Annotated in this window: 56 protein-coding genes, 1 tRNA gene, 3 pseudogenes and 1 CRISPR repeat array (1 of these 61 cut by a window edge); of the genes and pseudogenes, 15 read left to right on the top strand and 45 right to left on the bottom strand. The window is 66.1% G+C overall.

The window, feature by feature from the left end; all coding sequences use genetic code 11:
- The 3 genes in view from LCC91_RS13825 to LCC91_RS00290 are tightly spaced (each overlapping or abutting the next) and all read right to left on the bottom strand, a layout consistent with a single transcriptional unit that may run on beyond the window.
- Nucleotides 1–618, bottom strand: partial view of a sensor histidine kinase gene (locus LCC91_RS13825; protein ID WP_043700709.1) — the 5' portion only. The gene continues 759 nt to the left of window position 1, outside the view; only the first 618 of its 1,377 coding nucleotides appear in the window; the start codon lies at nt 616–618; the stop codon falls past the left edge of the window.
- Entirely contained in the window at nt 615–1,286 is a 672-nt protein-coding gene (locus LCC91_RS00295) for a response regulator (RefSeq protein ID WP_043700708.1), read from the bottom strand. The genes LCC91_RS13825 and LCC91_RS00295 overlap by 4 nt, the downstream gene beginning before the upstream one ends.
- A complete protein-coding gene (locus LCC91_RS00290; RefSeq protein WP_082007562.1) occupies nt 1,283–1,639 on the bottom strand; it encodes a PepSY domain-containing protein in 357 nt (118 codons plus the stop codon). Before LCC91_RS00290 ends, LCC91_RS00295 begins: the two co-directional genes overlap by 4 nt.
- A 170-nt stretch (nt 1,640–1,809) precedes the next feature.
- On the opposite strand from LCC91_RS00290, the gene LCC91_RS00285 reads away from it, so the two are divergent.
- Together LCC91_RS00285 and LCC91_RS00280 are read left to right on the top strand one after the other, a co-directional pair.
- Nucleotides 1,810–2,076, top strand: a complete 267-nt coding sequence (locus tag LCC91_RS00285) for a PepSY domain-containing protein (protein WP_082007569.1) — start codon at nt 1,810–1,812, stop codon at nt 2,074–2,076.
- Between the two features lie 18 nt (nt 2,077–2,094).
- The gene (locus LCC91_RS00280; protein WP_043700705.1) at nt 2,095–2,622 is read left to right on the top strand and encodes a cytochrome b/b6 domain-containing protein; all 528 of its coding nucleotides are present in this window, start codon (nt 2,095–2,097) and stop codon (nt 2,620–2,622) included.
- A 30-nt stretch (nt 2,623–2,652) separates the two neighbouring features.
- Here the strand turns inward: LCC91_RS00280 and arsB are convergent, their stop codons facing one another.
- From arsB to LCC91_RS00255, 5 genes are all read right to left on the bottom strand, one after another.
- Complete coding sequence (gene arsB, locus LCC91_RS00275; RefSeq protein WP_043700703.1) at nt 2,653–3,720, bottom strand: ACR3 family arsenite efflux transporter; 1,068 nt, start codon at nt 3,718–3,720, stop codon at nt 2,653–2,655.
- The gene (locus LCC91_RS00270; RefSeq protein WP_043700700.1) at nt 3,717–4,220 is read right to left on the bottom strand and encodes an arsenate reductase ArsC; all 504 of its coding nucleotides are present in this window, start codon (nt 4,218–4,220) and stop codon (nt 3,717–3,719) included. The genes arsB and LCC91_RS00270 overlap by 4 nt, the downstream gene beginning before the upstream one ends.
- 21 nt (nt 4,221–4,241) lie before the next feature.
- Nucleotides 4,242–4,847, bottom strand: a complete 606-nt coding sequence (locus tag LCC91_RS00265; RefSeq protein ID WP_082007561.1) for an ArsI/CadI family heavy metal resistance metalloenzyme — start codon at nt 4,845–4,847, stop codon at nt 4,242–4,244.
- Between the two features lie 31 nt (nt 4,848–4,878).
- Nucleotides 4,879–5,211 carry an ArsR/SmtB family transcription factor gene (locus LCC91_RS00260; RefSeq protein ID WP_043700699.1) on the bottom strand — a complete coding sequence of 111 codons (333 nt, stop codon included), beginning with the start codon at nt 5,209–5,211 and terminating at the stop codon, nt 4,879–4,881.
- Between the two features lie 94 nt (nt 5,212–5,305).
- A complete protein-coding gene (locus tag LCC91_RS00255) occupies nt 5,306–5,797 on the bottom strand; it encodes a hypothetical protein (protein ID WP_143897651.1) in 492 nt (163 codons plus the stop codon).
- Nucleotides 5,798–5,894: 97 nt separating this feature from the next.
- On the opposite strand from LCC91_RS00255, the gene LCC91_RS00250 reads away from it, so the two are divergent.
- Together LCC91_RS00250 and LCC91_RS00245 are read left to right on the top strand one after the other, a co-directional pair.
- Nucleotides 5,895–6,266, top strand: coding sequence for a hypothetical protein (locus tag LCC91_RS00250; protein ID WP_224440970.1), 372 nt, complete (start codon nt 5,895–5,897; stop codon nt 6,264–6,266).
- A 19-nt stretch (nt 6,267–6,285) separates the two neighbouring features.
- Entirely contained in the window at nt 6,286–6,459 is a 174-nt protein-coding gene (locus LCC91_RS00245; protein ID WP_224441090.1) for a hypothetical protein, read from the top strand.
- Here the strand turns inward: LCC91_RS00245 and LCC91_RS00240 are convergent.
- Nucleotides 6,396–6,701: pseudogene (locus LCC91_RS00240) on the bottom strand (ATP-binding protein); the annotation flags it as partial. The gene LCC91_RS00245 and the pseudogene LCC91_RS00240 sit on opposite strands and share 64 nt — an antisense overlap.
- Nucleotides 6,702–6,893: 192 nt before the next feature.
- Nucleotides 6,894–7,283 carry a hypothetical protein gene (locus LCC91_RS00235; protein WP_043700693.1) on the bottom strand — a complete coding sequence of 130 codons (390 nt, stop codon included), beginning with the start codon at nt 7,281–7,283 and terminating at the stop codon, nt 6,894–6,896.
- On the opposite strand from LCC91_RS00235, the gene LCC91_RS00230 reads away from it, so the two are divergent.
- A complete protein-coding gene (locus LCC91_RS00230) occupies nt 7,266–8,168 on the top strand; it encodes a helix-turn-helix domain-containing protein (RefSeq protein ID WP_224440969.1) in 903 nt (300 codons plus the stop codon). The two genes, LCC91_RS00235 and LCC91_RS00230, sit on opposite strands and share 18 nt — an antisense overlap.
- A gap of 10 nt (nt 8,169–8,178) precedes the next feature.
- Here LCC91_RS00230 and LCC91_RS00225 read toward each other — a convergent pair whose 3' ends face one another.
- From LCC91_RS00225 to LCC91_RS00210, 4 genes and pseudogenes are all read right to left on the bottom strand, one after another.
- Nucleotides 8,179–8,637, bottom strand: coding sequence for a GNAT family N-acetyltransferase (locus LCC91_RS00225; protein ID WP_058616750.1), 459 nt, complete (start codon nt 8,635–8,637; stop codon nt 8,179–8,181).
- Complete coding sequence (locus tag LCC91_RS00220) at nt 8,634–9,071, bottom strand: GyrI-like domain-containing protein (protein ID WP_043700691.1); 438 nt, start codon at nt 9,069–9,071, stop codon at nt 8,634–8,636. Before LCC91_RS00220 ends, LCC91_RS00225 begins: the two co-directional genes overlap by 4 nt.
- A 29-nt stretch (nt 9,072–9,100) precedes the next feature.
- Nucleotides 9,101–9,877 (bottom strand): CPBP family glutamic-type intramembrane protease, encoded by a 777-nt coding sequence (locus tag LCC91_RS00215; protein ID WP_043700795.1) that lies wholly within the window; start codon nt 9,875–9,877, stop codon nt 9,101–9,103.
- A gap of 71 nt (nt 9,878–9,948) precedes the next feature.
- Nucleotides 9,949–10,907: pseudogene (locus LCC91_RS00210) on the bottom strand (IS3 family transposase).
- A 126-nt stretch (nt 10,908–11,033) separates the two neighbouring features.
- Here LCC91_RS00210 and LCC91_RS13890 point away from each other — a divergent pair.
- Nucleotides 11,034–11,090, top strand: a pseudogene (locus LCC91_RS13890) (type II toxin-antitoxin system ParD family antitoxin); the annotation flags it as partial.
- A 46-nt stretch (nt 11,091–11,136) separates the two neighbouring features.
- Nucleotides 11,137–11,601: a hypothetical protein gene (locus tag LCC91_RS00200; RefSeq protein ID WP_052231547.1), complete on the top strand. Its 465-nt coding sequence runs from the start codon at nt 11,137–11,139 to the stop codon at nt 11,599–11,601.
- A gap of 1,672 nt (nt 11,602–13,273) precedes the next feature.
- Here the strand turns inward: LCC91_RS00200 and LCC91_RS00195 are convergent.
- The gene (locus tag LCC91_RS00195; protein ID WP_224440968.1) at nt 13,274–13,717 is read right to left on the bottom strand and encodes a FlhC family transcriptional regulator; all 444 of its coding nucleotides are present in this window, start codon (nt 13,715–13,717) and stop codon (nt 13,274–13,276) included.
- A 93-nt stretch (nt 13,718–13,810) separates the two neighbouring features.
- Between LCC91_RS00195 and LCC91_RS00190 the strand changes: the two genes are divergently transcribed.
- A complete protein-coding gene (locus LCC91_RS00190; RefSeq protein ID WP_318010116.1) occupies nt 13,811–15,307 on the top strand; it encodes an IS5 family transposase in 1,497 nt (498 codons plus the stop codon).
- A gap of 162 nt (nt 15,308–15,469) precedes the next feature.
- On the opposite strand, the gene LCC91_RS00185 is transcribed toward LCC91_RS00190, so the two are convergent.
- From LCC91_RS00185 to LCC91_RS00115, 15 genes are all read right to left on the bottom strand, one after another.
- Nucleotides 15,470–17,542, bottom strand: coding sequence for a CRISPR-associated ring nuclease (locus LCC91_RS00185; RefSeq protein ID WP_052231696.1), 2,073 nt, complete (start codon nt 17,540–17,542; stop codon nt 15,470–15,472).
- A 121-nt stretch (nt 17,543–17,663) separates the two neighbouring features.
- Entirely contained in the window at nt 17,664–18,797 is a 1,134-nt protein-coding gene (csm6, locus tag LCC91_RS00180; protein WP_043702698.1) for a CRISPR-associated ring nuclease Csm6, read from the bottom strand.
- Between the two features lie 5 nt (nt 18,798–18,802).
- Nucleotides 18,803–19,975: a Card1-like endonuclease domain-containing protein gene (locus tag LCC91_RS00175; RefSeq protein WP_082007669.1), complete on the bottom strand. Its 1,173-nt coding sequence runs from the start codon at nt 19,973–19,975 to the stop codon at nt 18,803–18,805.
- A gap of 2 nt (nt 19,976–19,977) precedes the next feature.
- The gene (csx16, locus tag LCC91_RS00170) at nt 19,978–20,286 is read right to left on the bottom strand and encodes a CRISPR-associated protein Csx16 (protein ID WP_043702701.1); all 309 of its coding nucleotides are present in this window, start codon (nt 20,284–20,286) and stop codon (nt 19,978–19,980) included.
- 22 nt (nt 20,287–20,308) lie between these two features.
- Nucleotides 20,309–20,662: a CRISPR-associated endonuclease Cas2 gene (locus LCC91_RS00165; RefSeq protein ID WP_082007670.1), complete on the bottom strand. Its 354-nt coding sequence runs from the start codon at nt 20,660–20,662 to the stop codon at nt 20,309–20,311.
- Complete coding sequence (cas1, locus tag LCC91_RS00160) at nt 20,662–21,627, bottom strand: CRISPR-associated endonuclease Cas1 (protein ID WP_143898319.1); 966 nt, start codon at nt 21,625–21,627, stop codon at nt 20,662–20,664. The genes LCC91_RS00165 and cas1 overlap by 1 nt, the downstream gene beginning before the upstream one ends.
- A 12-nt stretch (nt 21,628–21,639) precedes the next feature.
- Nucleotides 21,640–21,921, bottom strand: a complete 282-nt coding sequence (gene cas2, locus LCC91_RS00155; protein ID WP_143898317.1) for a CRISPR-associated endonuclease Cas2 — start codon at nt 21,919–21,921, stop codon at nt 21,640–21,642.
- Between the two features lie 240 nt (nt 21,922–22,161).
- A CRISPR array of direct repeats spans nt 22,162–23,536; the repeat unit is 36 nt; unit sequence GTCTCAATCCCTTTGATTTCAGGGCTTCGGTCTAAC.
- 90 nt (nt 23,537–23,626) lie between these two features.
- Nucleotides 23,627–24,601: a CRISPR system precrRNA processing endoribonuclease RAMP protein Cas6 gene (gene cas6, locus LCC91_RS00150; protein WP_143898315.1), complete on the bottom strand. Its 975-nt coding sequence runs from the start codon at nt 24,599–24,601 to the stop codon at nt 23,627–23,629.
- Nucleotides 24,598–26,193: an RAMP superfamily CRISPR-associated protein gene (locus LCC91_RS00145; RefSeq protein WP_143898313.1), complete on the bottom strand. Its 1,596-nt coding sequence runs from the start codon at nt 26,191–26,193 to the stop codon at nt 24,598–24,600. The genes cas6 and LCC91_RS00145 overlap by 4 nt, the downstream gene beginning before the upstream one ends.
- Entirely contained in the window at nt 26,190–27,125 is a 936-nt protein-coding gene (gene csm4, locus LCC91_RS00140; protein ID WP_143898311.1) for a type III-A CRISPR-associated RAMP protein Csm4, read from the bottom strand. The genes LCC91_RS00145 and csm4 overlap by 4 nt, the downstream gene beginning before the upstream one ends.
- Nucleotides 27,122–27,850: a type III-A CRISPR-associated RAMP protein Csm3 gene (csm3, locus tag LCC91_RS00135; protein ID WP_043702716.1), complete on the bottom strand. Its 729-nt coding sequence runs from the start codon at nt 27,848–27,850 to the stop codon at nt 27,122–27,124. The genes csm4 and csm3 overlap by 4 nt, the downstream gene beginning before the upstream one ends.
- A gap of 11 nt (nt 27,851–27,861) precedes the next feature.
- Nucleotides 27,862–28,341: a type III-A CRISPR-associated protein Csm2 gene (gene csm2 / locus LCC91_RS00130; protein ID WP_143898309.1), complete on the bottom strand. Its 480-nt coding sequence runs from the start codon at nt 28,339–28,341 to the stop codon at nt 27,862–27,864.
- 11 nt (nt 28,342–28,352) lie between these two features.
- Nucleotides 28,353–31,109 carry a type III-A CRISPR-associated protein Cas10/Csm1 gene (cas10, locus tag LCC91_RS00125; RefSeq protein WP_224440967.1) on the bottom strand — a complete coding sequence of 919 codons (2,757 nt, stop codon included), beginning with the start codon at nt 31,107–31,109 and terminating at the stop codon, nt 28,353–28,355.
- Nucleotides 31,106–33,823 carry an AAA family ATPase gene (locus tag LCC91_RS00120; RefSeq protein WP_052231688.1) on the bottom strand — a complete coding sequence of 906 codons (2,718 nt, stop codon included), beginning with the start codon at nt 33,821–33,823 and terminating at the stop codon, nt 31,106–31,108. Before LCC91_RS00120 ends, cas10 begins: the two co-directional genes overlap by 4 nt.
- Nucleotides 33,820–34,953, bottom strand: coding sequence for a metallophosphoesterase family protein (locus LCC91_RS00115; protein WP_043702600.1), 1,134 nt, complete (start codon nt 34,951–34,953; stop codon nt 33,820–33,822). Before LCC91_RS00115 ends, LCC91_RS00120 begins: the two co-directional genes overlap by 4 nt.
- A gap of 44 nt (nt 34,954–34,997) precedes the next feature.
- Here LCC91_RS00115 and LCC91_RS00110 point away from each other — a divergent pair, with 44 nt between their 5' ends.
- Entirely contained in the window at nt 34,998–35,141 is a 144-nt protein-coding gene (locus tag LCC91_RS00110; RefSeq protein WP_143898306.1) for a DUF1810 domain-containing protein, read from the top strand.
- 371 nt (nt 35,142–35,512) lie between these two features.
- Here LCC91_RS00110 and LCC91_RS00105 read toward each other — a convergent pair.
- Nucleotides 35,513–35,588, bottom strand: a tRNA-Arg gene (locus LCC91_RS00105).
- Between the two features lie 250 nt (nt 35,589–35,838).
- Here LCC91_RS00105 and LCC91_RS00100 point away from each other — a divergent pair.
- Entirely contained in the window at nt 35,839–36,345 is a 507-nt protein-coding gene (locus LCC91_RS00100) for a c-type cytochrome (protein WP_043702594.1), read from the top strand.
- 12 nt (nt 36,346–36,357) lie between these two features.
- The gene (gene aroQ, locus LCC91_RS00095) at nt 36,358–36,834 is read left to right on the top strand and encodes a type II 3-dehydroquinate dehydratase (RefSeq protein WP_043702591.1); all 477 of its coding nucleotides are present in this window, start codon (nt 36,358–36,360) and stop codon (nt 36,832–36,834) included.
- Here the strand turns inward: aroQ and LCC91_RS00090 are convergent.
- The 11 genes from LCC91_RS00090 to LCC91_RS00040 form a co-directional block, all read right to left on the bottom strand.
- Nucleotides 36,768–37,340, bottom strand: a complete 573-nt coding sequence (locus LCC91_RS00090; RefSeq protein ID WP_043702588.1) for a DUF2946 family protein — start codon at nt 37,338–37,340, stop codon at nt 36,768–36,770. The two genes, aroQ and LCC91_RS00090, sit on opposite strands and share 67 nt — an antisense overlap.
- 34 nt (nt 37,341–37,374) lie before the next feature.
- Nucleotides 37,375–38,385: a YheT family hydrolase gene (locus tag LCC91_RS00085; RefSeq protein ID WP_399206501.1), complete on the bottom strand. Its 1,011-nt coding sequence runs from the start codon at nt 38,383–38,385 to the stop codon at nt 37,375–37,377.
- A 140-nt stretch (nt 38,386–38,525) separates the two neighbouring features.
- Entirely contained in the window at nt 38,526–38,942 is a 417-nt protein-coding gene (locus tag LCC91_RS00080; RefSeq protein ID WP_043702585.1) for a F0F1 ATP synthase subunit epsilon, read from the bottom strand.
- Between the two features lie 126 nt (nt 38,943–39,068).
- The gene (gene atpD / locus LCC91_RS00075; RefSeq protein WP_043702581.1) at nt 39,069–40,478 is read right to left on the bottom strand and encodes a F0F1 ATP synthase subunit beta; all 1,410 of its coding nucleotides are present in this window, start codon (nt 40,476–40,478) and stop codon (nt 39,069–39,071) included.
- 48 nt (nt 40,479–40,526) lie between these two features.
- Nucleotides 40,527–41,396 carry a F0F1 ATP synthase subunit gamma gene (gene atpG, locus LCC91_RS00070; RefSeq protein ID WP_043702579.1) on the bottom strand — a complete coding sequence of 290 codons (870 nt, stop codon included), beginning with the start codon at nt 41,394–41,396 and terminating at the stop codon, nt 40,527–40,529.
- 29 nt (nt 41,397–41,425) lie between these two features.
- Nucleotides 41,426–42,982: a F0F1 ATP synthase subunit alpha gene (gene atpA, locus LCC91_RS00065; protein ID WP_043702576.1), complete on the bottom strand. Its 1,557-nt coding sequence runs from the start codon at nt 42,980–42,982 to the stop codon at nt 41,426–41,428.
- A 47-nt stretch (nt 42,983–43,029) separates the two neighbouring features.
- A complete protein-coding gene (locus tag LCC91_RS00060) occupies nt 43,030–43,560 on the bottom strand; it encodes a F0F1 ATP synthase subunit delta (protein ID WP_043702573.1) in 531 nt (176 codons plus the stop codon).
- Nucleotides 43,561–43,593: 33 nt separating this feature from the next.
- Nucleotides 43,594–44,064: a F0F1 ATP synthase subunit B gene (locus tag LCC91_RS00055; RefSeq protein ID WP_043702571.1), complete on the bottom strand. Its 471-nt coding sequence runs from the start codon at nt 44,062–44,064 to the stop codon at nt 43,594–43,596.
- A 116-nt stretch (nt 44,065–44,180) separates the two neighbouring features.
- Nucleotides 44,181–44,426, bottom strand: coding sequence for a F0F1 ATP synthase subunit C (gene atpE / locus LCC91_RS00050; protein ID WP_043702567.1), 246 nt, complete (start codon nt 44,424–44,426; stop codon nt 44,181–44,183).
- A gap of 46 nt (nt 44,427–44,472) precedes the next feature.
- Nucleotides 44,473–45,351 carry a F0F1 ATP synthase subunit A gene (atpB, locus tag LCC91_RS00045; RefSeq protein WP_043702564.1) on the bottom strand — a complete coding sequence of 293 codons (879 nt, stop codon included), beginning with the start codon at nt 45,349–45,351 and terminating at the stop codon, nt 44,473–44,475.
- A 34-nt stretch (nt 45,352–45,385) separates the two neighbouring features.
- Complete coding sequence (locus LCC91_RS00040) at nt 45,386–45,952, bottom strand: ATP synthase subunit I (RefSeq protein ID WP_224440966.1); 567 nt, start codon at nt 45,950–45,952, stop codon at nt 45,386–45,388.
- Nucleotides 45,953–46,105: 153 nt separating this feature from the next.
- Between LCC91_RS00040 and LCC91_RS00035 the strand changes: the two genes are divergently transcribed.
- The 4 genes from LCC91_RS00035 to LCC91_RS00020 all read left to right on the top strand — a co-directional run bounded on the left by LCC91_RS00035 (nt 46,106) and on the right by LCC91_RS00020 (nt 49,830).
- The gene (locus LCC91_RS00035; RefSeq protein WP_043702560.1) at nt 46,106–46,375 is read left to right on the top strand and encodes a YbeD family protein; all 270 of its coding nucleotides are present in this window, start codon (nt 46,106–46,108) and stop codon (nt 46,373–46,375) included.
- Entirely contained in the window at nt 46,372–47,043 is a 672-nt protein-coding gene (gene lipB, locus LCC91_RS00030; RefSeq protein WP_043702557.1) for a lipoyl(octanoyl) transferase LipB, read from the top strand. Before LCC91_RS00035 ends, lipB begins: the two co-directional genes overlap by 4 nt.
- Nucleotides 47,044–47,069: 26 nt before the next feature.
- Entirely contained in the window at nt 47,070–48,059 is a 990-nt protein-coding gene (gene lipA / locus LCC91_RS00025; protein WP_043702606.1) for a lipoyl synthase, read from the top strand.
- A gap of 211 nt (nt 48,060–48,270) precedes the next feature.
- Nucleotides 48,271–49,830, top strand: coding sequence for an ATP-binding protein (locus tag LCC91_RS00020; RefSeq protein WP_224440965.1), 1,560 nt, complete (start codon nt 48,271–48,273; stop codon nt 49,828–49,830).
- Between the two features lie 82 nt (nt 49,831–49,912).
- On the opposite strand, the gene gyrB is transcribed toward LCC91_RS00020, so the two are convergent.
- From gyrB to dnaA, 3 genes are read right to left on the bottom strand one after another with little or no spacing between them, the layout of a single operon-like run.
- The gene (gyrB, locus tag LCC91_RS00015) at nt 49,913–52,495 is read right to left on the bottom strand and encodes a DNA topoisomerase (ATP-hydrolyzing) subunit B (RefSeq protein ID WP_043701103.1); all 2,583 of its coding nucleotides are present in this window, start codon (nt 52,493–52,495) and stop codon (nt 49,913–49,915) included.
- An 8-nt stretch (nt 52,496–52,503) separates the two neighbouring features.
- Nucleotides 52,504–53,610, bottom strand: a complete 1,107-nt coding sequence (dnaN, locus tag LCC91_RS00010; protein ID WP_043701042.1) for a DNA polymerase III subunit beta — start codon at nt 53,608–53,610, stop codon at nt 52,504–52,506.
- A 6-nt stretch (nt 53,611–53,616) separates the two neighbouring features.
- Entirely contained in the window at nt 53,617–55,071 is a 1,455-nt protein-coding gene (gene dnaA / locus LCC91_RS00005) for a chromosomal replication initiator protein DnaA (protein ID WP_082007585.1), read from the bottom strand.
- Nucleotides 55,072–55,195: the final 124 nt, after the last annotated feature.

The raw sequence follows: 55,195 nt of genomic DNA, 5'->3' as shown, positions 1-55,195 counted from the left end.
TTCCACCGCCGCGCGCAACGCCCGCAGCGGCCGCAACCCCAACTCGACCTGCACCGCCACCGCCAGCAGCAGCACGCCCCCCAGCCCCGCCAGCCCCCAGCCCAGCGCGCCGCGAAAAGCCGCCACCGCCGCGTCCAGCTCGCCCCGGTCGGCCGCTACCGCCACCCGCCAGCGCTGCGCGTGGCCCTCGAAGTGCACCGTGCGCTCCAACACGTGCAGTGTCTGGCCCGCCGGCCCCGGCAACACATGGCGGTGCACCGTGCGTTCGTCCAGCGCGTCCGCCGGCAGGATCAGCCGCTCGTCCCACAGCGAGCGCGACCGCAGCACCGGCTCCGCGCTCCCCTCCAGCGCCTGCACCTGCCAGTACAGGCCGCTGTAGGGGCGCTCCCAGCGCGGATCGGGCAAACGCCGCTCGAGCACCGGCCGACCGGCCGGGTCCAGCGTCAACAACGCCAGCACCTGCGTGAGTTGGTCGCCGAGCCGCTGGTCGAACTGCTGCATGACGTGCTGCTCGAACTGGCGCGCGATCCACCACCCCGCGATCGCCAGCGCGGCCGTGACGGCCAGCAGCGCCGCGCCCAACAGGCGCCAGCGCAGCGACGTGTGCCAGCGGCTCATCCCCGCGCGCTCCCGTCGGTCAGGCGATAGCCCAGGCCCCTCACCGTCTCGATGGCCCCCGGCGGCAGCTTGCGCCGCAGCCGCGCGATGAACACCTCGATCGTGTTGGAGTCGGGCTCCGCGTCGCCCGCGTAGAGGTGCTCGGCCAGCTCGGTGCGGGCCACCACCTGCCCCGCATGGTGCAGCAGGTAGCTCAGCAGGCGCAGCTCCTGCGCGGTCAGGGTGAGCGGCCGCCCCGCGACACTGGCGCGTTGTGTGCGCGTGTCCAGCGTCACGTCGCCGCACGACAACACCGGCGCCGCCAGCCCGTGGGCGCGCCGGATCAGCGCGCGCAGCCGCGCGAGCAGCTCCTCGCCGTGGAACGGTTTGGTCAGGTAATCGTCGGCGCCGGCGTCGATGCCGGCCACCTTGTCGTGCCACGCATCGCGCGCGGTCAGGATCAGCACCGGCGTGCGCACCCCTTCGGCGCGCCAACGCTGCAGCACGCTCAGGCCGTCGAGCTGCGGCAGGCCGAGATCGAGCACGATCACGTCGTAGGGCTCGACACCGCCCTGGAACCACGCCCGCCGCCCGTCGGCGACCACGTCCACGACGTAGCCAGCGCGCTGCAGCGTCTGCTGCAGCGCGTGCGCCAGCGCCGGTTCGTCCTCCACCAGCAGCACCCTCATCGCACCCCCCGACGCTCCCGCGACGGCTTGACCTTGCGCTGTAGCACCGTCGCGTCGCGCGCGTCCACGTACCACTCGACGATCCGCCCGTCGGGCTGCAACAGCTTGAACTCATAGGTCCAGCGGCCGTGCTCGCGCTCCAGTTCCACGGCGATCATCTCACCCTCGAGTTGCGGCTGCACCCGCTGCAGGATCTCCGCCAGCGGCCGGATCTCGCCGGCCAGCAGCGCGGCGCGCGCGCGCTCGTGATCCTGCGGTCCGTCGGCCACCGCGGACACCGCCGCCACGAGCGCCAGCCCGGCAGCGATGGCGACCGATCGGCACGACCCGTGAAAGCCGTTGCGCATGGCCATCGTCCGTTTGAATGCCGTTGCAGAGGGCGCCATCATGCCCCAACCCGGCTGAACGCAGGCTGAACGCGCGCTGCGCGCGGCGTTCATGCCGCGTTCACGCACCCGGCGCCACACTGCGCCCCGTGAGCCCTCCGGCTCGCGTTTCCCCACCCATTTGTCTGGAGATGATCATGCGACTGACCCCCTTCATGTTGATGACCGCGTTGATGACGACCGCCGGCGTCGCGCTCGCCGGCCCCAAGTGCGACGCCCCCAAGGAGAAGTGGATGAAGGAAGCCGACTTTCGCGCAATGGTCGAAAAGCAGGGCTACCGCATCAAGACCTTCAAGGTGAGCTCCGGCCAGTGCTACGAGATCTACGGCCACGACGCCAAGGGCAAGAAGGTCGAGATCTATTTCGACCCCGCCACCGGCAGCGAAGTCCAGCGCAAGGATTGACCCCCGCAGGAGCCGGCCATGCAGCGCCCCACCGCCGTGTATGTCTGGGATCCGTTCGTGCGGATCTTCCACTGGTCGCTCGTGACCTGTGTGCTGCTCAACCAGTTCGTGCTGGAGGAAGGCGAAACCGCCCACGAGTGGACCGGCTACGTCGCGGCCGCTTTGGTGGTGGCTCGGCTGCTGTGGGGGCTGGTGGGCACGCGCCACGCGCGTTTTGCCGACTGGTGGCCCACCCCGACGCGCGTGCGCCGGCACGTGCACGCGCTGCTGCGCGGGCAGCCCGACGACCACCCTGGCCACAACCCGCTGGGCGCCATCGCGATGCTGGTGCTGATGGGTCTCGTCCTCGCGCTGGCCTTTACCGGCTGGCTGCAGGGAACGGACGCCTTCTTCGGCGAGGAGTGGGTGGAGGAACTCCACGAGGGCCTGGCAAACACGCTGCTGGTCGTGGCGGGGCTGCACGCCGCCGCGGCGCTGGTCATGGGCCGGCTGCAGCGCGTCGGCCTGATCCGCGCGATGATCACCGGTGTCAAGGTCTACCGATGACGCGAGACGCGCTGAGACAGCCCGAGCGACTCAGCGCGCCTCGTACCACCCCTTGGTACGGTTGACGATCGCCACCACCGCCAGCATCACCGGCACCTCGATCAACACCCCGACGACCGTCGCCAGCGCCGCGCCGGAATCGAAGCCAAAGAGGCTGATCGCCGCGGCCACCGCCAGCTCGAAGAAGTTGGACGCCCCGATCAGGGCCGACGGACACGCCACCGCGTGCGACTCGCCCACCCAGCGGTTGAGTCCGTACGCCAGCCCCGCGTTGAACGCCACCTGGATCAGGATCGGCACCGCGAGCAACGCGATCACGAGCGGCTGGCGCAGGATCTGCTCGCCCTGAAACGCGAACAGCAGCACGAGCGTGGCCAGCAGCGCCGCGATCGACCACGGGCCGATGCGCTGCATCGCCGCGTCGAACGCCTCAGGCCCGCGCGCCAGCAGGCGCCGCCGCCACACCTGCGCCAGGATCACCGGCACGACGATGTACAAGCCCACCGACACCAGCAGCGTGTCCCACGGCACGGTGATCGCGGACAAGCCCAGCAAAAAACCGACGATGGGTGCGAACGCAAACACCATGATCGTGTCGTTGAGCGCCACTTGGGACAGAGTGAAGAGCGGATCGCCACCGCTCAAGCGGCTCCAGACGAACACCATCGCCGTGCACGGCGCGGCAGCCAGCAGTATCAGCCCCGCGACGTAACTGTCGAGCTGCTCCGCCGGCAGCCACGGGGCAAAGAGCTGCCGCACGAAGAGCCACGCCAGCAGCGCCATCGAAAACGGCTTGACCAGCCAGTTGACGAACAGCGTCACGCCCATGCCGCGCAGGTGCTGGCGCACCTGGCCCAGCGCGCCGAAGTCCACCTTGACCAGCATCGGGATGATCATCACCCAGATCAACAGCCCGACCGGCAGGTTGACCTGCGCGACCTCGAGCCGCGCCACGGCTTGAAATACGCCGGGCAGCCACTGCCCCAGCGCAATCCCCACCACGATGCAGATCGCCACCCACAGCGTCAGGTAACGCTCGAAGACGCTCATCGGCGCCCCCGCGGCCTGTTTGGCCGTCACCTCGCACTGCGCGCTCATACGCCTTCCTCCGCCAAAGTCCGCGCCAGCCGTTGCAGGCTCGCCATGTCCGCCGGGTCCGGGCAGCGCTGCACCAGCGCCTGCAGGCGGCGCGTGAGCGCGTCGCGCACGGCGCGGAACGCCTCGCGCTTGACCGCGTCAGGGGCATCCCCCGCGGACGGATCCGGATAGCCCCAGTGCGCCGTCGCGGGGTGCCCGGGCCAGACCGGACACACCTCGCCGGCGGCGTTGTCGCACACGGTGATGATCAGGTCCATCACCGGCGCGCCGGGCGCGGCAAAGACGTCCCACGATTTGCTGCGCAACCCCTCGGTGGGAATGCCCACCTCCCGCAACACCTCGAGCCCGAGCGGGTTGGGCTGCTGGTTCGGGCGCGGCTGGCTGCCGGCCGAGTGGGCGACGAAGCGCCCGCGCCCCAAGTGGTTCAACAGCGCCTCGGCCAGAATGCTGCGCGCCGAGTTGTGGGTGCACAAGAAGAGCACGTGGATCGGTGTGGCCATCCTCGAATCCCCCGCGCGCATTCAGCCGCAGCAGCGCGTGGCCGTCGCCGCCACCGCGGTCGCGCAACACCCGGCTGCCCGCGGCTCGGCCGCTGCGGGGCCGCCCGACGCGCTCGCCACCCCGGGCGCGCAGCATGACGCCTCGGTCGCCGGCGCAGGCGCACAGCTCGCGGATTCCGCCGTCCCCACCCGTGTCGTGCTCACCGCAGCCCCGGACGCCGGGGCGCAGCACGCCCCCGCGTCCGCGCCACCCTCGCGAAAGACCGGGATATCGGCGAGCGTGTGGAAATGCTCCCACGCGATGCCCTGCGGGTCCGTCACCCAGTGTTTCTCGCTGCGCGCGTAACAGCACGTCGTCGCGCCCTCGTCGAGCAGCGCCATGTCCGCCGCCTGCGCGCGGCGTTTGAGTTCGCCCAGCTCGGCCGCGTCGTCCACCTGAAAACCCAGGTGATCGACGCCCGGTGCGGCGCCGCGGGTCGAGATGGCAAAGTTCAGCCGCGGATCCTCGAGCATCCATTTCGCGTAGTCGGCTTCGACGCGCGTCGGCTCGGCACCGAACAGGCGGGAATAAAAGGCGATGCTCTGCGCGAGGTCGCGCACATGGACGTGAACGTGGAATCGTTTCATGGACAGGCTCCTGCGTCGGGGGACAACATCGTCAACGGCCGCCGCACCCCGCAGCGGCCACCGCGGCGGGTTGACACGATGTCCCCGCGCAACAGTTCTCGGTCAGATAGGCGAGCAGCGCCTCCATCGTGTGGAACGCCGCCCGGTAAATCAGATGCCGCCCCTGCCGCTGCTGCGTCACCAGCTGCGCGTGCAGCAGCTCCTTCAGATGGAAGGAAAGCGCACTGGGCGCGACCGCCAGCGCCTCTGCGAGCGCCCCAGCCGTCAGGCCGTCCGCGCCGGCCACCACCAGCGCGCGAAACGCCCGCAGCCGCACCGGCTGCGCGAGCGCGGCCAGGGCTCGAACGGCTGTCGTTTCTTCCATTCTTTCATGATACTATATTTCTTGATATGTTGAAATAACACGAATTGAACGCGCGGACCGGGAACTGGCGGGACACCTGCCGCCGACAGCAGCGTCAGACTTGATATTTCTGCCCGTAAGCCTCGGCCACTTTGGCACCGCGCACGTTCAGAATGATCGTGATTGCCAAGGCAACGAGCGGCTTGAACTGCTGGGGTTCAACCGCTTTCTCCATCCTCAGAGCCAACGACTCCCCCATCGGGCCGACGAGCTCGATCAACTCACGCACCGCCTGCGCACGCAGCGCAGCGAAGGTATTCGTCGCAGGCTCGCTGGAGGCAACCGGTCGCTCGGACGATGCTCGATCACCCTGCGGGGACGATATAGGGATGCCAGGGGACTCTGCTCCAGCGAGGGGCTCGATGTATCCGTCAGCGAGCAACTGTTCAAGTATGGTATCCGTGTCTGGCCCCAGCGCGCGCAGCGCTTCGATGTCGCGCTTTCCGTCGACCAGAATCAACACGCGCCGCTGCTTGGGCGTCAACTGCCGTGTCGTCCCCACCATTTCGGCGGTACCTTTGGATGTCTTTCGATAGATTTCAACCATCCGCCTGCCCCCATCGCTGTGCCTCGATTCAGTATAGACGACTGGCGTCGACCGCGAACTCCTTGATTACCCTTGCTACCCGTGACCGTTCAAATGCATGACAAAAAAACGGCATGACGAAAAAGACGGCCCCACCTGGTTCGATGTGAAGAGCCGCCTCGCCGACATGGACCGCGCGGCCCTCATCAAGCTGGTGCAGGACCTTTATCTGGCCAACAAGGATAACCAGGCCTTCCTGCACGCTCGCTTCCGTATGGGGGCCGACGTGTTGGAGCCGTACAAGGCCACGATCGATCGCTGGCTCTGGCCCGATGTCGTCAAGCACCAGGACACCTCGATCGCCAAGGCCAAGAAAGCGATCGCCGACTACAAAAAGGCCATTGGTCAACCCGAGGGCATGGCAGAGCTGATGGTGTTTTTTCTGCGAGCGGGCGGTCGGCTTTGGCAACGCGGTCGGGCTGCAGGATGAGCGGTATTTCGACGCCCTGGTGCGCATGTTCGATCAGGCCTGCCGGGCCATCGCCATCTTGCCCGAAGAACGCAAGCGCGAGCTATGGATGCGCCTGGATACCGTCCGACGCCTCGGCCACCACCTGGGCTATGGGGTGGGTGACGACATGGATGATCTGCTGAGGGAGCATGGGTTTGGCAGGCCGGGATGATTTCTCAACGACTCGCCTTTGAGGGCGATCTTGTGCGCGCCATGCACGATGCGATCGAGAATGGCATCGGCCAGCGTGGGCTCATCCAGCCAGGCGTGCCAGGCCGTCACCGGCAGCTGACTGGTGATGAGGGTGGAGCGTGCTCCCACGCGGTCGTCGAGCAACTCCAGCAAGTCGTTGCGCTCGTGCGCGGCAATCGGGGCGATGCCAAAGTCGTCCACAATGGGCAGATTCAGCCGCGCCAGCTATGCCAGCCGCTGGGCCATGACGTCGTCGAGCGCAAACTTGTCGTCAACAAGCGCGAGGCGGCCTTGGTGCGCGACATCGTCCGGCGCAACGCCAAACAGCGCCGGCTGCTGGGCTTCCCGGCGCTGGATCGTTGACGTTCAGCCGGCACGACGACCCGCCTCGCCACAGGATGAGATGCGAGCGCGTCAGCGCACGCGCCCGATGTCGCGATCGGCCTCGCTGCCTTCGAGCATCAAGGTGAGCTCCTCCACCCGTTCGAATCGGCCCTGATCGTCCAGGTGGGCGAACAGGTAGACCTCTTGTGTCACCACCGAGCCGCTGTGCTTGGTGACACGCACACGGTGGCGGCAAGCGTATCGATGGTCTTGGTGCAGTTCGTCCAGGACCTCGATCTGCGCGCTGCGCACCAGCTCGCGCAGCTTGCGCGCATGGGCTTCGAAACCCGCACGGTCGTCCCAGTGCCCATTGGTGCGTTGGCGGTAGCCGGGGCTGAAGTGGCGATCGAGCCAGGTGTGCAGCGGCACGTCGGGCCGATTGAGCAAGGTGTCGAGCACGGTGTGGATGGTGGCGATCATGAGCGGAACTCTGAAAAGTACGCGAAGCCCTCACTCTATGATCCGCTCGAGGATGAGGATGCTTCTTCGATGCCATTGGATGACGGTTTGACGCCAATCGTGGACGCGCCGCTGATCGAACCCGCGCAGGCCGATGCGGCCCAGGGACCGGACGTGCTGGCGGTGTGTCAACGCCAGTCCGCCCCCCGGCGGACGACATGGCATGCGCATGCGCGCGGCCAACTCGTCAGTGCGGACCGCGGCCTGCTGAGCGTGGACACCGGAGCGTTCCGGTCCCTCGTGCCGGCCGCCTACACCGTGTGGTTGCCGCCCGGCCTGGCCCATGCGGTGCAATCGCATGGGCCCTTCGAGGGCTGGAGTGCGTACATCGACCCCGCCGTTTGCGGGTCGCTGCCGGCCCAACCCGGCGTTTTTCATGCATCGGCACTGCTGCGCGCAGCCATCCATCGCCTGGCGGCCTGGACGTCAGGGCCGTGGACACCGCGTCAGACGCGGCTGGCAGCCGTGGTGCTCGATGAACTCGCGGCCATGACTCCCGCCCCATTGACGCTGCCGCTGCCGCGCGATGCGCGCTTGCGGCGGATCGCGCAGGCGCTGTCCGACGACCCTGGCTGCGAACGACGCTCGGATCAATGGGCCCGATGGGCCGGGCTGTCGCCGCGCACACTCAGCCGCCGTTTCGCACAGGAGACCGGCATGAGTTTCACCGCCTGGCGCACCTGCTTGCGGGTGTTGTGCGCTTTGCCTTGGCTGGCCGAGGGTGCGCCCGTCAAGCGCGTGGCCTGGGATCTGGGGTACAGCAGCGTCAGCGCCTTCATTGCCGCGTTCCGTCAGGTCATGGGCACGACGCCTGCGGCCTATCGCGCCACCGTGCAGCAGCGCTGAGGCGCTGCGCTCAGCGCCGCCAGGCGTAAGTCCAGAAGGGATCCTCGGGGCTCGGGGCGGACTGCCGCGTCCAACCCAGCGCATCGAAGAAAGCCTGTGCACCGGGGTTGTCCTCGGCCACATAGGCGCGCCAGTGGCGGCGCGCGTGCATCGCGGGCTGCGCGAGCAAGGCCTGCCAGGCGCGCCGGCCCCATCCCCGGCCGCGCTGCGACGGATCGACGGCGAAATCGCTGATCAGCCACGCCCCATGCTCGGGTTCGGGCACCAGGCCGATGACGGCCACCAGCGCCTGCGCTTTGCCAAGGGCCCATTGCTCACCCACCGGGTCGGCCATCACGTGGGCAAGCCAGTCGTCGTCCATCGGCCCCAGGTGCTGGTCCAGCAGCGGGTCGGCATACCACTGGCGATAAACCGGGAAATCCTGTGCCTCGAAGCGGCGCACCCACAACGAGGTGTGTTCGCTGTTCATTCGACGATCCCGATCTGGATCTCGATGCGGTTGTTGGGCGCATCGGGCCCATGCCAGACGTGGTAGACCTCGCGGCTGTCACCGCTGGCGCGCAGGCCGGCCTCGGCCATGGCGTGCAGCAGCGGCTGATAGCCGTGGCGGAAGAGATCACACAGCGGCCCCTCGTACACCCGCCGCGCACAGCGCAGCGCCGGCAGCATGGAAAGATCTGTGCCCGACACCGGCAGGCAGAAATCCAGATCGAAGGGCGTGTGCGCCTCCTGCGGCAGGCCGCGGGTGGCGAAGATCGGCGGGCCGTTGACCGTCAAGCCGCGCGCCTGCGCTTCGGCGTGCAAGTCGGCATAGGCCTGCGCGGCCTGGGTGCCGACGGCATCCAGGCTCAGGCGGTGCGAGCGGCGCAGCACAGTGACGGGGGCGGTGGTGTGAAGTTCCATCGGTCCTCCGGGTTCTGAAGTTCTGGAGGTCATCCGCCCAGCCCGGCCTGCAGCGCAGCCAGGGCCAGGTGGGTGGCGGCATGGGCGGCCATGGCGGCTTCCAGGTGGTGGCGGCAGAACAGCCACCCATAGACCACCCCGCCCAGCCCGTTGAGCAGCAGCGTGCGCGCCACCAGCATGGTATCCAGCTCGACCTGAGCCGCCAGGACCGGCAGATGCGCGGCCCCAAAGACCAGGGCCGACAGCGCCACGGCCAACCCGAGGGCCAGACGCGCATGCGCCGGACCAAAGACCCGCAGCAGCGTCCAGGCCAGCAGGCTCATCGCGCCCCAGCGGGCGATGACCTCCTCGGCCAGGCCACCGTAGAGCAGACCGACCACGAGGCGTGATCCGGCCATGTCGGGCGGGGCCTGCACGAGCGCTCGCCAGCCCTCGCTCCATGCAGGGCTCAACAGCCTGTCCACGACTTGTACGGCGATGCCAACGAAAAGTCCCCATCCCACACTGGCCGTCCACACCCTGGGCGGCTGGCGCGCCGGGGCGGTGCCGGCAAGCAGGCTGCGCAGACCCACCCGATGCGCCAGGGCCGCCCCGACCGCACTCGCGGCCATCACCAGCAGCAGCGGGTTCAGGGCCAGCACGGCGCGTTGCGCCCACGGCGGCAAGGCCGCCAGCTCGGGCGCGGTAGCCAGCAGCGCCGCCGGCGGGGCCTGCCCCATCAGGGCGATGATGCCCAAGAGCCCGACCGCCAGCACCGGCAAGGCGCGGCGCGACCAGGACGAGGGTGCAGGATCAGGGCGGCTCACAGACGGGCTCCGAAACAGCAAAACGACGGGGCCAGACGTTACCCCAGTTAGGTAGGGTTCTGGCCCGACACTCACGCGGTCTGTTGCCGCTGTGATTCCCGCCAGCGCTGCTCGTACTGCATCGGGCTGAGATAGCCCAGCGACGAGTGCAACCGGCGGTGATTGTAGAAAGCCAGCCAGTCCATCACGGCCTGCCGGACATGCTCGTGGGTCGCAAATCGCTGCCCATGCACGCTCGCTGTTTTCAAGCGGCCCCAGAAGCTCTCTGTCGGCGCATTGTGGCGAAACTCGCTTCGCTCGTTTTCCCAACAATTGCCTTTGCGACTCATCGAGGAGCGCATCCCCCACTCCTGCAAGGCCTGCTGAAACGCATGGCTGCAATACTGGCTGCCGCGGTCGCTGTGAAAGATCAGACCCGCTGCAGGCCGCCGACGCCACCACGCCATGGCCAGCGCGTCCTTCACCAGGCCCGCGTGCGTCTGCGGCTGCAGGCTCCAGCCCACCACCTGACGGCTGAAGAGGTCGATGACCACCGCCAGGTACAGCCAGCCCTCGTCGGTGTGGATGTCGGTGATGTCACCACACCAGAGCCGATCGGGCGCTGCGGGCTCGAAGCGCCGCTGCACCAGGTCAGGCGCCACCGGCAGGCCGTGGCCGCTGTCGGTGGTCACCACGAACTTGCGCTGGGTTTTGGCGCGAATGCCGTACTGCTGCATGCGCTTGCGCACCCGCTCTTTTCCCACCCGAATGCCGCGTGCGAGCAGCTCCTTGTGCATCCGCGGCCAGCCGTACTCCCCCTCGACCTCGGCGCGCAAGCGGGCAATCTCCATCTGATCGGGCGTGACCTTGTCCTCGCCGCCCTCGGCGCTCAACGCCCCTTTGGTCGCCAGCCGCACCCAGTTGCCCAGACTCGCCTTCGGTGTCCTAAGACCCGCGCCACCACGGCCGTGGGCTGGCCAGACCGCACCTGCCGCACCGCCTCCAGCTTGAATTCCCGCGTGTACTGCGCACGCACTCGCTTGTCTTTCATCTTCCAGAACTCCTTCCTCGTCGACATTTTCAACAAGGCTAAGAGCTCCGGTTTTCGGGGGCAGCATCAAGTAAAGCGCCGAACGAAGGAGCCGACGAACGACATCGGTCTAACCCAGATCTTGACCAGGGCCGCTTCCACAGCATCAGCGAGGTAATCCGCGCTGGACTGCGTCCGCTCGAAGAACCCCACTCAACAGGGGCAAGGTCAATCCAGAGGAGGCGACGCGATGGCCCAACGGGGACGCCCAGCCAAGCGCAAGGCGCAGGATCGGGTTGTCTTGCAGCGCTTGACGCTGTCGCACCCGAGCGCGACGTGGGCAGCGTTGCGAGACGAGCTGCACGCCCACACCGGGGTGTGGGTGCACGAGCAGACGCTGCGCACGGTACTGACAGACATGGGCATCGAGCGCAGGCGCGGCGCTGAGGACGCGCGCGTAGTGGCCCGCGAGTCCGATAAGCGACGCTACGGCTACACAGCGGCACATCCGCGTCACACACCCGAGCAGACCTACCCGAGCTGTCGGACCGACGTCGAATGGGAGCTGGTCAACGATTTGTTTGACAACGAAGGCGCCCGTGGTGCGCCACCGCGCTATGCGCGTCGGCTACTGATATCGAGCGTCTTCTTTGTCCATCCCGGCTGGATGCCAGACAGGTCAAAAAGCTCAATCTTCACAGCGCCGAATCAATAAAACCCCATGGACCGTCTTGTCCAACCCTCATCACTCAGCGGATGGATGCATGAAAGGCACAAAGCCAGCCATGAAAGTCCGGACGATAGAGCGCGGCGTTAGAACCTGCACAACGGTTGCGCTGCTCATGGGTTGCGGGGCACCGTAGCCGTCGAAGGACCACGGCAGACAACCTCGAGGCGACAGCAGATAGGCAGATCCATCGACCGCGAACATCGTCCCAACCGGCAGAGCTGCAATGGGCGCGGCAAAAGTCATTTTTTCTCTGTCACGAGTCACACGCTCCGCGTGTAAAATTTTGTCTATTTGGGCCATCCGGCAGACGACAAAATCCCCCAATTCAGCAGCATTTGCTCGTAGCCACACATCCCGGAAAGAGTTGCTACGCTCCCTCTGGCAATACGAGCATGGCCGATGCCCCGCAGAAAAGGCGGTTGCCTCATCCAAAAAAAAGAGCTCGGAGTAATTTCCTGGCGAAAATGGCCTGGGACGCCTAATACCCTTAAAAGCCAACAGACAGGTGACCCAACGTTTGTGCGCCCATTGACGAACGATTTGGTTATTGCCATCATGCAATATACCACGGTTTCCCATCCTGGTCGACGCCTTCGAGGAATGGGCATGAAGTTTCCCCCATGGGTCGACACGGTTCTGAAGCGGCATTGAAACCTCCCAAAATAAAGGCAGCACACCCAATCAAGGGACGCCTTCGGTTAGCCCCCACAGGGATAATCGTGACGTCACCGGGAACGCCGGGGAGTGAAATGTCTCTTATCGACCCTCAACTCCCCGCCAAATTTCGCCACCAGCGCCGCGAACGCGAACCGAAAGACATGGCTTCGGCCAGGCTCTGGCGGCCATTCAACACGTTGAAAACCCCTCTCACGCAGAGTTCATCAGACCGCCCCTTTGCATCTATTCATGAAAAGCCAAAGCTTCGTGAATCCGCTCGAAAGATGCTTTCAATATCGACCGCCAGCATGAAGACAAAATAGCAATACGAAAGAGAAAGCCCAAAAGCGTTGGGGCTGTCAGGTATCTTTTTCGATACGGGTAGCCTCCCCCATCAGCGCACGATACCATCTTGTTGCGAATTTTGCCTTATCTTCTTTTTGACGGCACCATACAAAATGACAGCAAAGATCCAGAATGCGACATTCGCACCATAGAATAAAGCTTCTGCCAGACCCATCTTCTTCAAACCCGTTTTGTTTGCTCAGCGCGACGATCGACGGGGCATCAGGTTGATCGGCAGCGGTCTTCTCGCAGCACCATCCAGATCACGGCACAAAAAATCCAAAAGAGAATATGCGCACCGATGACGTACCACATGACAAGCCCCCTACAACAGCCGCTATTGCCGCTACGAGTTCTTTTTGACAGGATATTTTTTGTGCGCGTAAATCAATAGCATAGAAAAAACGATCGCCAGCGAGGAGATAATCAAGCCAATCATGCGGGAAATGCTATCCCGCTCGGCACGGCACGTCAAGACACGCAGGGGGTGACACGCAGGGGGTGACACGCAGGGGGTGACGCGCCGGGGGGAGTGCGGCGGGGCCTCACCGGAGCTGGCAAGGCTCGGTGGCCGTCGTGACGGGTGCCGTCGACGACCGCGGGCGGCTGCGTGAGGGCTTGGCTGGGCGGCGTCGGCGGGAGAGCGCTGACCGCTTCAGGCAATTTGGGTCGAGAGCGCCGTGCCGATCGCCCCCGGCGTGCGTCCTTTACCCGCTCTTGCCGGCGGCTTGCACAGGCCGCAGACGTAGTGGCGCGCGTTGATGTAGGGGTCGGCCACGAAGTGGCCACCGCAGTGCGTGCAGCGCGTGCGCACGAGCATGCCCGCATCCATGAAGCGCGCCAGCCGCCACGCGCGCGTGAAGCTCAGCAGCGGCTCGATGCCGCACACGCGCATCTGCTCGGCGTAGAGGCGATACGCCTTCATGATCGCGTCGATGTCGTCCAGCGCCACGGTCTTGACGAGCGACTGGCGGATGTTCTCGAAGAGCGAGGCGTGGATGTTGGGCTGCCACTGCAGGAAGTAGTCCGTGGAAAACGGCAGCTGCCCCTTGCTGGGCGAGCGGCCCGTGACCTCCTTGGTCGCCCCTGAAATATTCATAACAGCATGATTTTTCTTGTGTTATTGTCTGTTTGCGAGTACAATTTCCCCCAGATTTGATGGTCTGATGCGCCGTTTTCTGGGAGTTTTGCGATGTTTGCCTGCCCCGCCACCGAGGACTTCTTCCGCGCCCGGCTCGATCAGATGATCGACCTGCGCCATCCGCTGGCGGTGTTGTCCTCACGCATGCCGTGGCAGGAGTTGGAAGCAAGGCTGTCGCACCTGTTCATGCGCAAAGCGCGCGCAGGTGTCGCGATGCCCGATCTGGACCTCTTTGGCGAATCTCCGGTGCGCGCAGCTCGGGCGTCCAACGCAGGCCGACCCCGCGTGCCGCTGCGCGTGATGATCGCGCTGCTGTATCTGAAGCACGCCTTCAACGAGTCGGACGAAGGGGTGGTCGAGCGCTGGGGCGAAACCCCCACATGGCAGTTCTTCTCGGGGCGGGCGTACTTTGAACATCGCCGGCCGTGCGACGCCACGACGCTGGTGAAGTTTCGCCGGCTGCTGGGCGAAGAAGGCGTGGAAGAACTCTTGGCGCAGACCATCAACGTGGCGGTGGAAACCGGACTCATCAAGCCGCAGGAACTCAAGCGCGTGGTGGTGGACACCACCGTACAACCCAAGGCGGTGGCGCACCCCACCGACAGCCGGCTGCTGGAGACGGCACGCACCAAGCTGGTGGAGGCGGCCAAGGCCGCCGGCATCGCCTTGAAGCAGACCTTTGCCAAGGAAGGCAAGGAGCTGGCCCGCAAGGCAGGACGCTATGCGCACGCGCGGCAGTTTGCGCGCATGCGCCGGGTCATCAAGCGCCAGCGCACGATCGTGGCCAGGCTGCAGCGCGAGATCGAGCGCAAGGCCAGCCGCCTGGGGCAGGCCATCCAGAGTGCTCTTGGCCACACCCTCAACAAGGCGGCGCGTCTGGTGGCGCAGACTGCCAACCGAAAGACCGCCGACGGGACTCGAAAGCTCTACGCCTGGCACGCGCCGGAGGTGGAGTGCATCAACAAGGGCAAGGCCCGCTGCCCTTACGAGTTCGGCGTCAAGGTCGGCATTGCCAGCACCCTGAAGCACAGCCTCATCGTCGGAGCCCGGGCCTTCCATGGCAACCCCTACGACGGGCACACGCTGCAAGCGCAGCTGGAGCAGGCCACGATCCTGATGCAGGACACTGGCATCAAGCCCAGCACAGCGTTTGCCGATCTGGGCTACCGCGGGGTGGAAGCCGACATTGCGGATGTGCGCCTGGTGCACCGCGGCAAGATCAAGCGCCTCACGCAGCAGGAGCGCAAGCTGCTCAAGCGCCGCCAGGCCATCGAGCCGGTCATCGGGCACTTGAAGCAGGATCACCGCATGGACAGGTGCCACCTCAAGGGCGAGCAGGGTGACCGGCTGCACGCGGTGCTGTGCGCGGCGGGCTACAACATCCGCTGGCTGCTGCGCATGATCGTCAAGAAGGGCATCACCTTCTTGGCTCAGCTTTTGTTGCGCCTGCGCATGGCGTGGGCTTTGCGTGCCGTTGGGGCTGGATGGTCGCCAAGATCCCGGCCGATGGGAACGCAACTCGCTTCAATCCGGCTGGGCGTGGCTTGAAATGAATTTTTCAGGGGCGACTTTTTAGCCGCACAGATGGCAACTGTGATAGAGGCGATCACCTTTTACATGAAACTTTAAAGCCTGTGTCCCATTGAAAACCCGTCGGCAGTTTTGCGATCGACGCCGATCATAATCATTCCGTCGCTCCTCTGCGTACCGTCAACTGGCAAACAAACCAGGCTCCACCTCCGCGACCCGCAGCACCTCCGCCACGATCTTCGCATCCGCCGCGTGCATCAACTCCTGGCGATCGACAGCCGGGAGAAAGCTGCGTGCAAACGACTGGTACATCAATGTCAACGCCTCCCACAGCGTCAACCCTCCTGGAGTCAGCCGGGAAGCAACCACGTATTCGTTGGCAAGTGTCGTGCGAGAGATGCCGGGGTTATCCGTGCACAGCGTCAAGGGCAAGCCGGCGTCCAGAAACTCGCGCAGGGGGTATACGTTGCTGCCTACCACCTGCCGGGCCATGTGCGCGGGTAGACTGGAATCATTCAACTGGGGATCATCAAATCCCACCACCTCCATATTGGAGGTCGGGCAAAGCTCCAGGCAGATCCCCCGCTCACGGAAACGAGACATCAACCGCCGATTGTCAGCCAGCGTCAATCCATGGCCGATCCGATCCGCATGCAAATGGTACGCCGCCTGCCAAATATTGTCAGCGGGCTCGTCTTCACCCGCGTGAACGGTAACGAACAAACATTCCCGGAAGGCCGGCTCGAACCACTGCGCCCATTTTTCCGGTTCACTGGTGCGCTCGTCCCCCGCCAAGTCAACACCCAACATAAATCCCGGAAACTCCCGCTGAGCCTGCACAGCCGCCTCAATCACCCCTTTGGCACGCCCGGGTTGTCGCCGGTCCAATATCCAGACGAAACCCACACGCAGAGCCGGCGCTGCCGTTGCGTTACCGACAACGCGCGGTGGACTGCCACAGCCGACGTCAGCCCCGGCCGCCGTCAACGCTGCATGCAGATCGCGAACGAATGCCACCGGATCGTGCGGCGCGTATTTGTGCGGGCTCCCGCGCAGTTCAACCGCCGCCAATCCTTCTGCGGCCGCTGCAGCGACCACCTCCTGCGCGTACGGCCGCAGCGCCGCCGCGCACCCCAGGACAGCGCTGCCGCTGAGCTCACCCGGGCGCTCGTATGCGGCAAATCCCGCCGGGTGGCGCCGCTTGAGCGCCCAGCGCGGTCGTGTCGCGCCATAAAGCGCGGCCTCGAGCAGCGCGTCTTCGGCGTGGACCAAAATCGCCGCGGACAAGGCCGCACGGCGGTCCCCACGTAACAAGTCGGGCCAGTTCCAGGGCCAATCACCACCCCGCTTGAGCAGCGGGGTCACTTCGTGCAACGCCTGCGCCCGGGCGTCAGCATCCAAGCTCTCCCAGATCGCCCGTCCCACGCGTCGCTGCGCGGCGATATCCAAACAGCCGCCCAAGTGACGATGCAAATCCACCTTGGGTAGAGCCCGCAAGAGCCGTTCGTGCTGTGGCCCGACACGCGTCGCGCGCAGCGCATCGATCACGCCTGGCGGCAGGCGCAGAAGCCCCGGCCAATTTGCCAGCTTGTCCCCGCTCGTTACCGTCGACAGGTAGTTGCGAACGAGCTGAGCACCCTGGCGCTGCCGGTGCTCCAGTTCATCCGCCAGCCAGGAGGCGTTTGCTGGTGGCGACCAACGCAGCACGCCTTGCGCAAGCGGCAATGGAAAATGTTCTGTGTCGACACGCACCCCGTCGATGGGCACATCCAGCGTCTCATCGCGCTGCCCGCGTCCCACCACCACCGGCATCACCGCCACCGCAAGGTCCTCTGGCAACGGCTGGGCAAACAACGCTGGCTCCGGCCGTTGCGCGAGCGCTTGGGGTAACGGCTCTGGTCCCACCACGTGCAGCCACGCGTGTGCGCCGAGTACCGTGCCTGCCATCTGCATATCGGCGCTCATCGTCTTGCGCCCGCCCGCCAGCGAAAGCAGCACCTGCCCTCCTTGCGCCCAATCGTGGGCCGCCAGGGTTGCGCGCAAGATCAACTCCCGCAGCAGCTTGCACTCGTGGGCGGTGGCCAGCTGATCCGTCCCGTCCGCGATCCACACGCGCAGCGCCATATCGGCACCCAACAGAGTCCACCAGGCCTGCAACTGCTCGAGTGATTGAGCCGTCTTGGCGCCGCCGGTGGTCAACACCCACAGCTCATCGGGCGGCATCAGCCCGTTGTCGCGCAACTGGGCCTCCATCTCGGCGCGCCTTGGACTTCGGGCGTAGAGGGGCAACACGTCGGGTGCAACGAACCCCAACACCTCGGGGATCACTCCCCAGCTGGCACCCAACGTGCACAAGAGAATATGACGCCCTCGTTCAGCGCGCTGCATCTTCGAGCTCCACACACATCGGCGCCAACGTCAACCCGCAGCGGGTGTACGGCCGCTTTCCGGTCGAGCGAATGCAATACGGCTGCGCGGCCGCCACGCCCAAGTGCCGTTCCAGCAACCGGTTCACCTTGGCATTCTTCTCCCGGAAAAACGCCTCGCCGATCCCACCATCGCGCACCAACAAGCGGTTCAGCCGCTCGGGCGCGTCGCTGCCGGGACCGCTCACACGCCGGTACGCCCCCAGGAGCGCCGACACATCCAACTCGTCAGGCCGCACCATGCCGTCCACTCCCGATCGCAGTACACACGCTCTCGCCAGCGTCCAATACCACGCCCACAGCAGCGGCGGCAAGCGAACCGCAACCCCTGCCGCAATCACCGTTCGTTGTGCCGGCACAAAACACAAACGCGCCGGTGCCATGTGCGCTGCGGCCCGCTGCACCGCCTCCCGAAACGAGATCTCCCCGCTTGGCCATCCCCCCGGCACCCCATAGCGCAGACGGACGAACGGAATCTCCGCCAGCTCGATACGCGCGTCAGCCGTGGTCGCCGGCCGCGCGCTCGCCCCCACGAACAACACGCGTGGCTTGGCCGGCGGATAGAAAAAGTCTGGCAGCGCCTCGAACGGCTCGTTCACCAACACATGCGACAGCCGATCCTGCTCGCGGCCGAACAACGACAGCGCGTAGCCCATGTAGTACCCCATCGTCTTGCGCCCGCCAGCTATCGACACGTGCACCGCGGCCTGCTCATCGGCGCACAGATTCCGCACAAACCCCGTGATCGCATCCGCCGCCAGTGCGTTCTCGCTTGGCGTGCGGATATCCTGCACCGCACGCCCCTCCCCATCGGTGATCACGGTATTGTCGTCTTCACTGAAGCGGATGCGCCCCTGCAATCCGTACTCCTCGCACATCCGCCGAAACTGCCCACTCTCGGCGTCCAGCAGTGTCAGCCGGGCACGCAGGGCGCCTTCGGCGGTCGTCAGCAGCTTGATGTGCGTCGGCACCCATGCCGGCTTACGCGCCAGCGCGAGGGCATAGACCGTTTCCGTCACCACCTGGGGCGTCAGCCCCACCGCCATCGCCAAAATCCGCCGTGGATACTCGTGGGGCTGCATGGCGCTCACCGCGTTCCAATCCAGCGCAACAGCTCATTGCGCAGATTGGCGATTGCACCCCCCACCACCGTGCGGATTTTCAGATCCGCCGCACGCTGACGGTCACCATCGGACAAGCGCCGGTAACTCACCAACATCCCGCGCGTGTTCAACCCACCCAAGGCGGTGAGCGAATCCAGCTTGTAAACCGCTTCAGCGGCGCTATGCCGCTCGCGGAAACTGCGCGTCTTGCATTCCACGATGTGCAGCCGATGCCGTGCCAAAAACGCCACATCCAACTCGTTGCTGCCCGCGTCGCCCCGCAAGTGATTGTCCAGCGTGCGCACCTTCAGGTTGACGGCCAGATCCTGTATCCGCGCAGCCGCCCGCACCTCTTCTGCCACCGCAGCGACGTGCTCCTCCAGCCACCCGCCGTTACAAAAAAACCGTGCCTCCTCGTCCGCGAAGCGCACCCGCCGGCCATCGAACGTCAAAGCCCCGGCCGTGGCGAACTTGTCCAACAAGGCGGCAAAACCGGGATGCGCCAAGTCGCGACCGTCCACCTCCACCACCAGATCCTGCGCCGCCTCGCACTGATGGGCGTACCAATTGAGCCGCCCCAACCCCTGCTCCAGCGCCGACGCCTGCGCCACCAGCTCCTGCGTCAACGCGCGCAGCGCGGCGGGCAGCCGCCTCGGACTCGGCCGCTCCAGTACCGCCCAGCCATGGGCGTGGAGGAACCCCTCCAGCCGCATCCGCCCGTTCAGCGGCGTCGGCGGCTGCCGCGGCGTCAGCCAGAGCAACTCATCACGCTCGTGATGCACATAAAACACCGGCAGTTCGGCCAGCGCAAACGCCTGCTGCGCGGCCATCGCCATCGGCTTGGTTCCCCCTGTCACGTTCAATGCCACCCCACGCCCACCGTCGGGCTGCTTGTCCAACCACCCCAACAACAGGTCGGAGATGCCATGCATATCCCACGCATCGGGGATCGACAGCGTTTCGACCGCGATACCGCGCGGCCGGATCACATCGGCCAGCCACTGCGCGCGCTGCTGCATGTCCTCGCTGACCAACATGACCACGCGCTTGGGGGCTGTTGCCGTGTCCAGCAGCGGCAGCAGGTTCGGCGTGGCCTGTGCCGACACCAGGCACACATGCGTATGGGCCCTCGGCTCCCCCAGTGTCTGCTGTGCCATCGTTACGCCTCCACCCGCCTGACCTCATAACGGACGAAGCGGGCACCGGCGGCTTCCAGCTCATCGGCCGACAACTCCACACCACGGTGCTGCGGCGATGCCGTCCACTCCAAACACCAGAACTCCGCACCAACCGCGCACACCTGCGCCGCCAACCAGTACGGCAAAGTGCCATACACCTTGTCACCTGGCGCAACCGGCAACACCTGCGCGTGCGGCAGCTCGTGATGCCAGCGCACCCCCTGCCGACGCGCGAACTCGCGCGCCCCCGCGTGGCGCGTCACCAGCCACACCGCGGGTGTCCTCGCCATCGATACCTCCTCTGCCCTGGTCTCAGCGATCAGCCCATCCCCGCGCCGACGCGGCCCCTACCGCCTCGTGCGCCAGCCCGTCCCACAAAAATGCGGCGGGCAGGGCCGACCACTGAATCCCCTGCGGCAACACCGGCGCACCCAAACGCAACCGCAGCCCCCGTGCCGGAATCGCGTACACCCGCAAATCGTCCTCCCCCTTCTTCAGCAGCACCCCGACATCCGCCAGACACTCGACCCGCTGCGCCGGCGTGCCGTGCATCCAGAAAACGCTGTACTCAATCGGCGTCGCGTAACGCAACATACGCCGGTGCACCCGCACCAGCCGGCGCGGGTCGCGGATATCGTACGCAATCAGCCACGCCCGCGGTTGCATCACGAACCCGCCACCGGTTGCTCTGGCGGCTCAACATCCGCCACGATCGCCTTGACCAGCGCCGCACACGACACCTGCAACGCCTGGCGCAACCCCTCAACCGCCGACTCCCAGGCGCGGTAAAAGCGCTCGCGCCCCGCCTTGCCCAACAAACACGCCCCCTGCACCGTGCTGAAGTGGGCTGGCTCCAACGTACGCTCACGAAACAGGCGCACCACCAACCGATCCACCCCCACGCGGTGCGGCTCCACCAGATCACACGCCAGCGACTCGCGCCCGAAATCCAGTTCGTGGAAAAAACCCACGTACGGATCCAGCCCTGACGCGTACGTCTGCAGCACCGCCTCGGCATGCAACAAAGTGTAGCCCAGCGACAGCACCGCATTGACCGGGTCACGCGGCGGCCGTCGGTTACGCCCCGAGAAATGCAGCGACGGGGCGAACAGCACCTGCAAACCGTTGAAATACGCCTGCGCCGCGGCCCCCTCCAACCCCCGCAATGAACCCACCGTCGGCGCCGACGCCACCCCCTCCACCGCCGCAGCCACCCGCTTGGCCGCCGTGCGCAACTCATATCGGTGCATCAAATCGCGCTCTGCCCACTCCAGCAAAAAGCGCTGCTGCGCCGCCGCCTTACGCGCCACCAGCTCCCGCGCCACCGTCAAGCGAAACCCCGCATCCTGCGCGCGCTGCCACTGGGCCAAGCGCCGACGCGCATCATTATGTGGCCGCCCCATCAACAGCGACGGCTCCGCCTTGCGCCCGCTGAGCACCACCACGCCGACGCCCGACTCCCCCAGCTTGCCCAGCACGCTGGCCTGCAGCGTGACGTCCCCGCGGAGGATCACCCGCTCCAGCGGCCCGAGCGGCACGCATGCAACACGCGCCCCTCCCTCTTGAAAAACCAGAGTCCCACCGTCCACACGCAGATGCACGCCCTTGCGGTCCACATACAGCGTCGTCATCGCACACCTCCACTACGCCACCACGTGGGGCCCACCCTGCCACGGCTGCCCGCGACCCAACCCCTCGCGCGGCAGGCGCGGATCGAGCGCAATCACATGCACCCGATCCGTCTGCGGATCAATCAACCGACGCAACTGCTCAACGGCGTCGGCCACCTCGGCCAACGTCATCAGACACTCAAACACCGACTTCTGCCCCTCGACCCGATACGTCGCCAACAAGCGCTGCACCCGCCGCCGCCGACGCGAGCACGAAACGTCGTAACAGAACAGATAGAGAGACCGCTGCGTCATGGTGAACTCACCGCAGAACATCGACTGACGCAACCAATATACCGCCACCCGGACCGCGACACCCAAACGACAACGTTGCCACTTCGGCCAACAGAACTCGTACCCGTACAGCCTGCGCGACCCGGCAACGTCGCCGCCAAACCCATCGCCGCCGACCCCATATCAGCACCGACCAATCCTTTTGATGTCAGGACATCGACCAAACCAGAACAACGCGGCATCGCGTCACATTGTTCCATTGTCTCAATCTCTTCGATTTCAGGGCATCGGCCTAACCGTGGACATTGTGACACGATGTCACAATGTCCATCGCCTCAACCCCTTTGATTTCAGGACTTCGGTCTAAAGGGGACATTGTGACATTGTGTCACATTGTCCCCTCGCCTCAACCCCTTTGATTTCAAGGCTTCGGTCTAACCTATGAATCCGACGGGACGGGCGCGACGAAGTGGACCAGTCTCAATCCCTTTAATTTCAGGGCTTCGGTCTAACTGGCCGAGCCGCGTCGTCTAAGCGGCTTCGGCGATGTCTCAATCCCTTTGATTTCAGGGCTTCGGTCTAACGTGCAATGGATCGTGGTGGGAGATCGTGTGTACTGGGTCTCAATCCCTTTGATTTCAGGGCTTCGGTCTAACACTCCATGAATTTGCAATCGGCAACATCGACCGGTCTCAATCCCTTTGATTTCAGGGCTTCGGTCTAACAATTACGAGGGCGAATGGCGGTTCGCCCGGACGGTCTCAATCCCTTTGATTTCAGGGCTTCGGTCTAACTTCTGACGACGTCGAGGACGAGCAATGACGGCGAGTCTCAATCCCTTTGATTTCAGGGCTTCGGTCTAACAGTTAACAACGGTTCAATAGGAGCAAAGACATGGGTCTCAATCCCTTTGATTTCAGGGCTTCGGTCTAACAAATGTCCGCTGCCAACGTCATGCCGCTCAACGCGTCTCAATCCCTTTGATTTCAGGGCTTCGGTCTAACAATATACTCTTAGAAAACAAAGAACAGATCTTCCTGTCTCAATCCCTTTGATTTCAGGGCTTCGGTCTAACAAATTTGGTATCATTAAAAGATATTAACGATATAGGTCTCAATCCCTTTGATTTCAGGGCTTCGGTCTAACCGTATTTTAAAGAGATAACAGTAGCCGGGGAAAAGTCTCAATCCCTTTGATTTCAGGGCTTCGGTCTAACTGACTGGTATAAAGCGCTGGCCTATATCCAGGACGTCTCAATCCCTTTGATTTCAGGGCTTCGGTCTAACGATCTGAAAGAGGTGGATGTTCCGGTGATTGGGGTCTCAATCCCTTTGATTTCAGGGCTTCGGTCTAACATCATCAATAGACCAAGTATACTTTGGAGCATGAGTCTCAATCCCTTTGATTTCAGGGCTTCGGTCTAACGGTCCGCTCGCGGTATATCGCGCATACTCTCAGGGTCTCAATCCCTTTGATTTCAGGGCTTCGGTCTAACCACGTCTTTATAAACAAACGATACCTTTGCTCGTGTCTCAATCCCTTTGATTTCAGGGCTTCGGTCTAACCGACAGGTCTGTATGTGGTAGCTGCCGACATAGGCGTCTCAATCCCTTTGATTTCAGGGCTTCGGTCTAACTGCAGACCGTCGAATATACGTTAACATTCAACGTCTTGGCAACACGCTTGCGAATTTTTCTGTGGCGCGCCAGGGCTTTCTGAAAAGTGATCATAATGATATCAACCGGTACCCCCCCATTCCCATCGTGGCGTTCTTGCCGATGTGTAGCCACTGGCACAGCCACAACCACGGCCACATGACGGCAACGTTGCCACTCAAGCGCCACCGGCCAACGACGCCGCCGAGTGTCATTTCTTGCTTCTGGCGCGAGGAGTAACGGGTCCAGTCGCGCCACTGCAGCTGACTGCGGTCGTCCGTAATTGCCGGAATGGCTTGCAGTAGTTGGCCAACAGGCGGAAGTCCCTCGATTTTGCTGCCAAGGTAGAGATCCTGCAACAAGGTGATACGGCGCGCGGCAGTCAGCAGCAACGCACGCGGGCTGAGCGCCGCTGCGGGCAGGGGTTTGCCGTTGTGCTGCAGGCGCATCGGTGTTTCGATGTCCAGGCATACCTCACCCGTTTCCGCGGGTGGATAAGCCGGAACATACAGCCCGGCGTCGTGTTCCGTGACCCGCGCTTGACCGGCCGACCAGACGCTGACGGACTCGCGTTCCCCGGACCAGTGGACGGTCTGTAGCGCCGCGGGGATCCGGCGCGGGCCCAAGCCATGTGCGAGCGCGCGCTGCCAAGCATGGATGATAAGGGGAAGGTTGCGCAGGGTGTCGGCCCCGACGAGCACCATGTGAAACGCCAGGGTTTCACCACGCTGTAGTCGCCGTCTGCCGGGGGCCGGAGGCTCGATCACGTAGGGGTTGGCCACCTGGTTGAAATGCTGCGGCAGTGACGTGGCCCGCGGAGGCGCCTCGAAGATCGCGGGATAGGGGCAGGTTTGGTACAGCGGACACGGCGGGCACTGCGGCATACCGGTCATGCAGCACAAGCGGCGCAGCGCCGCACCGAAGATGCCCCGCAGGAGGCTGCCAGCGTATTCCGGCAAGAGCAGGTCGTCGCTGACGGTTACCGTGAATCGGTAGCGGGCGATCGGCACGGGGACCGTGCTGGAAGGCGGCGATGCGTCGGTCATGTGGATGCGCCGAGTCGTTGTGCGGCCTGGCGGATTTCCTTGGCTTTGCCGGCGAGGTCGATTTTCTCTGGCACCAGGGTAGTGAGCAGCTGGGCCAGCGCGGCTTTATCCTCGGCGGACCAGGCGCTGTCCTGCTCCGCACGCTGGATGAGGGCGCGGGTGATTTGGTAGAGCTGCCCGCTCACGGGTTGCTTGCGCGCCGCGGTGTGGCCGAGCAACTGCTTGCGCAATGCTTCAACCTCCCGACCCTGGGGGGTGAGGGCGGCAAGCCGCGCGGCCTCCTGCTCCGCGGCCTCTTGCGCGCGCTGCGCAGCGGTGCGCCGTTCGGCCTCGGCCTGTTCGGCTGCGACACGTTGCGCTTGGAGCGCTTCGCGCAACTGGCGCAGCTGCTGCCGGGCGACCGTGACGTCCGGTTTGGGCTGGTTGTCGCACCACTGTCGCAGTGCTGGCAGCGGCTGGCCTTGACGGTGCAGCAGCACCCATCCAAAGGGCAGCATCTCGCTGCGGGCGTTTTCTTCGCGGGCGGCGAGCCATAGGGTGGTGGAGGTCTTACCGCCGGTCTTGAGCTGCCGCACACCATCGAGCGTGACGTTCTCAAATCCGCTGTGGCGTCCGATGCGCAGCAACACGGCATCCCCCGCGGCAAGAGGCGCTTCGAGTTGGCGCAGGAGCTGGCGCACACGCTGTATCCACTGCGGTGCCGCCAGGCACCGTTCTTCCAACAGATCCAGTTCCGCCTTCAGCCGCGGCAGGTAGTAAGCGTTGCAGGCCCCGGCCACCGAGCGCCATCCCGTCAAGCGACTCTCGGGCACGGGGAGTTCGCCAGGGGCGTGCTTCATTTGCGGCTGTTGGATCGTGACGTCGGTCACCAGGGCCGCATACTGCGCCGCAACGATGGCCTCTCGCCGCGTCGTGGGACCTTTGGCGGCCCGGGGTTCGCCGCTTTTGGATAGGACCAGACGCTTTTTGTGATTGGTGCTGAAGACGATTTCCGATAAAACGTCCTCGCCCATGGCGTCCGAGACGGCCAGGAAGCGGAAGGGATCGGTGTGGAATGCTCCTTGGAGCAAGCGCGTTTCCAGTTGCTTGGCATTTCCATCGCCACCCGCGGCCGCTCCCGCGTTGAGTTGGTTGAGCCACGCGGTGCGGATGGCCCCTTTGATGCTGGAGCCAGGCAGGTAGGGCACCCCGGTGTGGGGGTGATGGGCCGTTCGCTCGATGGAGAGCTGGTTGACGATGGTCTTTCCGCCGCCTTGTACGGCCGCGGTGCGGCCCACACGGTCTTCATACTCCCGCTGGACAGCCGGCGCAACCGGTATCGCCAACCTCGCGGTGGCCATACACAGCCGGGCGCGTTCGGCAAAGAACCGCTGAACGGCCAGGATGGCGTCGGCCCCCGGGCGATTGGCGCGCGCGAGCAGGTCTTGGCGGTCGTCATCCGTCAGCGGGATAGCCGCCGGATCGAAGGCGTAGAGCCAGCCGTCTTGCATGACGTAGCCAGTGGGGACGAAATCTTCGCCACAGCCCACGTGCACGGGGCTCAGTGGCGTGACCGCCAGCGCGATGCGTTCGGTTCGAAGGGCGCTGTTCATATCGTGGATTCAGCGTACAAGGGTTGCACGGGCGCGTAGCCTTGATGGACGGTGGCAGGCAGTGCACCCGAGATCCGCTGTTGATCGCCCCCCAGCCCGCGACCGAAAAAGGGCAAGGTCCAATCCCCGTGCGCGGCCCACACTGCACCCGTTGCAGCCAAGAGAATCGGCCGCTTGAAGGGTCCACCACCGCCGCCGAGTGCCGCACTGCCGCCATGGCGGCCAAAGCGGGTGACGGGCAGCCAGCGACACAGTTCGGTTTGCAGCACTGCGGGGTCGGGCGCACACGGTGCCACGGTCATGAAGTAGCGGGAGGCGGGCGGCGCTGTTTTTTCCGTGACGGAGACGACGTCGAATTTGCCGAGCCCGGTGGAGGCGTCACGCCCAAACCCGGTGGCACCGACATCGGCCAGCAGCCGCTGGACGTCCTCGGCACGGATGCGCTGCGGGTCGTAAACGAGGTGAACGTCGACGCACGCGCCCGGGGCGTACCCCCGCAGTGCAAGCTGTCGCGGCGCAAAGAGTCCGCTCCCTGTGGTGCCGGTGAGGCGGTTGATGGTGTTTTGCGTGCGGGCCGTATCGCGGCTGATGGAGACATCCGCGGCCAACCCCAGCCACTGCCGCAACGGCTGTTGGACACCCGACAGCGGCAACCAGCGTTTGCGCCGTTCTTCCTTGCGAATTCTGGGATCCAGCGCCGGCTGCACCGAGGCCGTGGTGGGCAGCGTGGGACGCGGCAAATAGCCGGACGGAAACCCGTCCGACACGACGAGGAACGGCCGGTCGGCGGTGTAGCCCTCCAGCGCCGCGCGCAAGGCGGCTTCACCGTGCCGCAATCGCAACGCCCAGCAGAGATGCCCGAACATCGTGTCGCCCGCCATCGGGGTGCCGAAGGGCGTGAGGGGCCGCAGCGTGACGAGCAGCGTTTTCATGCGGCGAAGGGGTCGATTTGGTCAAACTCGGCCTGGATGTCGCGCCCATCGAGCTGCAGGTCGCGGAACTTGACCTTGCCGTAGCCGCGCGAACCGGAGCCCCCCAGGCTGTCGAGCTCCAGCAGCCGCATGCCCTGCAGCACAACCCGCCGCAGGTCTGCCCCGTCGTTGCGGTCGATGTTGAGGACTTTGATGGAGAGGCGAAACTCGAACAGCGCGCCAGCCGGCACACGCTCGGTTTGGCGCGGGTGTTCTGCCACCCCTCTGATGCGGTCGATGCGGTTCTCGGTTTTGACCTCTGTGAGCAGAAGGTTGTCGTCTTTGATACGCCTCACCCACTCGGGCTTGAGTGGCGCATCCCAGAAGGACAGGCGCGTCGGGCCCAGCTCGGCCGCTTGTGCTTCGCTCAACTGATCGCCACCCCCGACGCCGAAGAGCTGCAGGATGTCGCGCACGAGCGGACGGTTGGGGTGCTGTTTCATGTCGGCCACGCCGAGTGGCTCGGGACGCACGGCACCGCTGCGCCACTCGAGCAGGCTGCGGATCTTGCCTTTGAGGCTGGAGCCGGGGATGTAGGGCTTACCTTCGTCGTGTGCGTTACGGATGACTTGGTTGTCGACACCGCCGATGCGGATTTCCCCTTCGCTGGCACCGATGCGCATGCCAGACAGGAGTTCGATGGTGCCGCTCAGGCGCTCGATGCGCAGCAGTTGGAGTTGGCTCATGATGGGGCCCCTTATTTGTTGTTGTACACCTTGTAAAACGCCATGAAGGCCTCGAAGAACAGCTTGCCCAGGCGCAAGCGCTCGGCGCTGGTGCATTGGTCGAGCAGATGCCGCAGGAAGGCCTCAAAGTTTTGATCGACGTGATCGCGCCCTTTGGCATAGGCGACCTTGGCTTTGAGCATCATCACGAACGGCAGGTAGTGCTGGAACCGCTCTTCGGAGTTGCCGACCTTTTCCTGCCACATGACGAACTCGTCGTAGAAGCGGCGTAGCTGCGAGGACTTGTTCTTGGTCGTGCTCGCCCCTGCGGCGACTGCTTGCGCAATCCGTTCCGCAACATCGGAAAAGAGCTGGGGATTGAGCTTGTCGTCGAACCGCAGGTCTTTGAGGTCAACGGTCGGCGCCCGATCCCTTTGCCCATCCGGAGCCCCCCTACGGTCTTGTGAAGGTCGTCCCGCATAGTGCGTTGCGCCGCGGTACTGCATGTTCATGTGGCCTCCTTTCAATGCTCGCGGTGACGGTACAAATGGGTGAAGAGCGGAATGCGGTATGCCCCCCGCAGCCGGGCAATGCCGTCTTCCGCAATCTGTTGCATCAGGGTGTTCTGCCAAGCCCGGCGTGCGGCTTCGTCTTTGACCTCGCGCTGTAGCAGGCGGCGTGTGCGGTAGGCCAGCCGCGCCCGCCAGATCGCGGCCTTGACGTCGCCTTTGTCTTGGGCTTCGGCCATGTCCACAAAGGACAGCAGTCCGTACACGTAGGCGGTGGGCAGTCCCAGTTCGGCCCGCAGTTCGTCGAGCTTGGCAGCCATGTCCTGCAAAAGGGGCCAATCGCGGTTGCCAACCGTCTCGCCAAAGCAGGTGATGGCGTCCTTGCCGTCACGGCGTTTGGACTGGGCCAGGGCTTCCTCGGCGGACTCGGCCAATGTCTGTATGGGTGCGCCGGGTTTGATGTTGACGATGCCCACCGAAAAGTGAATGCCCGGATTGTGGGCGACATATTGCGTAAAGGTCTCGCGCATGCGCTGCACCAAGCGCTGGATGGTCTGCCACGGCCCGAGTAAGAAAAAGTCGTCCCCTCCGGCAAAGACGGTGTAGACGTGGGGAAACTCCCGCGCCAGCATCCACGGCAGGTAAATAGCAAAGTAGGCGTTGACCTGGCGGGACAACGAGGCCCACTTGGCAAAGCTGGGCTGCGCCAGGCCGACACGGAAGATCTCCCCGAGGTCGTCGATATCGCCCTTGAGGGCAGCCAGCGCCACCACGCCCTTCCACTGCCCATCGGCGTCGAGGGCAAGGTCCTCGCATGCCAGCATGTCCAGGGTGCGCAGTTCACCGGGCTTCGGAAAGGCGTCGTCATCCCGACGGTCGTCCCCATCACCTCGGCCGCCACCGTCAAAGCGGTATTTCCCCGCGGGCCATTGCTCATCTGGCCCCACCCGCGGAACGTAGCCGCTGACAAAGCGCCGCGCATATCCCCCAAACAGCGGTTGTGTGCCGCCTTTATCGTCCGCCGCCGGCAGCGAGTAGTCCCAGCAGCGGCGCAGCGCCCCCTGCCCCACCAAGTTGCCGAATTGGCCGGTGACATCCTGCGCCCGCGTGAACGCAAGGCGGTAGCCAAACAGCTCGGTTTCCAGCAAACGTACGTCTGCCGACGCCTGCAAAGCGTCTTGCATCCCGTCGGCCAGCACGAGGAGACGGTCATACCCCTTGACGATGGCCTCGCCAATGGCAATTTGGTCACGCGACAGCGCGCAAGAGGCGATCTCTACCCCGCCGGGCAACGTGTCAGTCCGGTCAGCCGGCAAACGCCCGTTCCAGCCGCAAGGACCATGGGAGTAGTCGGCATCGGAGAAGACCTGGGCACCCTGCTGCGCAAGGTCGAAGCGGCGGTACTTCTCGCGCTCGAGACTGGCGTGCAGCCGTTCCAACATCCGCGTGAAAGGGGTCGGTTCATCTGGGGATTGCGCCTTGCGCAGCAGGTCGCGACAGGCCGCAGGTTCCCACGCCAAGCCAATTCCGGCCAGACCATAGGCTTGTTGCTCGAACCACCGATTGAGTTCGACGCGGATGCGGTTCAGAGCCTCACGTGTGTCGGCCGTGTTGGGGGCCACAATCAAAAACTTGCCCGCTGCGTTGATCACCATGCTGGTGGACGGCAGGCCCAGGGCTTCCAACACGTGCAGCGCCGCCACCTCGGTAAAGAGCGAAACCTGCAGCGACCGCCCCCGAAGGAGCTTGGCGATTTGACGCCGGGTCTGCCCGCCCGCCGCAAAGATGAAATCCTGTATGCCGAAAAAGTCCCCTTGCACGAGCAGCAGCTTGGGCTCGTCGAAATCGCTGCGGTCGCGCAGCCGTTGTGCGGCGCGTTCGTCGGTTTGTTGGTGGGCTTCGTGCCAACGCCACAGGGCGGCCGCAAGGGCGGCCGTGGTGCGCGAATGGTCGTACAGCGACACCTCTGGCCGCACGTTGAACGCCGTGGCGGAAGGGATGGCGTGCGCGGCGGCCAGCCAAAGGCTGTCAAAGTGGTCAAACCACAGCGCCAGTTGGGCACGGTGGCTGCGCGGAATCGTTTCGATGGCCTGCGTAAACCAACGCCAAACGCGGGCGTATTGTTCCCGCGCAACTCCGTCGGCCGACGGCTCGCAATCTTTTGCCAGCTTGGGAAAAATCGCCTCGGGCGTCAGCGGCTCCAGCGGGTATCGCCACTGCAGCGCCCGCGCACCAGGCGCCCCGCCCTGCGCCTCGGGACGAATTTGTTCGAAGAGCGTCAGCAACCGGGCTTGATAATGGTTTTTACCGGTCTCGGTCTCGTCGCGGGATGCGTTGTACTGGTCAAACTCCTCGCGCTCAAAACCAGACGCCACCCGATCGGCGGTGGCGATGATCCATTGCAGGAAGGTGGTGGGCCTGTGGTGTGCGGCCGCGGCGTTGACCAGGGAGTCGGTGGGCTCAACTTCAGACAGTGCCGCATCGCCGCGTTTCTGCCGCCCGACAAACGGGTAGCTGTCCGCCAACAGCATGTCGGGCAAATGCCGCTCCAGCAGATCGATGGCCAGCGCGGTGTGAGCGGCGTGTCGATGGCTGAACCATTTCCCGGCAGCGTGATAAGGGGAATAGAGCTGCAAGTTCACTTCCAGCCGCGGATCATCCGCAAACACGCCGGCCCGCTCGGCAAACTTGCCGATGTCATGCAAGTAAGCCGCCAATGCGACACGGGTTGTCGGATCGAGAAGGGGGTGTGCAGCCATGGGTTTGTTCAACTCGCCTGAATATGCTGTCGTCCGTCAAAGTATGCCGCATCGATAGGGTCAACCGCCGCATTGGCAACGTTGCCATTTGGAGTTACCGCCATGATGCGATCGAGCTGCACGACGTGGGCCCCCACGTCCATCCAGTTTTCCGGGTGGCAGCTCAGTAGGATGACCTGGTGGCGCTGGGCGGCGTCGTAGAGGATGCGCTTCATCTGCGCCAGGCGCTGGCGGTCGCTGTGCACGAGCGCGTCGTCCAGGATGATGAGCGTGGGGTGTCCCGCGGCCTGTAGCAAGTCGGCGTAGGCCAGCCGGCTGATGAGGCCGAGCTGCTCCTGCGCGCCAAAGCTCAGATCGAGCAGCGCGGTGTACTCGCCAGCGCGCTCCACGCCTTGCGGCAGCAGCGCGTCGTCCAGCGTCGCGCGCGCGCCCGGAAACAGCAGCCGCAGGTAGTGGTGGATACGCTCGAGCAGCGGTTGCTGCAGGCGGCGCTTGCGCTCGTCGCGCTTGGCGATGAGTGTCTTGTGCAGCAGGTCGAGCGCCCGCGCGCGGGTGTCGAGCTCCTGGTGGCGGCGCTCGGCGGCTTCGAGCTGGGCGCGGCATTGTTGCCATTGCTCTTCCAGCCCCTGCGCGCCCAGGGTGTCGAGCCTGGTTTGCAAGCGCACGATGGCGTCGCGCCGCTGCGCGGCCTGTGTGCGCAGGGTCTCGAGGCTGCGGCTCAAACGCTCGATATCCTGCCGCAGCGCCTGCGGCTGCAGCGCAGCGATTTGCGCCCCGAGGTCGGCCAAGCGTTGCGTGAGTGCCGCGCGCTCGGCGGCGATGGTGTGCAGCCGCTGGCGCACCTGCTGGTCTTCGCCGCTGTCGCGCGCCAGGGTCAGGGCCGCCTGCAGCCGTTGCCGCTCTTGGGCGAGTTGTTCGAGCCGCACATCCGCGGCCACGAGTTGTTGGGCCAGCAGCCGTTCGGCCGCTTCGAGCTGCGCGACGGTCTGGTTGGCTTGTTCGACCTGCGCTTCGATCGGGGTGCCGTCGGCGTCGGCGGATTCGTCGTGCGCCGGCATGGGCAGCGTGTCCAGGCGCTGGCGCAGCTGGGCCACGGCGGTTTGCGCGCGTGCCACGTCTTGCGCCAGGGCGTCGAGCCCGCCGGGGGCGAGCCACTGCAGCGTCTGCCGGGTGTGGGCAAGCTGGGTCTCGAGCTGCTGGCACTGGGCCGCGCGCTGCTGGGCGTGGGCGACGTCGGCCAGGCCGTGCTGTTGCAGCAGCTGGGCGAGTTCGGTCGCGGCGGCTTCACGCTCGCGCGTCAAGGCGGCGATATCGCTGCCACCGGGTTCGATGTGCAGCCGCCCCACACCGGGGATGTCCAAGGTTTGCCCGGCGGTGATGAGGCATTCGCCCTCGCCTTCCAGACGGGTGTCCGCAAGCGTAACGGTCACACCGGGGGCGAGGGTGTAGCGCAGCCGCGTGGCGGCGGCTTGCAGCCGGATGTCGAACTCGCGCAGGCGGGTTTGCCGCGCGACGATGGCGTCGAGCACGCCGGCGGGCAACGCCAGGCGCTGCAGCTGCGCCTGCAGGGCGAGCAGCGTCTCGTGGGTCTGCACGGCCCGTTGGTGGGCGGCTTGCAGCCGCTCGAGTTCGGCTTGTGCCTGCTGGTGTTGTTGTTCGAGGGTCAGGCGCTGCTGCCGCTGCTGCCAGCGCGCTTGACGGCCACGCAGGGCCTCAAGCGCTTGGCGCGCGTCGTGTAGGCGCTGGGTCAGCGTTTGGCGCTGGGCGCCCAGCGCCTCTCGCAGGCTTTGCTCACGGGCCAGCTCGGTCTGGCTGCGCTGGACATCGCGCTCGAGTTGCTCGAGCTGGCCAAGCCGCTGTTCGAGCAGGGGCTGCTCGCGCGCCAGGGCGTCGAGGTTGCGTTGCAACGCGTCACGCTCGGTGGTCAACGCCTCGACCTGGGCGAGCTGCTGTTGCGCCGCCTGCAGCGCTTGCTGCAGGGCGAGATCGGGGCGCTCGGCCTGCGCCGCCGCCTCTTCCTGGCGCAGGCGGCTGAGCTGGTCGACGTCCGCCTGGTATTGGGCGACTTGGCGCTGCAGTTTGGCCGCTTCTTCGCGCAGGGTGTCGCGCGCTTGGGCGGCGGCCTTGAGTTCGCCGCGCGCCGCGCCGGTGCCGGTGAGCAGCTCGGCGCGCAGCTGCTCGATGCGGCGCAGCACGGCGTCGCCGACGCTGCTGGTCATGGCGCTGAGTTCGGCCCCGAGGGCGGCTTGGATGCGGTCGCTCGCGTGCGCCACCGGCTCCATGAGCTCCTGCAAGCGCCCCTGCTCCACCCACAGCAGGCCGGGCACGCCCCAGTGCTCGGGCTTGCTCGCGCCGCGGCCGGGGTAGTGGTAGCCAAGCAACGCGGCGAGGCGGTTTTCGGCGTCGTCGTTGCTGTGGTGCTGGGTGCCGACGCGCAGGTCGCAGCGGCGCTTGCCCAGAAACCGCTTGGTGAGTCGCCACGTTTGCCCGGCCCACTCGAAGACGAGCTCGACCTCGGGCGAGGCGGCGCTGTCGCCCCAGGGGCGCAAGTGTTCAACGGTGGTCGTGGTGTAGCGCTCGAAGAAGGCGGTGCGGATGGCGCCGGCGAGCGTGCTCTTGCCGGCTTCGTTGGGGCCGGCCAGCAGGTTGATGCCATCGCTAAACGTCAACGTCAGCGGCTCGCGAAAGCGCCGCCACTGGCTCACGCGCAGTTCGCGCAACTTCACGGGTGTCCCCCTCCCTCTTCACGCAGGATGTCGGCCAGCAGCACCAGCGCGGTGCGGGCGATCTCGGCCTCGGCGCCGCTTTGGCGCTCGCGCAGCTCAGCGATCACGTCGCCGAGGTAGCCGTCGGCGTGCAGCGCGGCCAGATCGGCGTCGGTGGGCTGCAGTTGCAGCTCGCGGCTGTCCAGGCGCAGCGCGCGCACGCGCGCTTGCGCGCGCTGTACGGCCTGCTGCAGCCGGGCGTGGGCGGCCAGGTCCAGCCGCCCGCTCAGGCGCAGCTGCACCACCGCCTGCGCGGGCAGCTCGGCCAGCATCTGCGCGAGCCGATCGGCGTCGCTGGCCACGTCGAGCCGCTCGTGCAGTGCGATCCACGGGTGGCGGGCGATGCGGTACGGGGTGACGATGGGGGCAGCACCGGGGCCGGGCAAGGCGACTTCAAGGACGTTGCCCGCGTCGTTGGCGCGAAACCGATCGGGCTCTGGGGTGCCGCTGTACCAGGTGCGGTCGTTGACGCGCAGGGTGCCGTGCCAGTCCCCGAGCGCCAGGTAGTCCAGCCGGGCGCTGTCGGCGCGCCCGGCAGCGATGGGGTTGGGCGAGTCGATGTCGTCGGGCAGCACTCCCTGTACCGCACCGTGGGCCAGGCCGATGCGCAGCCACCCTTCGGGGGTTTCGGCCCCGTCGAACCAGGCGGTGAGGTCTTCAAAGGTGTGGCGCTGGGTCAGCGGCGCGGGCAGGATGGCCAACCCGCCCACGGCGGCCCCTGGAGTGGGCAGCCGCAGCGGTTGCGGCTGCAGCGCCAGGTGCACGTGCGGCGGGATGACGCCCAGGCGCTGGGCGCGGCTCCACACGCTCTCGGCAAGCGCCGCGTCGTGGTTTCCCGGCAGCAGCACCCAAGGGCCTGGGTAGCCGCTGAGCGCATCGAAGAGCCGCCGGATGGTGCGGTCGGACACCCCCTGGGCGTCGAAGATGTCGCCCGCGACGAGCACTGCGTGCACGTCACGCTCGCGGGCGAGCTGGGCGATGCGCGCGACGACTTCGAGGCGGGCTTCGGCCAGGATCGGGCCATCCTCTGGGCCGAAAGGCTCGAACTGGCGGCCGATCTGCCAGTCCGCCGTGTGGATGAGCGTGACCACGTCACCCTCCCTGATCTTTTTTGGTGTGGCGTTGGGCTTCGTCGTTGAGCGTCCTCATCCTATCAAAGGCTATCGGCCGCTGGCACGAGCTGCAGCGCCTCGTCGATGCGCTGGCTCCGGTGTCTGCGAAGGTGCTCGAGGCCTTCTTCGGTGGTACGCCCGATCCCCTGACGCGGCAGCGGATTTGATGGGGGCGCGACGATGGGTCGCAACGAGCGCTTCTACCGCATCGACGACCTACTGCAAGGCGGGCGGTGTCGATCCACCGGTTTCTTGAGGTGCTGCAGGTTTCGCGCGACGGCCAAGCGCGACATCGAGTACCTGCGCGACCGGCTGGGAGCGCCCATCGTCTGGGACCGGGAGATTGCGCCGATGCGGTGGGAAATGATTCGTCTGCGGGCCACGTGTGGGCCACCGATGGGCCACAACGATGACGAAACGACGGAAGCGACCATCGGTCGCGGATGCAGCTGGCTACCACATGCCAGCTTCACAGCCACCCAAAGAGACTTGTGGGGTGGGTCGGCGAACGGCAGCTATGCGATCTAACCCATTGATTTGGCGCGGCTGGCGGGGATCGAACCCACGACCTTCGGCTTCGGAGGCCGACACTCTATCCACTGAGCTACAGCCGCTTTTGGGCACAAGACCAATCGTCAAATTTTCGCATGAAGCCTGGATGACCACAGGCTTCGGAGGCCGACACTCTATCCACTGAGCTACAGCCGCAGCAAGCGCGCATTCTACCAGTCCCGCGGCGGCGTCGATTCGACGGAGTCCCGGTCGATATAATCGACGGGTTTTGCGGCTCCCGGCGCCCTGGCCACGGACGTGCGTCGCGGGGACGCCCTCATCACCTCCTCATCCGAGCAGCAAAGGGACACCATGAGCGAGCACGCACACCACGACCACACCGGCCCGATCAAGACCCCGAAGCAACTGTGGTGGACGGCGGTCTTTGCCTTCGTCGTGCCGGTGTTCCTGATCATCGGGCTCGTGGCCTACGTCACGCGCGACGCCAAGCCGCAGGCCGGCGCCGTGAACCCCGAGCTCGCGACCGCCCAGCGCATCCAGAAGGTGGGCACCGTGGAGCTGCGCGACGCCAACCGACCGTTGGCGGCCGGTGCCGACGTGTACAAGGCGCAGTGTGCGGCCTGCCACGCCGCGGGCCTGGTCGGCGCACCGAAGTTGGGCGACAAGGCCGCCTGGGCGCCGCGCATCGCCCAGGGGTTCGAGACGCTCGTCAACTCCGCCCTCAAGGGCAAGGGCGCGATGGGCGCGCAGGGCGGCGGCGCCTTCCGTGACATCGAGATCGCGCGCGCGGTGGCATACATGGCCAACGAAGGCGGCGCCAAGTTTGCCGAGCCCGAAGCCCCGGCCGAAGGCAAGTAACCCACCCGGCCCATGGCGCGTGTCCTGATTCTCAACGGCCCGAACCTGAACCTGCTCGGGACGCGCGAGCCGTCCGTGTACGGTGCCGAGACCCTGGCCGACATCGAAGCCCGCTGCCGCGCACACGGGGCGTCACTCGGCTTCGACGTAACCTGCGCGCAGAGCAACCACGAGGGTGTGCTGATCGACCACCTTCACGCATGGGGTGCACTGCACCGGGCCGGTGAAGCGGCCGGCATCGTCTTCAACCCCGGTGCCTACACGCACACGTCGATCGCGCTGCACGATGCGATCAGAGGTATCGCACCCACGCCGGTGATCGAAGTGCACCTCTCCAACGTGCATGCGCGCGAGTCGTTCCGCCACCATTCTTGGGTGGCGCCGGTCGCGGCGGGCAGCATCATCGGTTTCGGATCCGACGGCTATCTGCTGGCGCTCGACGCACTGGCGCGCCGCCGTGCGGCATCGGGGCTGGGCACGAAGCCGTAAAGCGCCGGCAGCGCCGCCGTTTCACACCCCCGCGGCGGCAACCACACCCCCGCGTCGATCGCGTCCGCCGCCAGCGAGACGTCCTGGCTGTGGACGACCCCGATCCCGAGATCGGTCACCAGGTACAGCCGCCCCTGCTCGTCGAGCAGTGTGTCGCGGACGTTTGCGGACACCCCGGTGTGGCTGTGTACGGCACCGTCCGGCGTCAGCCGCCACACCCACGGCGTCAGCTCCAGCTCGACGAAGACACGCTGCGGGCCGTTCTGGAAGTACCAGCGCCCCGAATCGTCGGCGGCGTAGTTGCGCCCGATGAACGCGATCAGCTTGTCGTGGCGCAATTCCGCGCCGCGGCTTGCGGGCGTGGCGCCGGGGCCCGCAAACGGGCCCGCCGCCTGCGCGCGCTCGTCGCGCATCCACCAGCGCCCGCGCGCGTCCAGCCCCAGCCACCCGTAGCAATCGGGGACATTCGGCCACTTGGCCATCGCCGCCTTGACGATCGCATCCATCGAACTGTACCTCCGTACCCGCAAGATTGTGGCATCAGGGCCGCCACCCCGCCGCACGGGCCAGCCACGGCAGCAGCACGCGCGGCAACGCCGTCACATCCCCGCGCACATCGCGCGGCCCGAGCGCCTCGGCGAACCCGACGTGTCCGCCATGCGCCGGCTGCCACAGCGTCACCCAACTTCCGGCCTCCCGCCCCGTGGGAAGGCTCTCAGCGGGGACGAAGGGGTCGTTGCGCGCGTTGAGCACGAGCGTGGGCACGCGGATCGCGTGCAGGTGCGGCTTGCTGCTGGCGCGCCGCCAATAGTCGTCCACGCCGGCAAAACCGTGCAACGGGGCGGTGAACGCGTCGTCGAACTCGCGCAGCGTGCGCGCGCGCAACGCGCGCTCCACGTCGAACAGCCCCGGGAAGCGCCGCGCCATCTCGCGCGCCTTGCGCCGCATCGTGCGCAAAAAATGCCGCGCGTACAAGACGCGGTTGAGCCCCGCGTCGATCGCCGCGCCCGCGGCCGTCAGGTCGAGCGGCGCGGACACCGCCGCTGCAGCGTCCACCGAACGCGCGGCCTGCGCCCCGGCCTCCTGTAGCCAGCGCAGCAGGGCGTTACCGCCCAACGAGACGCCCACCGCGACGCGCGGCAGTGTCGGCCAGCGGCGCACAACCTGCCCCAGCATCCAGTCGATCTCGGCAAAATCACCGGAGTGGTACGCGCGCGGCGCGCGGTTGGGCTCTCCCGAGCAGCCGCGAAAATGCGGCACGACGATGCCCCACCCCCGTGCCGCGGCCACGCGCGTCATCGCCTCGGCGTAATGGCTGGACGACGACCCCTCCAGCCCGTGAAACAGCACGACGAGCGCACGCACGTCCGACGGCAGGCAGTAATCGGTGTCGATGAAGTCACCGTCGGGCGTGTCCCAACGCTCGCGCTGCCAGGGCACGCGCCTCGGCCACGCGTGGCCCTGCCCCCGCCGCGCCCACAGCGCCCCGATGGTTTGCAGGTGACCGTCGATCTGCCACACGGGCACGCGCGGCCAAGCGGATCCATCGATCCCGACAGGCCCATCGATCCCTTCCGTGACCTCGGGCACATTGCGCACCCCAGAAATGACGACACCGCCCCGTTGGGCGGTGTCGTCGTGTGTGGAACGCGTCGGCCGCATCGTCGGCCGCTGCTCAGCGGTGCGGCGGCTCAGCGCTTCTGGCGGAAGCGCCGCAGCGCCGCGATCTGCGCCGCCATGATCGCGAGCTCGGACTGTGCCTTCGCCAGGTCGATCTCGCTCTTGGCGTTCTTCATCGCCTCTTCGGCGGCCTTGCGCGCCTCGGCGGCCTTGGCCTCGTCGAGGTCCTTGCCGCGGATGGCCGTGTCAGCGAGCACCGTCACGACCTTGGGCTGCACCTCGAGGATGCCCCCGGCGACGAACACGAATTCCTCGTCACCGTCGGCCTTTTCGATGCGCACCGCGCCGGGGCGGATGCGCGTGATCAGCGGCACGTGCCCGGGCAGGATACCCAGCTCGCCCGCCTCACCGGGCAGGGCAACGAACTTGGCGGGCCCGCTGAAGATGGACTCTTCTGCGCTGACCACCTCCACTTGTATCGTTTGCATCTCGACTCTCCTTTGCGCCACACGGGCTGTTCAGGACCGCCAGCACACCGGCATCGCAGCCGGTGCGGCGGTGGTGGGCGGCGCTGACGCGCGCCGCGCACCACCGTGGCGCGTCGGCGTGGGGCGTCAGGCCGCCAGCTTCTTGGCCTTCTCGAAGGCGTCGTCGATCGTGCCGACCATGTAGAACGCCTGCTCCGGCAGGTGGTCGCACTCGCCGTTGACGATCATCTTGAAGCCGCGAATCGTCTCCTTGAGCGGCACGTACTTGCCGGGCTGGCCGGTGAACACTTCTGCGACGTGGAACGGCTGCGACAGGAAGCGCTGGATCTTGCGCGCGCGCGCCACGATCAGCTTGTCCTCCGGCGACAGTTCGTCCATGCCCAGAATCGCGATGATGTCGCGCAGCTCCTTGTAGCGCTGCAGCACGGCCTGCACCGACCGGGTGGTGTTGTAGTGCTCCTCGCCGACGATGTTGGGGTCGACCTGGCGGCTGGTCGAATCCAACGGGTCCACCGCGGGGTAGATACCGAGCGCGGCGATGTCACGCGAGAGCACCACGGTCGCGTCCAGGTGCGCGAAGGTCGTCGCCGGCGACGGGTCGGTCAGGTCGTCCGCGGGCACGTACACGGCCTGGATCGACGTGATCGAGCCCACCTTGGTCGAGGTGATGCGCTCTTGGAGCTTGCCCATTTCCTCGGCCAGCGTCGGCTGGTAACCCACCGCGGAGGGCATACGACCCAGCAGCGCCGACACCTCGGTACCGGCCAGCGTGTAGCGGTAGATGTTGTCGACGAAGAACAGCACGTCACGGCCTTCGTCACGGAACGACTCGGCGATCGTCAGGCCGGTCAGCGCCACGCGCAGACGGTTGCCCGGCGGCTCGTTCATCTGGCCGTACACCATCGCCACCTTGGATTCGCTCAGGTTGTCGGCGACGACGACCTTGGACTCCATCATCTCGTGATAGAAGTCGTTGCCCTCGCGGGTGCGCTCACCGACGCCGGCGAACACCGACAGACCCGAGTGCGCCTTGGCGATGTTGTTGATGAGCTCCATCATGTTGACGGTCTTGCCCACGCCCGCACCGCCGAACAGACCGACCTTGCCGCCCTTGGCGAACGGGCAGATCAGATCGATCACCTTGATGCCGGTTTCCAGCAGTTCGGTCGAGGGCGACAGCTCGTCGTACGCGGGCGCCTTGCGGTGGATGGAGCTGGTGAGCGACTGGTCGATCGGCCCGCGCTCGTCGATGGGGTTGCCCAGCACGTCCATGATGCGGCCCAGCGTCGCCTTGCCGACCGGCACCGTGATCGGCGCGCCGGTGTTGTACACCGTCATGCCGCGGCGCAGGCCGTCGGAGGAGCCGAGCGCGATGGTGCGCACCACACCGTCGCCGAGCTGCTGCTGCACTTCCAGCGTCAGCGGCGAGCCTTCCATCTTCAGCGCGTCATACACCTTGGGCATCTGGTCACGCGGGAATTCCACGTCCACCACGGCGCCGATGCACTGAACGATCTTGCCTTGAACTTGAGCCATGATTGAAACCTTGGGTCTAATGGGGATGACGGTGAACCGGCAGGGAGGTCAGACGGCCGCGGCACCGGCGACGATCTCCGACAGCTCCTTGGTGATGCTGGCCTGGCGGGTCTTGTTGTAGACGAGCTTGAGCTCGTTGATGAGGTTGCCGGCGTTGTCGGTGGCGGCCTTCATCGCCACCATGCGCGCCGACTGCTCCGAGGCCATGTTCTCGGCCACCGCCTGGTACACCTGCGACTCGACGTAGCGCACCAGCAGCTCGTCGATGACGGTGGGCGCGTCCGGCTCGTAGATGTAGTCCCAGTCGTAGCCGCGCTCGCCCTGCTCCAGCGATTCGGCCGACAGCGGCAGCAGCTGCTGCACCACCGGCTCCTGCTTCATCGTGTTGATGAACTTCGTGTAGCACAGGTACACGGCGTTGAGCTTGCCCTCGGCGTACGCGTCGAGCAGCACCTTCACCGGGCCGATCAGGCGCTCGAGGTGGGGGGTATCCCCCAGCCCCGTGACGTGCGAGACGACCTGCGCGCCCACGCGGTTCATGAAGCCGAAGCCCTTGTTGCCGATCGCCACCACCTGCGCACTGCGGCCTTTCGACTGCAGTTCGCGGATGTGGTTGGTGACCGCGCGCAGCAGGTTGGTGTTGAGGCCGCCGCACAGGCCCTTGTCGGTGGTCACCACGATCATCCCGCTGACGGTGGCGTCCGGGTGCTCGACCATGAAGGGGTGCACGTACTCCGGATTGGCGCGGCTGAGGTTCGCCGCGATCTGGCGCACCTTCTCGCTGTACGGCCGGGCCGTGCGCATGCGCTCCTGCGCCTTGCGCATCTTGGAGGCGGCGACCATCTCCATGGCCTTGGTGATCTTCTTGGTGTTTTCCACCGATTTGATCTTGCCGCGTATTTCCTTGCCTGCTGCCATCGCTGCTCCTTGAAAGCCGGGTGGCTTGCTCAGTAGGTGCCGGTCTGCTTGAAGGCGCGGATGGCGGCGTCGAGCTCGGCCTCGGCGTCCTTGTCCATCGCCTTTTGCGTCTCGAGCTTCTCGAGCAGCGCCGCGTGCTTGTCCTTCAGGTACGCGTGCAGGCCGGCCTCGAACGGCAGCACCTTCTTGACGTCGATGTCGTCGAGGTAGCCCTTGTTCGCGGCGTACAGCGACGCGGCCATCAGGCTGATCGGCAGCGGCGAATACTGCGGCTGCTTGAGCAGCTCGGTCACGCGCGCACCGCGGTCGAGCTGCTTCTTGGTCGCCGCATCGAGGTCCGACGCGAACTGCGCAAACGCCGCCAGTTCACGGTACTGCGCCAGGTCGGTCCGGATGCCGCCCGACAGGCTCTTGATCAGCTTGGTCTGCGCCGCACCACCGACACGCGACACCGAGATACCGGCGTTGATCGCGGGACGGATGCCGCTGTTGAACAGGTTGGTTTCGAGGAAGATCTGGCCGTCCGTGATCGAGATCACGTTGGTCGGCACGAACGCCGACACGTCACCGGCTTGCGTCTCGATGATCGGCAGCGCGGTCAGCGACCCGGTCTTGCCCTTGACCTCGCCGTTGGTGAACTTCTCGACGTAGTCGGCGTTGACGCGCGCGGCGCGCTCCAGCAGACGGCTGTGGAGGTAGAAGATGTCGCCCGGGAAAGCCTCACGCCCCGGCGGACGGCGCAGCAGCAGCGACACCTGGCGGTACGCGACGGCCTGCTTGGACAGGTCGTCGTAGATGATCAGCGCATCCTGCCCGCGGTCGCGGAAGTACTCACCCATCGTGCAGCCGGAGTACGGCGCGAGGAACTGCATCGCGGCCGATTCGGATGCCGAGGCGGCGACGACGATGGTGTACTCCATCGCGCCGTGCTGTTCGAGGGCCCGCACCACGCTCTTGATCGACGACGCCTTCTGACCGATGGCGACGTAGATACAGACCATGTTTTGGCCCTTCTGGTTGATGATCGTGTCGATCGCCACAGCGGTCTTGCCGGTCTGGCGGTCGCCGATGATCAGCTCACGCTGGCCGCGGCCGATCGGCACCATCGAGTCGATGGCCTTCAGACCCGTCTGCACCGGCTGGTCCACGCTCTTGCGCGCGATCACGCCCGGCGCCACCTTCTCGACCACGTCGGTCAGCTTGGCGTTGATCGGGCCCTTGCCGTCGATCGGACGGCCCAGCGCGTCGACCACGCGGCCGATCAGCTCGGGACCGACCGGCACTTCCAGGATGCGGCCCGTGCACTTGACGGTATCGCCCTCGGAGATGTGCTCGTACTCGCCCAAGATCACCGCGCCGACCGAGTCGCGCTCCAGGTTGAGCGCCAGGCCGAACGTGGGCTGGCCGTCCTTGCCAGCGGGGAACTCGAGCATTTCGCCCTGCATCGCGTCCGACAGGCCGTGGATGCGTACGATGCCGTCGGTCACCGACACGACGGTACCTTGGTTGCGCACGTCAGCCGACGGCGCCAGGCCCTCGATGCGGGACTTGATCAGTTCGGAGATTTCAGCGGGATTGAGTTGCATGACGCTTTCCTTTTCGGGTGTTCGACTTCAGGCGTTCGGGCCAGCCGTCAGGCCGTCAGCGCCACACGCATTTGTTCCAGACGGGCCTTGACGGAGGTGTCGAGCACCTCGTCGCCCACCACCACGCGCACGCCACCGATCAACTCGGGGCGCAGCTGCACCGTCAGGCGCAGGCGCCGGCCGAAGCGCTTCTCGAGGACGCCCTGCAGCTCGGCGAGCTGTGCGTCGTCGATCGGAAAGGCGCTCTCGACGACCGCGTCGGCCACGCCACGCTGGGCGTTGACCCGCTCGCGGAACTGGCGCGCGATTTCCGGCAGCGCTGCCACACGTTCGTTGTCGATCACCGTGCGCAGGAAGTTGCGGCCGATCTCCGGCAGCGGCGTCTTCATCACCCCCATGATGACGTCGAACACCTGTTCGGCGCGCACCTTGGGGTCGGCTGCGAAAGCCAGCAACTGCTCGTGCGCGGCGACGGCGGCCAGCTCATCGAGCCACGCGAGCGCGTCGGCGGCCTGCGCGCCGGCGGCCTTGAACAGCGCTTCGGCGTAGGGTCGTGCAATGGTGGCGAGTTCTGCCATGGTTCAACCTTCGGACACGCGCGGTTCGGTGTTTCAGAGTTCGGCCTTGAGCCGCTGCAGCAGCTCGGCGTGCACGCTGGGGTTCACTTCGCGGCGCAGGATCTGTTCGGCGCCCTTGACGGCCAGCACCGCCACCTGCTCGCGCAGCGCTTCGCGCGCCTGCACGGCCTGCTGTTCGGCCTCGGCCTTGGCGGCCGCGACGATCTTGGCGGCTTCTTCGCTCGCGCGCGCCTTGGCCTCTTCGATGATGGCCAGCGCCCGGCGCTCCGCGTCGGCCAGGCGGGCGGCGGATTCGTTGCGCGACTGCGTCAGGGCTTCCTCGACGCGCTTGTTGGCCACGGCGAGTTCGGTCTTGGCCTTCTCGGCGGCGGCCAGACCTTCGGAAATCTTCTGCGCACGCTCATCCAGCGCCTTGGCGATCGGCGGCCACACGAACTTCATCGTGAACCACACCAGGATCGCGAAGACGATGGCCTGCGCAAAGAGGGTTGCATTGATGTTCATCGCAACGCCTTTCGGGTGTATCTGCGGGGGTGAACGGCTGGGCGTTGGGGCGGGCCGGGATCGTTCGGCGTGCGCCCGGGCCGGGCCCGGGCGCACCCTTCCTCAGCGCCTCACGATCAGATCGCGAAGGGGTTGGCGAACGCGAACAGCAGCGCGATGGCCACACCGATCAGGAAGGCCGCGTCGATCAGACCAGCCAGAATGAACATCTTGGTCTGCAGGTCGTTCATCAGCTCGGGTTGCCGAGCGGAGGACTCGAGGAACTTGCCACCCATCAGGGCAATGCCGATCGACGCGCCGATGGCACCCAGACCGACGATGATGCCGCAAGCCAGAGCAACGAGACCCAGAATGTTTTCCATGATGGTTCCTTTTGAGGTTGAGAGGAAGGTTTAGGGAGAAGCGAAATCAGTGCGCATCATGCGCCTGACCCAGATAGATCAGGGCCAGCATCATGAAGATGAACGCCTGCAGGGTGATCACCAGGATGTGGAAGATGGCCCACACCGTACCGGCGATCAGGTGCCCGACGAAGAGCAGACCCCCCGTGAACGACAGCGCGGCGAAACCACCGAGCAGTGCGATCAGCATGAAGACCAGCTCACCCGCGAACATGTTGCCAAACAACCGCATGCCGTGGGAAACGGTCTTCGCCACGAATTCGATCATTTGCATCAGGAAGTTCACCACCCCCAGCAGCAGCGCCCAGATGGGGTTGCGGCTGGTGCCGAACGGCGCGGTCACGAGCTCGTGCGCCCAGCCGCCCAGACCTTTGATCTTGACGTTGTAGTACAGGCACATCAGCAGCACCGACACCGACAGCCCCAGCGTCGTCGACAGGTCCGCCGTCGGCACGACGCGCAGGTAGGCGTGGTGCGGGTCATGCCCCATGCCGGCGTAGATCATCTCCCAGATTTTGGGCAGCAGATCGACCGGCAACAGGTCCATCGCGTTCATGAAGAAGATCCACACGAACACCGTCAGCGCCATCGGCGCGATGACCTTGCGGCTCGCGGCGTTATGGATCACGCCCTTGGCCTGCGTCTCGACCAGCTCGACCAGGATCTCGACAGCAGCCTGGAAGCGCCCGGGTACGCCCGACGTGGCCCGGCGCGCCCCCAGCCACAGCAGCCACACACCCAGCAGCCCCATCAACACCGAAAAGATCACCGAATCGATGTTGATCACCGAAAAGTCGACGATGAACCCCTGCTTGTGGTTCGTCAGGTGCGTCAGGTGATGCCGGATGTACTCACCTGCGGTCGGTCCTTGTCCTTCAGCTGCCATGCGTCGTCCCGTTTCCGTATATGCACAAACCGCCTCAGCCCCGCGCCGCCCGCGGCGTGATCCACGCCAGCCAGTACGACTTCAAGGCCACCACCAGCCCGACCACCAGGCCCGGCCAGCTCAGGTCCGGGATCCAGCGCGGCGCCGTCCACAGCATGGCCAGCACCAGCAGCACCTTGACCCCTTCCCACCACAACCAACCCGCCAGCGACGCCCGCGCCACACCTGGCGCCGCCACGCGCAGCCAGCGCGCCAGCGCGCTCGACGTCAGGCCCCAGGCCATGACCGCCGTCGGCAACAGCGCCGACAAGCCGCCATACGCCACCGACGCGACCCACGCCCAACGCCCCGGCCACCACAGCCCGACCAGCGCGGCCGCCATCGCCACCGCCAGGCCGGTCAAGCCCGCCTGCCACACGACCACCCGCCACACCGACGGGGCCGGGTGCCGCTCGCGCCACCGACGCGCCTCTTCGGCACTCAGGGGCTTGAAAAGCGGCTCGTCGACCGCATCTGCCCAACCGTCGCCGGAGTGGTCCGCCGACACCGGCGGACGTGCCCGGGGAGGAATCGACTGCTGCGCACCGCGCTCGGTAGACACCGGCCCTCCCGGCGTGATGGATCGATTTGGCGTTTGACACATCCCCGGATGCCGGGTCTGGCGTGACGTTTGGGGGCCGCTCGGCTTGTGACCTCGCTGACAAAGCTCTTTATTATACGGACATACCCGAACCCTCCACCGATTTCGACCGTCATGTCGCACACCCCTGCCCCGCTGCTCGAATTTCCGTGTCACTTTCCGCTCAAGGTCATGGGGGCACGCGCCGAGGGCTTCCGGGAAGCGATGGCGCACGTGGCGCGCCAGTTCGACCCCGGCTTCGACGCCGACACCATCGAAGTGCGCGCGAGCCGCGCGGGCAACTACGTCGGCCTGACGCTGACGGTGCGCGTGACCTCGCGCGAGCAGCTCGACGAGCTGTACCGCACGCTCACCACCCATCCGATGGTGCGGGTGGTGCTGTGATCGTGCGCGACCTGGGGCTCGCCCCCTACGTCGACACCTACGCGGCGATGCGCGCCTTCACCGAAGCGCGGCACGACGACACGCCGGACGAACTGTGGCTGTGCGAGCACCCGCCGGTGTACACCCAGGGCCTCGCGGGCAAGCCCGAGCACGTGCTCGCCCCGGGGGACATCCCGGTCGTGGCCACCAACCGCGGCGGGCAGGTGACCTACCACGGCCCCGGCCAGGTAGTGGCCTACCCCCTCCTCGACCTGCGGCGCGCCGGTTATTTCGTCAAGGAATACGTGCACCGGCTGGAAGAGGCGGTCATCCGCACGCTCGCCGCCTTTGGCGTCACCGGGCACCGCGTCGCCGGGGCGCCCGGCATCTACGTGCGGCTGGACGACCCGTTTGCGCACGCGGCGCTGGCCGGTCCCCGCCCGGGGCGCGACCCCTTCGCGGGGCTGGGCAAGATCAGCGCGCTCGGCATCAAGGTGCACCGGCACTGCACCTACCACGGCGTCGCGCTCAACGTGGCGATGGACCTGAGCCCCTTCTCGCGCATCAACCCCTGCGGCTACGCGGGGCTCGCCACCGTCGACCTTGCTACCATCGGCGTCGCGGCGTCTTGCGCGGACGTGCGCGACGAACTCGCCCAGCAGCTGCAGCGGCTGCTGGCCCCCCGTTGATCGATGCCGGGCGCCCGGCGCCCCAGATGCCCATGGCCACCGCGACCCCCACGCCCCCGACCCCTGCCGCCTACGACCCGACGGCCAAGCAAAAAAGCGCGGCCAAGACGATGCGCATCCCGATCAAGGTGGAGCCCGCGCCCGCGCTGAAAAAACCCGAGTGGATCCGTGTCAAGGCCGGCAGCCCCAGCACGCGCTTTTACGAGATCAAGGAGATCCTGCGCGCCAACCGGCTCGTCACCGTGTGCGAGGAAGCCTCCTGCCCCAACATCGGCGAGTGCTTCGGCAAGGGCACGGCCACCTTCATGATCATGGGCGACAAGTGCACGCGGCGCTGCCCGTTCTGCGACGTCGGCCACGGCCGCCCCGACCCGCTCGACCCCGAGGAACCGGAAAACCTCGCGCGCACCATCGCGGCGCTGAAGCTGCGCTACGTCGTCATCACGAGCGTGGACCGCGACGACCTGCGCGACGGCGGAGCGGGTCATTTCGTCGCCTGCATCCAGCGCGTGCGGGCGCTCTCGCCCACGACGCGCATCGAGATCCTGACCCCGGACTTCCGCGGGCGCGACGACCGCGCGCTGGAAATCCTGTCGGCCGCGCCGCCGGACGTAATGAACCACAACCTCGAGACGGTGCCGCGGCTCTACAAACAGGCGCGCCCCGGCTCGGACTATGCGTTCAGCCTGAACCTGCTGAAGAAGTTCAAGGAACGCTTTCCGCACATCCCGACCAAGAGCGGGCTGATGGTGGGCCTGGGCGAGACGGACGACGAGATCCTGCAGGTGATGCGCGACCTGCGCGCGCACGGCGTGGACATGCTCACGATCGGCCAGTACCTGGCGCCGAGCGCCCACCACCTGCCGGTGCGCCGCTACGTGCACCCGGACACCTTCCGGATGTTCGAGGAGCAGGCGTACGCGATGGGCTTCACGCACGCCGCGGTGGGCGCGATGGTGCGGAGCAGCTACCACGCCGACCAGCAGGCGCACGCGGCCGGCGTGGTGGAGGGCTGATGTTGCCCCAAAACCAGCGCTCGTCGTCTTGTCGAAAATGCCGACAGGGAAGAAGTCTTGAAAGGCGGCACACAAGCGGGGGCTGCGCAGCACAAGCGGGAATTCAGGCTGGAGAAGGCGCGACGGGGCAGGCCGATTCACGGTGATGCACCCAACATTCAGTCGGCGCACCCGTATGCGGCGCCCCCAACCCTCGCCCCATAATGTGCCCATGCAGCGCCGCAAGCTCCCGATTGGCATCCAGACCTTTCGCGAAATCCGCGAAGAGGGCTGCTATTACGTCGACAAGACGCCCTACGCCATCCGGCTCATCGAGCAAGGCAAGCACTATTTCCTCTCGCGCCCCCGCCGTTTTGGCAAGAGCCTGTTTCTGGATACGCTGGCCGAGCTGTTTTCGGGTAACCGGGCCTTGTTCGAAGGGCTGTATGCCGAAGCCCACTGGGACTGGTCGGTGCGCTATCCGGTCATTCGCATCAGCTTCGCCGCTGGACGACTCGAAACCCGCGAGGCGCTCGAGGCCCACATCGCCGCCGAGCTCGAAGGCAATGCCCAGCGCCTGGGCGTGATGCTCGCGGACGCCGCCGACAGCCACCTGCGCTTTCGCGCGCTCATCCAAGCCGCGGTGGCGCGGCACGGCCAGCGCGCGGTCGTCCTCATCGACGAGTACGACAAGCCCATCCTGGACAACCTCGGCGACAAGGCGGTGGCCGCCGCGATGCGAGAGGGCTTGCGCAACTTGTACTCGGTCCTCAAAGACCAGGACGCGCACCTGCGCTTCGTGTTCTTAACCGGCGTGTCCAAATTCAGCAAGGTCTCCATCTTCTCGGGCCTGAACAACCTCAACGACATCACGCTCGATGCGCGCTACAGCGCGATATGCGGCTATACGGATGAGGACATCGACACCGTCTTCGCCCCGGAGTTGGAGGGGCTCGACCGCGAGGAAATCCGGCGCTGGTACAACGGCTACGGGTGGCTGGGCGAGCGCGTCTACAACCCGTTTGACCTCTTGCTGCTCTTTGACAAGCGCAGCTACCGCGCCTGGTGGTTCGAGACCGGAACACCCACTTTCCTCATCGAGCTGTTAAAAGAGCGGCACACCTTCACCCCGAAGCTCGACACCCTGGTGGCAGACGACCAGCTGCTCGGGGCGTTCGATGTCGAGTACATCGCCACCGAAGCCATCCTGTGGCAAACCGGCTATCTGACCATCGTCGATGTGGAAAGCGCCGGCGGTATCACCGAGTACCGGCTGGGCTATCCCAACCGGGAGGTGGAGAGCGCCTTCAACACGGCGCTGCTGCGCGCGTGGGTGCCGCAGGCACCGATGCCGCTGGCCTTGTACAAAAAATTCGCGGCGCTGGATTTTGACGCCCTCAAGACCCACTTCGAGAGCCTCTACGCCTCCATCCCCGCCGACTGGTACCGCAACAACCCGATCACCCAGTACGAAGGCTACTGGGCCAGTGTCTTCTACTCACACATCGCGAGCCTCGGCTTGGACCTCACACCCGAGGACGTCACCAACCAGGGGCGTATCGACCTGACGTTGAAGCTCGACGCCGCCATCGTCGTCATCGAGTTCAAGCGCATCGCGGGCAAAGAACCAACCGGCGAAGCCATCGCCCAACTGAAGGCCCGCGGATACGCGGACAAGTACCGCGCGGACGGCCGCCCTGTCTATCTGCTGGGCGTGGAGTTCAGCGCCGAGCGGCGCAACGTCGTGGGGTGGGACGTGGTCAAGGATGGCTCCGGCAACCCGATGCACTGAAGGCCACGCTATACGGGCCACCACACCGCGGGCTGCTGCCGCCGGAGCCGAGTTCACCGCGTGGTGACCAGCTCCCGCGCCATCACACGTCGATATTCACCGCCCGCAGCGCGTTGGCCTCGATGAAGGCGCGGCGCGGCTCGACTTCGTCGCCCATCAGCATCGTGAAGACCTTGTCAGCCTCGATGGCGTCCTCGATGCGCACCTGCAACAGCCGCCGCACGGCAGGATCCATCGTCGTCTCCCACAGCTGCTCGGGGTTCATTTCGCCCAAGCCCTTGTAGCGCTGACGGGTCGTGGTGCGCTCGGCTTCGGCGAGCAGCCAGCGCATCGCGGCGCGGAAGTTGGGCACCGCGGCCTCGCGCGCGCGCTCACCATCGCCGCGCACGACCTTGGCCCCTTCGCCGAGCAGCCCCTGGAAGGTGCGCGCCGCCTCGGCCAGCACCGCGTAGTCCGCGCCGTGCACGAAGTCCTGCGTGATGACGCTGGAGCGCACGTTGCCGTGGTGGCGGCGGCTGATGCGCAGCAGCGGCTTGTCGGTACGCGCGTCGAACTCGGCGCTGACCTCGGCCGGGACGGCGTTGCCCTCGCCTTCGCGCAGCGCCGCCTGCAGCGCCGCGGCGCTGGCGGCTGCGGCCTCCATGTCGTCCAGGTTGAGGGCCACACCGTCGGCGATCGCACGCAGCGCCGCCGCGTCCATGAACACCGACAGGCGCGCGATCACGCCCTCGGCCGCCTGGTGCAGCCGGGCGAGTTCGGCCAGCGTCTCGCCGGTCAGCACCGTGTTCGATTCGCCGCCGGTGTGCACGCTCGCGTCCTTGAGCGCCACGCGCAGCAAAAACGCCTCCAGCGCCGCGTCGTCCTTCAGGTACAGCTCTTCCTTGCCGGACTTCACCTTGTACAGCGGCGGCTGCGCGATGTAGATGTGACCACGCTCGACCAGCTCCGGCATCTGGCGATAGAAGAACGTCAGCAGCAGCGTGCGGATGTGCGCGCCGTCGACGTCTGCGTCGGTCATGATGATGATGCGGTGGTAGCGCAGCTTGGCGATGTCGAAGTCGTCCGCGCCGTTCTTGCCCTTGCCACCGTCGTCGTCGCTGGCGCGGCCGATGCCAGTGCCCAACGCGGTGATGAGCGTCAAGATCTCGTTGCTGGAGAGCAGCTTTTCGTAGCGGGCCTTCTCGACGTTGAGGATCTTGCCGCGCAGCGGCAGGATGGCCTGAAACTTGCGGTCGCGACCCTGCTTGGCGCTGCCGCCGGCCGAGTCGCCCTCGACGATGTAGAGCTCGGACAGGGCCGGGTCCTTCTCCTGGCAATCGGCGAGCTTGCCCGGCAGCCCCAGCCCGTCGAGCACGCCCTTGCGGCGCGTCATCTCGCGCGCCTTGCGCGCGGCCTCGCGCGCGCGCGCGGCCTCGACGATCTTGCCGCAGATGATCTTGGCGTCGTTCGGGTGCTCTTCCAAGTAGTCGGTCAGCGCGCGTGCGACGATGTCCTCCACCGGCGCGCGCACCTCCGACGACACGAGCTTGTCCTTGGTCTGGCTGCTGAACTTGGGCTCGGGCACTTTGACCGAGAGCACGCAGCACAGCCCCTCGCGCATGTCATCGCCCGTCACCTCGACCTTGGCCTTCTTCGCGAGTTCGTTGGCTTCGATGTACTTGCCGATCACGCGCGTCATCGCCGCGCGCAGCCCGGTCAGGTGCGTGCCCCCGTCGCGCTGCGGAATGTTGTTGGTGTAGCACAGCACCGTCTCGGCGTAGCCGTCGTTCCACTGCATCGCGACTTCGACGCCGATTTCGGTGCCCGGGATGCCGCCGTAGCTCTCGGCCGGGCGCGCGCCGGTGGCGTGGAACACCGTCGGGTGCAGAACCTTCTTGCCCGCGTTGATGAAGCCGACGAAGCCGCGCACGCCGCCCGCGCCGGAGAAATCGTCCGCCTTGCCGGTGCGCTCGTCGATCAGGCGGATGCGCACGCCGTTGTTGAGGAAGCTCAGCTCGCGCAGCCGCTTGGCCAGGATCTCGTAGTGGAAATCGTGGTTTTCGCGGAAGATCTCGGTGTCCGGCAGGAAGTGCACCTCGGTGCCGCGCTTGTCGGTGGCGCCGATGACGCGCATCGGCGAGACCTCGACGGGCTGTCCGTCCGGCCCGGCCACCGTCTCGACCAGGCGGTTTTGCACCACGCCGCGCGCAAACTCCAGCACATGCACCTTGCCCTCGCGGCGCACGGTCAGGCGCAGCCAGCGCGACAGCGCGTTGACGCAGCTCACGCCCACGCCGTGCAGGCCGCCGGAGACCTTGTAGCTGTTCTGGTTGAACTTGCCGCCGGCGTGCAGCTCGGTCAGCGCGATCTCGGCCGCGCTGCGTTTGGGCTCGTGCTTGTCATCCCACTTGATGCCGGTGGGGATGCCGCGCCCGTTGTCCACCACGCTGATGGAGTTGTCGGTGTGGATCGTGACGACGATATCGTCGCAGTGCCCGGCCAGCGCCTCGTCGATGGAGTTGTCGACGACCTCGAAGACGAGGTGGTGCAGCCCCGTGCCGTCGGACGTGTCGCCGATGTACATGCCCGGGCGCTTGCGCACCGCCTCCAGCCCTTCGAGGATCTGGATCGCGTCGGCGCCGTAGCCGGCCGTGGAGGGGGTGTCGGGAGTGGGGGTGTCGTTCATGAAAACCATCAAATGCGCATCGGCATGACGACGTACTTGAAGCGGTCGTCATCCGGAATCGTGATCAGCGCGGAGGCGTTGCCGTCTTGCAGCTCGATGCGCACGAGCTCCTGGCCCATGTTGCCGAGCGCCTCGGTAAGGTAGGTGACGTTGAAACCGATGTCGATGACGTCGCCGCTGTATTCGATGTCGAGCTCGTCGACCGCCTCTTCCTGGTCCGCGTTGTTCGCCGCCACCTGCAGCAGCCCCGGCTCCAGGTGCAGCCGCACGCCCTTGAACTTGTCGGTGGTCATGATGGCGGCGCGCTGCAACGCGGCCAGCAGCGGCGCGCGGCCGAGCACGACCACGTTGCGGTGCGCGCGCGGGATGACGCGCTGGTAGTCCGGGAACTTGCCCTCCACCAGCTTGGTGACGAACTCCAGCCCGTCGAAGGCGAACTTGGCCTGGTTGCTGGCGAAGCGCATCTCGATCGCACCGTCGTGGTCAGAGAGCAGCCGCTGCAGCTCCAGCACGGTCTTGCGCGGCAGGATGACCTCCTGCTTGGGCACCTCGACGTCGAGTTCGGAACTGGCCAGCGCCAGCCGGTGCCCGTCCGTGGCCACCAGCGTCAGCTGCCGCCCCTCGGCGACGAACAGAATGCCGTTGAGGTAGTAGCGGATGTCCTGCGCCGCCATCGCGAACGACACCTGCGCCAGCAGCCGCTTGAGCACCTTTTGCGGCACCGCGAACACCGGGCCAAACGTCGGCGACTCCTGCACCAGCGGGAAATCCTGCGCCGGCAGCGTCTGCAGCGTGAAACGGCTCTTGCCCGCGCGCAGCACCAGCCGCTCACCCGCGGTCTCCAGCGTCACCTTCTGCTCCGCCGGCAGCGTGCGCAGAATGTCGATCAGCTTGCGCGCGCCCACGGTGGTGGCAAACGGCTGGTCGTCGCCCCCCAGCTCGGCGGTGGCGCGGATCTGGATCTCCAGGTCGGACGTGGTCAGCTGCACCAGCGGGCCGGCGCGCTGGATCAGAACATTGGCCAGAATCGGCAGCGTGTGGCGGCGCTCGACGATGCCGGCCACCGTCTGCAGGGCCGTGAGCAGCCGTTCCTGGGTCGTTTGCAGGACGATCATCGGGGTTCAGCCTTTCAAGGTCTGCTCCAGCACGTGGAGCTGCTGGTTGAGATCGGGCTGGGTCTGCCGCTCGGCGGCGATCTTGCGCACCGCGTGCAGCACCGTCGTGTGGTCGCGCCCGCCGAAGAGCTCGCCGATTTCCGGCAGACTCTTTTGCGTCAGCTCCTTCGCCAGGTACATCGCGATCTGGCGCGGCCGCGCGATGTTGGCCGGGCGCTTGCGGGAATACATGTCGGCGACCTTGATCTTGTAGAAGTCGGCCACCGTCTTCTGGATATTCTCGACGCTGATCTGGCGGTTCTGGATGCTGAGCAGATCCTTGAGCGCCTCGCGCGCCAGCGCGATCGAAATCTCCCGCTGGTTAAAGCGCGAGTACGCCAGGATCTTGCGCAGCGCCCCTTCGAGCTCGCGCACGTTGGAGCGCACGTTCTTCGCGACGAAAAAGGCCACGTCCTCGGGCATCGTCGCGCCTTCGGCCTGCGCCTTGCTGATGAGGATGGCCACGCGCATCTCCAGCTCCGGCGGCTCGATCGCCACCGTCAGCCCCGAGTCGAAGCGCGACACCAGCCGCTCGTGGATGTCGGTCAGCCCCTTCGGGTAGGTGTCCGACGTCATCACGATGTGGCTCTTTTTGGCCAGCAGCGCCTCGAAGGCGTTGAAAAACTCCTCCTGCGTGCGGTCCTTGTTGGCGAAGAACTGCACGTCGTCGATCAGCAGCAGGTCCAGGTTGTGGTAGCGCTGCTTGAACGCGTCGAACGTCTTGCGCTGGTAGGACTTGACCACGTCCGAGACGAACTGCTCGGCGTGGATGTAGAGCACCTTGGCCTCCGGTCGCTCGGCGAGCAGCTGGTTGCCGATCGCGTGCACGAGGTGCGTCTTGCCCAGCCCCACCCCGCCATAGATAAACAGCGGGTTGTAGAGCTGCCCCGGGCTGGCCGCAACGTGCATCGCCGCGGCGCGCGCCATGCGGTTGGCCGAGCCCTCCACCAGCGTCGCAAAGGTCAGCGCGGGGTTGAGCCGGTGCCGGTGCTCCGCCGCCGGGGATTCGGCCACCGCGGGCTCGGCCGGCGGCTCGACCAGCACCGGCGCGGTGCGCGCAAGCGCCTGGGCACGGACCGCCGCGCCCGCCGGCGCCGCCGCGGCCCGCGGGACCGCCTCGCGCGGGGCCAGCACCAGCTCCACCGCCACCGGTCGCCCGGCCACCGCCTGCAGCGCGGCGCCGATCTTGCCCGCGTATTGCGCGCGCACCCAGTCCATCTTGAACCGGTTGGCCACGCCCAGCGTCACCCGCGACCCGTCGTCCGCGACGCGGGCAACCAGCGGCCGGATCCAGGTGTTGACCTGCTGCGCGGGCAACTCCTGCCCGAGGCGCTCGAGGCAGGCCGCCCACAGGTCGGACGGCGCCGCGTCGACCCGCTGGGCCGACGCGCTCGCTTCGGTCGAGGAACGCGGAGAACTCATCGAAAGGGAAGGAATCGAACGCCTGACGCGCCGCCCCTACGCAAGGGGTCGCCGTGCGACGACACCCGCGCCGGGGCGCGCTGCAAAGCGCCCCATTGTAGCCGCGGGCGGCCAGTTATCCACA

Source organism: Tepidimonas taiwanensis (assembly GCF_020162115.1).
Taxonomy (GTDB): domain Bacteria; phylum Pseudomonadota; class Gammaproteobacteria; order Burkholderiales; family Burkholderiaceae_C; genus Tepidimonas; species Tepidimonas taiwanensis.
The sequence above is the reverse complement of the archived record's forward strand: the minus strand, read 5'-3'. Positions and strand labels throughout refer to the sequence as shown.

Coding starts and splice junctions, on each gene's coding strand:
- LCC91_RS00295 (WP_043700708.1), bottom strand. CDS start 1,286: ATGAGGGTGCTGCTGGTGGAGGACGAACCGGCGCTGGCGCACGCGCTG.
- LCC91_RS00290 (WP_082007562.1), bottom strand. CDS start 1,639: ATGGCCATGCGCAACGGCTTTCACGGGTCGTGCCGATCGGTCGCCATC.
- LCC91_RS00285 (WP_082007569.1), top strand. CDS start 1,810: ATGCGACTGACCCCCTTCATGTTGATGACCGCGTTGATGACGACCGCC.
- LCC91_RS00280 (WP_043700705.1), top strand. CDS start 2,095: ATGCAGCGCCCCACCGCCGTGTATGTCTGGGATCCGTTCGTGCGGATC.
- arsB (WP_043700703.1), bottom strand. CDS start 3,720: ATGAGCGCGCAGTGCGAGGTGACGGCCAAACAGGCCGCGGGGGCGCCG.
- LCC91_RS00270 (WP_043700700.1), bottom strand. CDS start 4,220: ATGGCCACACCGATCCACGTGCTCTTCTTGTGCACCCACAACTCGGCG.
- LCC91_RS00265 (WP_082007561.1), bottom strand. CDS start 4,847: ATGAAACGATTCCACGTTCACGTCCATGTGCGCGACCTCGCGCAGAGC.
- LCC91_RS00260 (WP_043700699.1), bottom strand. CDS start 5,211: ATGGAAGAAACGACAGCCGTTCGAGCCCTGGCCGCGCTCGCGCAGCCG.
- LCC91_RS00255 (WP_143897651.1), bottom strand. CDS start 5,797: ATGGTTGAAATCTATCGAAAGACATCCAAAGGTACCGCCGAAATGGTG.
- LCC91_RS00250 (WP_224440970.1), top strand. CDS start 5,895: ATGACAAAAAAACGGCATGACGAAAAAGACGGCCCCACCTGGTTCGAT.
- LCC91_RS00235 (WP_043700693.1), bottom strand. CDS start 7,283: ATGATCGCCACCATCCACACCGTGCTCGACACCTTGCTCAATCGGCCC.
- LCC91_RS00225 (WP_058616750.1), bottom strand. CDS start 8,637: ATGAACAGCGAACACACCTCGTTGTGGGTGCGCCGCTTCGAGGCACAG.
- LCC91_RS00220 (WP_043700691.1), bottom strand. CDS start 9,071: ATGGAACTTCACACCACCGCCCCCGTCACTGTGCTGCGCCGCTCGCAC.
- LCC91_RS00200 (WP_052231547.1), top strand. CDS start 11,137: ATGGCCCAACGGGGACGCCCAGCCAAGCGCAAGGCGCAGGATCGGGTT.
- LCC91_RS00195 (WP_224440968.1), bottom strand. CDS start 13,717: ATGAATATTTCAGGGGCGACCAAGGAGGTCACGGGCCGCTCGCCCAGC.
- LCC91_RS00190 (WP_318010116.1), top strand. CDS start 13,811: ATGTTTGCCTGCCCCGCCACCGAGGACTTCTTCCGCGCCCGGCTCGAT.
- LCC91_RS00185 (WP_052231696.1), bottom strand. CDS start 17,542: ATGGAGGCCCAGTTGCGCGACAACGGGCTGATGCCGCCCGATGAGCTG.
- csm6 (WP_043702698.1), bottom strand. CDS start 18,797: ATGCAGCCCCACGAGTATCCACGGCGGATTTTGGCGATGGCGGTGGGG.
- LCC91_RS00175 (WP_082007669.1), bottom strand. CDS start 19,975: ATGGCACAGCAGACACTGGGGGAGCCGAGGGCCCATACGCATGTGTGC.
- csx16 (WP_043702701.1), bottom strand. CDS start 20,286: ATGGCGAGGACACCCGCGGTGTGGCTGGTGACGCGCCACGCGGGGGCG.
- LCC91_RS00165 (WP_082007670.1), bottom strand. CDS start 20,662: ATGCAACCGCGGGCGTGGCTGATTGCGTACGATATCCGCGACCCGCGC.
- cas1 (WP_143898319.1), bottom strand. CDS start 21,627: ATGACGACGCTGTATGTGGACCGCAAGGGCGTGCATCTGCGTGTGGAC.
- cas2 (WP_143898317.1), bottom strand. CDS start 21,921: ATGACGCAGCGGTCTCTCTATCTGTTCTGTTACGACGTTTCGTGCTCG.
- cas6 (WP_143898315.1), bottom strand. CDS start 24,601: ATGACCGACGCATCGCCGCCTTCCAGCACGGTCCCCGTGCCGATCGCC.
- LCC91_RS00145 (WP_143898313.1), bottom strand. CDS start 26,193: ATGAACAGCGCCCTTCGAACCGAACGCATCGCGCTGGCGGTCACGCCA.
- csm4 (WP_143898311.1), bottom strand. CDS start 27,125: ATGAAAACGCTGCTCGTCACGCTGCGGCCCCTCACGCCCTTCGGCACC.
- csm3 (WP_043702716.1), bottom strand. CDS start 27,850: ATGAGCCAACTCCAACTGCTGCGCATCGAGCGCCTGAGCGGCACCATC.
- csm2 (WP_143898309.1), bottom strand. CDS start 28,341: ATGAACATGCAGTACCGCGGCGCAACGCACTATGCGGGACGACCTTCA.
- LCC91_RS00100 (WP_043702594.1), top strand. CDS start 35,839: ATGAGCGAGCACGCACACCACGACCACACCGGCCCGATCAAGACCCCG.
- aroQ (WP_043702591.1), top strand. CDS start 36,358: ATGGCGCGTGTCCTGATTCTCAACGGCCCGAACCTGAACCTGCTCGGG.
- LCC91_RS00090 (WP_043702588.1), bottom strand. CDS start 37,340: ATGGATGCGATCGTCAAGGCGGCGATGGCCAAGTGGCCGAATGTCCCC.
- LCC91_RS00080 (WP_043702585.1), bottom strand. CDS start 38,942: ATGCAAACGATACAAGTGGAGGTGGTCAGCGCAGAAGAGTCCATCTTC.
- atpD (WP_043702581.1), bottom strand. CDS start 40,478: ATGGCTCAAGTTCAAGGCAAGATCGTTCAGTGCATCGGCGCCGTGGTG.
- atpG (WP_043702579.1), bottom strand. CDS start 41,396: ATGGCAGCAGGCAAGGAAATACGCGGCAAGATCAAATCGGTGGAAAAC.
- atpA (WP_043702576.1), bottom strand. CDS start 42,982: ATGCAACTCAATCCCGCTGAAATCTCCGAACTGATCAAGTCCCGCATC.
- LCC91_RS00060 (WP_043702573.1), bottom strand. CDS start 43,560: ATGGCAGAACTCGCCACCATTGCACGACCCTACGCCGAAGCGCTGTTC.
- LCC91_RS00055 (WP_043702571.1), bottom strand. CDS start 44,064: ATGAACATCAATGCAACCCTCTTTGCGCAGGCCATCGTCTTCGCGATC.
- atpE (WP_043702567.1), bottom strand. CDS start 44,426: ATGGAAAACATTCTGGGTCTCGTTGCTCTGGCTTGCGGCATCATCGTC.
- atpB (WP_043702564.1), bottom strand. CDS start 45,351: ATGGCAGCTGAAGGACAAGGACCGACCGCAGGTGAGTACATCCGGCAT.
- LCC91_RS00035 (WP_043702560.1), top strand. CDS start 46,106: ATGTCGCACACCCCTGCCCCGCTGCTCGAATTTCCGTGTCACTTTCCG.
- lipA (WP_043702606.1), top strand. CDS start 47,070: ATGCCCATGGCCACCGCGACCCCCACGCCCCCGACCCCTGCCGCCTAC.
- LCC91_RS00020 (WP_224440965.1), top strand. CDS start 48,271: ATGCAGCGCCGCAAGCTCCCGATTGGCATCCAGACCTTTCGCGAAATC.
- gyrB (WP_043701103.1), bottom strand. CDS start 52,495: ATGAACGACACCCCCACTCCCGACACCCCCTCCACGGCCGGCTACGGC.
- dnaN (WP_043701042.1), bottom strand. CDS start 53,610: ATGATCGTCCTGCAAACGACCCAGGAACGGCTGCTCACGGCCCTGCAG.
- dnaA (WP_082007585.1), bottom strand. CDS start 55,071: ATGAGTTCTCCGCGTTCCTCGACCGAAGCGAGCGCGTCGGCCCAGCGG.